Raw genomic sequence first — 57671 nt, forward strand, 5'->3', positions numbered from 1 at the left:
AAACGCCCGGTTACATTCCGAACCCGGAAGCTAAGCCTTACAGCGCCGATGGTACTGCAGGGGGGACCCTGTGGGAGAGTAGGACGCCGCCGAACAATCATTGAAAGGGTTGGACCCGGAACTTCGGTTTCGGGTCCAACCCTTTTTTGTTGCACGTCACTTGAAGTTCACGTTGTGCGAGCAGCATCCACAGCATGGGTACTGCTGCAATGCTCAGGGCCGCCGGTGTCGGACTCGGTGACGAGGTCGTGGTGCCGGCCTTCGGTAACGTCGAGGTCGCCGAGGCCGTGGCCAAGGCCGGGGCTCTTCCGGTGTTCGCCGACATAGACCCCGCCACCTACTGCCTCGATGTCGCCGCTGTGGAAGCGGCGGTGACTCCGCGGACCGCGGCCGTGGTCGCCGTACACCGCTTCGGGCGACTCGCCGACATCCCGCGGCTGCATGCGCTCGGACAGCGGCACGGACTGCTCGTACTGGAGCAGGGGGAGTCCGAGGCGCCGTATGACGAGATAGCCCAGAGGAGGGAGCGCGCGGCCTATCTGCACGCCAAGTTGAGGGGTGTCCGGGCGCCCGAGGACGGTGACGGGCACACCTATCAGCAGTACGTCGTGCGGGTTCCCGGCAATGGGCGACCCGATAGGGATGCCTTCGCGCGGGCCGTGCGGGCCAAGGGAGTTGAGTGCCGCGTGCCGGTGAAGACGCCCGTGCACCGGCTGCCCGAATTCCGGCGGTGTGTTTCGCTGCCGGAGACCGAACGAGCCTCCGACGAGACGCTGGCGCTACCGGTGGACGCGTCGCTGACCAAGCGCGACATGCAGCGCATCGTGTCCGCCTGCAATGCCCTCGGAGGACTCCTGCAGCCCGCCTTCTGACATGGTTGGGAGCACGGCTCCGTTCGGGGTATGATCTATTCCGTTGCCGCGGGGGAAACCTCGCAAGCAACAGGCCCCTATAGCTCAGTCGGTAGAGCGTCTCCATGGTAAGGAGAAGGTCAGCGGTTCGATTCCGCTTGGGGGCTCGAGCAAAAAGGCCCCACCCTCACGGGTGGGGCCTTTCGCGTTCTCCTAGTCCTTCTGAAGGCCCGGGACGCGCATGGCCAGGATCGCCATGTCGTCCGACGGGGCGTCCGACGCGAAGCGTTCCACCGCGCGCATGATGCGCGCCGCGACCGCGCCCGCCGTCAGGCCCGTGCAGGTCGTGAGGACGTCGGCGAGGCCGTCGTCGCCCAGCATGCGGGGGCCCTCCCGGCGTTCCGTGACGCCGTCCGTGACGCACAGGAGGACATCGCCCGGGTCGAGGGTGACGGTCTGCTCGTAGAGCTCCAGGTCCTCGATGACGCCGAGGAGCGGCTGGGGTTCCGCGGCCGGCTCGACCGAGCCGTCCTGGCGCAGACGCAGCGGCAGCGGGTGTCCGGCGCAGACCACCTTCAGTTCCGCGCTGCCGTCCTCCTGGGGGCGCATCTCGCCGTAGAGGAGGGTGAGGAAGCGGCTGCGGGCGCCTTCGTCGAGGATCGCGGAGTTGAGGCGCTCCAGGACCGTCGGGCCGCTGAGGCCCTCGCGGGCCAGCAGGCGCAGGGCGTGGCGGGCCAGGCCCGTGACCGCTGCGGCGTTCGGGCCCGTGCCGCAGACGTCGCCGATGGCGAAGCCGTAGGCGCCGTCGCGGATGGGGAAGACGTCGTAGAAGTCACCGCCGACCTCGTTGCCCTCGCCGGCGGCGCGGTAGATGACCTCCACCTCGACGCCGTCGATCAGCGGCAGCTCCGGGGGCAGGAGGCTGCGCTGGAGGGACTGGCTGATCGCCGTGCGCTCCGAGTAGAGGCGGGCGTTGTCCAGGGCCAGGGCGGCTCGCCGCGAGAGGTCCTCGGCGAGTTCCAGGATCTCCTGGCGGAAGTGTTCGTCGGTCGGCTTGCCGAGGGTCAGCATGCCGATGACGCGGTTGCGGGCGACCAGCGGAAGGACGACGGTCTCGCCGCCGACTGCGGAGGCGGTGGCGAGGGTGGGGCCGATGCCGGGTGTGACCTGGCGAGTGGTGCTGCCGCTGAGGCCGAGGCTGCGCATGGAGGTGCGCAGGGCCGCCTGGTGGGCCACCTCGCCGGGGGCCGTCCACACGCGGGCGCCGGGGGTGGGGACCGGGTCGGGCGGCGGGACCTTCGACAGCAGGGACTTGATGCCGTCGATGAGCTCCTCGTCCTCGTGCAGGACGTAGGAGAGATAGGGCTCGGAGGCCTGGTCGGCGATCGTGTAGACGGCGCACCAAGTGGCGAGGGTCGGCACCGTCATCTGGGCCATCAGGGCGAGGGTCTGGTCGCGGTCCAGGGTGCCGGCCAGCAGGTCGGACGCCTCGACGAGGAAACTGAGGGAGCCGCGGCGCAGGCGTTCCAGTTCGCCCAGGCGGGCCGATTCGACGGCGAGGGCGATGCGGTCGGCGGCGAACTGGAGGCGCAGCGCCTCCTCGTTGGAGTATCTGGCGGGGGCTTCGGCGGCGACGCCGAGGGAGCCGGTGAGGCGGCCCTCGACCTTCAGCGGGACCGTGACGACCGAGCGCATGCCCGTGCCGTTCAGCAGCGGTACCGCGCCGGGGACGGCGGTCAGGTCGTCGTGGACGGCGGGCATGCGGGCCGAGCCGTAGCGGCCGGGGCCGGCTTCGACGGGGACGCGGGCGAAGCGCTGGCGGGCGGAGGGCAGGCCGGTGGAGGCGCGGACCTCCAGTTCCGTCTCGTCGTCGGTGGCCAGCAGGAGGAACGCCGAGTCGCCGTCGAGCATGTCGCGGGCGCGTTCGACCGTGCGCTGGAGGAGCCCGTCGAGGTCGTCCGGGGCGGGGGAGCCGATGAAGACCTCGAAGGGGTCGGTGCTCTGGCCCTCGGCGCCGGTGGCGGAGTCGGAGGCGGGGACGCGCAGGGGCGTCTGCAGAACTGCCCGTTCGTGGTCCCGTACCAGGAGGCACACGGTTGACGGCTCGCCGCCGGTGTCGCGGACGCGCAGGTGGGAGGCGTAGACGGGGGTGACGCGGCCGGTGGCTGCGCGGATGCCGTAGCTGCCTTCCCAGCGGGAGAGGCGGAGGGCTTCCGCGATGCCGGTGCTGGTGCCGGGGGTGTGGGGCCAGGCGGCGAGGTCGGTCAGGGGCTTGCCGGTGACCTGCTCGGCCGGGTAGCCGAAGAGTTCCTCGGCGTCCTCGTTCCAGGCGGTGATGTGGCCGGTGCGGTCGATCTGGATGACGGCGACGCGGACCCGGCCGTCGGCGAGGGGGAGGAGCTCGGAAGGGAGGGCGGGGCCGGCCGCGCGGGTGCCCACCGCGCGTGCGGGCAGATCCAGTTGGAACCAGACGGTCTTGTGGGTGGGGATGTACTCGACGCCCCAGCGGCCGGCGAGGGCCGCGCACAGCTGGAGGCCGCGGCCGCCTTCGCGGTCGGGGCTGCCCATGTTGATGGCCGCGGCCTGGAGGGGGATCTCGCGTTCGGGGTACCGGTCGGCCACCTCGATGCGGACGCCGTCGTCGCTGCGCAGGCAGAGCACGTCGGCGGAGGTGCCGGCGTGGACCACGGCGTTGGTCACCAGTTCGCTGGTGAGAACGACGGCGTCGTCCACGATGTCGGCGAAGCCCCAGCCCTGGAGGGTGTCGCGGACGAAGGAGCGGGCGCTCGCGACCGATCGCCCGACGGGCTCGAAACTGGCGGCCGCGCGCGCGGTGATCACAGAACTCCTCGACCGGTTCTCGACGTGCTGGGCTGCGGGTCCGACCGGCTCGCGCCGCTGCTGCGGCAGGCTGCCCGTCGGACGGGGGTCCGGGGGCTGTCCCCCGGGGATCAGTCCGGTGGTCATGTTGTGTGCGGCCGCCCCTCCGATGCCCGCTCGTCTTCGTGCCACCGCCCAGGCCGGACGGACCGGCGCGGCTGGACAGCCGGATGCAAGGTTACTTACCTTCGCGGTCCCTGCGGATGCCGGTCTGCAGTGTTTCCGTCCGGAGGGTGTGCGGACGATGTGCGAAGCTGCCGAACTGTTATGGCCTGGTTCGGCCAGGGTGAAACACTGGGCAAGCTTCCTGTGAAGGTCCGGGCAGGCTGTGTGCCCGATGGTGACCGTGGGCAGCAGCCCCCGTGGAAACGGCCTGGTATGCAGGGCAGAGAATACGCAGTAGTAACTGGTACGGCGAGCGTGGTACCCGAGCACAGCAGTGACGGTCGACCCCTGCGGGAGGGACACAGTGGAGTCTGGCGCAGCGACGCGTGGCAAGAAGACGCGCGCGAAAGGCGGACAGTCCCCGATCAACCAGGGCAAGGCGCGTAGCGGCACGACCGAGGTGGACACGGCGGCCCTGAACCGGCTGATGGCCGCCCTGGTGTCGATGCGGGACGGGAACTTCCGCAAGCGGCTCACGGTGTCGGGTGACGGCGTGATGGCCGAGATCGCGGCGGTCTTCAACGAAGTGGCCGACCGCAATCTGCACCTGACGGGTGAGCTGTCGCGGGTGCGGCGGATGGTGGGCCGCGAGGGCAAGCTCACCGAGCGGCTGGAGACGGGTGCCTGTGAGGGCTCCTGGGCGACGGCGATCGACAACTCGAATGCCCTGGTGGACGACCTGGTGCGGCCGGTCTCCGAGGTCGGCCGGGTGCTGTCGGCGGTGGCGGAGGGTGATCTGTCGCCGCGGATGGAGCTGCGGACGCAGGTGCCGGACGGCAACAGTCAGCCCCTGCGGGGCGAGTTCCTGAAGGTCGGACGGACCGTCAACAATCTGGTCGACCAGCTGTCGACGTTCACCGACGAGGTCACGCGTGTGGCCAGTGAGGTGGGTACCGAGGGCAAGCTGGGCGGACAGGCCCGTGTGCGGGGCATGTCGGGTTCGTGGCGGGATCTGACGGACTCCGTCAACACGATGGCGTACCGGCTGACGGCCCAGGTGAGGGACATCGCGCTGGTGACGACGGCGGTCGCCAAGGGTGATCTGTCCCGGAAGGTCACGGTCCAGGTCGCCGGCGAGATGCTGGAGCTGAAGAACACCGTCAACACGATGGTGGACCAGCTGTCGGCGTTCTCCTCCGAGGTGACCCGGGTGGCCCGTGAGGTGGGCACCGACGGCGCGCTGGGCGGTCAGGCCCAGGTGCCCGGGGTCGCGGGAGTGTGGAAGGAACTCACGGATTCCGTGAACACCATGGCCGGGAACCTCACGGCTCAGGTGCGCGGAATCGCCGAGGTGACGACGGCGGTCGCCAATGGTGACCTGTCGCGCAAGGTGACGGTGCAGGCGCGTGGTGAGGTCGCGCAGCTCGCCGACACGATCAACCAGATGACCGAGACGCTGCGGATCTTCGCCGACGAGGTCACGCGCGTGGCCAACGAGGTCGGGGCCGAGGGGCAGCTCGGCGGACAGGCGAACGTGCCGGGTGCCGCGGGGACCTGGAAGGACCTGACGGACTCCGTCAACACCGTCTTCCGGAACCTGACCACCCAGGTGCGGGACATCGCCGCCGTGACGACGGCGGTGGCCAACGGTGATCTGTCGCAGAAGGTCACCGTCGATGTGGCCGGCGAGATGCTGGAGCTGAAGAACACCGTCAACGGGATGGTGGACCAGCTGTCCGCGTTCGGTGCCGAGGTCACGCGCGTGGCCCGGGAGGTCGGTGTCGAGGGTGAGCTGGGCGGTCAGGCGCAGGTGCCGGGCGCGGCCGGCACGTGGAAGGACCTGACGGACTCCGTCAACACGGCGTTCCGGAACCTCACCGGACAGGTGCGGAACATCGCGCAGGTGACGACGGCGGTCGCCAACGGTGACCTGTCGCAGAAGGTCACGGTCGACGTCTCCGGCGAGATGCTCAAGCTGAAGAACACCGTGAACACGATGGTGGACCAGCTGTCGTCGTTCGCCGACCAGGTGACCCGGATGGCCCGGGACGTGGGTACGGAGGGCCGTCTGGGTGGTCAGGCCCAGGTGGACGGCGTGTCGGGCACGTGGAAGGAGCTCACCGACTCCGTCAACTCCATGGCCGGCAACCTCACCTCCCAGGTGCGCAACATCGCGCAGGTGACCACGGCCGTCGCCCGCGGTGACCTGTCGCAGAAGATCGACGTCGACGCGCGCGGGGAGATCCTCGAACTGAAGAACACCATCAACACGATGGTGGACCAGCTCTCCGCCTTCGCCGACCAGGTGACCCGGGTGGCGCGCGAGGTGGGCACGGCCGGGCAGCTGGGCGGTCAGGCGCAGGTACCCGGCGTCGCCGGTGTGTGGCGGGACCTGACGGATTCCGTGAACGGCATGGCCGGGAACCTCACCGCGCAGGTGCGGAACATCGCCCAGGTGGCGACCGCGGTGGCCCGGGGTGACCTGTCCCAGAAGATCACCGTGGATGCGCGCGGCGAGATCCTGGAGCTCAAGAACACCCTGAACACGATGGTGGATCAGCTGTCGTCGTTCGCCCAGGAGGTCACGCGAGTGGCCCGTGAGGTGGGTACGGAGGGCATCCTGGGCGGCCAGGCGGAGGTGCAGGGTGTCTCCGGCACCTGGAAGGACCTCACCCAGTCCGTGAACGGCATGGCGAACAACCTGACCATCCAGGTGCGCAACATCGCCGAGGTCACGACGGCGGTGGCCCGGGGCGATCTGTCGAAGAAGATCACCGTCGACGCCAAGGGCGAGATCCTCGAGCTGGTCACGACCGTCAACACGATGGTGGACCAGCTGTCGTCCTTCGCCGAGCAGGTGACCCGGGTGGCCCGTGAGGTGGGCACCGAGGGCATCCTGGGCGGCCAGGCGCACGTGCCGGGCGTCACGGGCATCTGGAAGGACCTGAGCGACAACGTCAACCTGATGGCGAAGAACCTCACCACTCAGGTGCGGAACATCTCCCAGGTCTCGGCGGCGGTCGCCAACGGTGACCTGACGCGGCAGGTGACCATCGAGGCGCGCGGTGAGGTGGCGCAGCTCGCCGACACCATCAACACGATGGTGAAGACGCTGAGTTCGTTCGCCGAGCAGGTCACCAAGGTGGCCCGTGAGGTGGGCACGGACGGCATCCTCGGTGGTCAGGCGCACGTGCCGGGTGTGGCCGGTACGTGGAAGGACCTCACCGAGTCCGTGAACCAGATGGCGTCCAACCTGACCGGTCAGGTGCGCAACATCGCCATGGTGACCACGGCCATCGCCAAGGGTGACCTGACGAAGAAGATCGACATCGACGCGCGCGGCGAGATCCTGGAGCTGAAGACGACCATCAACACGATGGTCGACCAGCTGTCGTCCTTCGCGGAGGAGGTCACGCGTGTGGCCCGCGAGGTGGGCACGGAAGGGCAGCTGGGCGGCCAGGCGCGCGTGCGGGACGTGGACGGCACGTGGCGGGACCTGACCGAGTCGGTGAACGAGATGGCCGGGAACCTGACCCGGCAGGTGCGTGCCATCGCGCGCGTGGCGACCGCGGTGACCCGCGGTGATCTGAACCTGAAGATCGACGTGGACGCGTCCGGGGAGATCCAGGAGCTCCAGGACTACATCAACAAGATGATCGCCAACCTGCGCGACACCACGATCGCCAACAAGGAGCAGGACTGGCTGAAGGGCAACCTGGCCCGGATCTCCGCGCTGATGCAGGGCCGCCGTGACCTGGAGGACGTGGCATCGCTGATCATGAGCGAGCTGACGCCGGTCGTCTCCGCGCAGCACGGGGCGTTCTTCGTGGCGATGCCGCTCGTGGACGGTGAGGACATGAGCGCCACGGACGAGGACCAGTACGAGCTGCGCATGCTCGGCAGTTACGGCTACTCGATGGGCTCGATGCCGACGTCGTTCCAGCCCGGTGAGGCGCTGGTCGGGACGGCTGCCGAGGAGAAGCGCACGATCCTGGTGGAGAACGCGCCGAGCGGCTATCTGAAGATCTCCTCGGGGCTCGGCGAGGCGCCGCCCGCGCAGGTGATCGTGCTGCCGGTGCTGTTCGAGGGCAGCGTGCTCGGGGTCATCGAGCTGGCGTCCTTCACGCCGTTCACGCAGATCCAGAAGGATTTCCTGAACCAGATCGCCGAGATGATCGCGACCAGCGTCAACACCATCTCCGTCAACACCAAGACCGAGCTGCTGCTGGCGCAGTCGCAGGAGCTGACCGAGCAACTGCGGGAGCGGTCCGCGGAGTTGGAGCAGCGGCAGAAGGCCCTCCAGGCGTCCAACGCCGAACTGGAGGAGAAGGCCGAGCTGCTGGCCCAGCAGAACCGCGACATCGAGGTGAAGAACACCGAGATCGAGGAGGCGCGGCAGGTCCTGGAGGAGCGCGCCGAGCAGCTCGCGGTGTCGATGCGCTACAAGAGCGAGTTCCTGGCGAACATGTCGCACGAGCTGCGTACGCCGCTCAACTCGCTGCTGATCCTGGCCAAGCTGCTCGCGGACAACGCCGAGGGGAACCTCTCCCCGAAGCAGGTCGAGTTCGCCGAGACGATCCACGGGGCCGGCTCCGACCTGCTCCAGCTCATCAACGACATCCTGGACCTGTCGAAGGTCGAGGCGGGCAAGATGGACGTCTCCCCGACGCGGATCGCGCTCGTCCAGCTCGTGGACTACGTGGAGGCCACCTTCCGGCCGCTGACCGCGGAGAAGGGCCTGGACCTGTCGGTGCGGGTCTCGCCGGAGCTGCCCGCGACGCTGCACACCGACGAGCAGCGGTTGCTGCAGGTGCTGCGCAACCTGCTGTCGAACGCGGTGAAGTTCACCGACTCCGGGTCGGTGGAGCTGGTCATCAGGCCGGCGCGGGACGACGTGCCGCAGCGGATCCGGGAGCAGCTGCTGGAGACCGGGTCGCTGACCGATCCGGAGGCCGAGCTGATCGCGTTCTCCGTGACCGACACGGGGATCGGCATCGCCTCCAGCAAGATGCGGGTGATCTTCGAGGCGTTCAAGCAGGCCGATGGCACGACCAGCCGGAAGTACGGCGGTACGGGCCTCGGACTGTCCATCTCGCGGGAGATCGCGCAGTTGCTCGGCGGTGAGATTTACGCGCAGAGCGAGACGGGCCGTGGCTCGACGTTCACGTTGTATCTGCCGCTGCACCCCAGTGAACTGCCGCCCCAGGGCTACCAGCAGCAGCTGCCCGCCCTGGAGGCAGGCGACCTGGTGGCGTCGACGACCGACCTGACGGAGCTGTCGGACGTCGAGGTCGAGACGCCGGCCGAGGTGAAGTCGTACCGCGAGACGCAGAACGGGCCGGCCGCCCTGTTCCGGCGCCGTCGCAGGATGCCCGAGCTGCCGCCGCGCCCCGCGCAGCTGGAGCAGTGGGCCCCCGCCGAGCAGGAGCCGGCGCCGAAGCCGAACCGCGGCATCCGCTTCGGCGGTCAGAAGGTCCTGATCGTCGACGACGACATCCGCAACGTCTTCGCCCTGACCAGCGTCCTGGAGCAGCACGGCCTGTCGGTGCTCTACGCCGAGAACGGCCGGGAGGGGATCGAGGTCCTGGAGCAGCACGACGACGTCGCGGTCGTGCTGATGGACATCATGATGCCCGAGATGGACGGGTACGCCACGACCAGTGCGATCCGCAGGATGCCGCAGTTCGCCGGTCTGCCGATCATCGCGCTGACCGCCAAGGCGATGAAGGGCGACCGGGAGAAGGCGATCGAGTCGGGCGCCTCCGACTACGTGACGAAGCCGGTCGACCCCGATCACCTGCTGGCGGTGATGGATCAGTGGATGCGAGGGGAATGAGGGGAACGTTGGGCAGTTGCGCGACCATCGCGGGAAGGTTCGGTGTTCACGCGGAGTTGCCGACTCGGTGTGCGCATAGTCGTGTAGAAGTACAAGATCTGGGGAACCTTCTGGTCTCCTGCTGCGTTTCTGCTACGAGCACAGTGACATCACGGTGACAGGGTGTGGCGACGGGTGGGGTGCGGCTACGATGACCGGCACAAGGACGGGCGGCGCAAGGGAGTCGTCCCCTGGGGCGGCACCCACCGGTGCTGCCGCAGGTCCTGCGGACAGGGGAGGCCCCACGCCGGGGCGAGGAGGGCGGGCCATGGTGCAGAAGGCCAAGATCCTCCTGGTCGATGACCGGCCGGAGAATCTGCTGGCGCTGGAGGCGATCCTCTCTGCGCTCGATCAGACGCTGGTGCGGGCATCGTCCGGGGAGGAAGCGCTCAAAGCGCTGCTCACGGACGACTTCGCGGTCATCCTGCTGGATGTCCAGATGCCGGGTATGGACGGCTTCGAGACGGCCGCGCACATCAAGCGCCGTGAGCGGACCAGGGACATCCCGATCATCTTCCTCACGGCGATCAACCACGGCCCGCACCACACCTTCCGGGGCTACGCGGCGGGCGCGGTGGACTACATCTCCAAGCCGTTCGACCCGTGGGTGCTGCGCGCGAAGGTCTCCGTCTTCGTCGAGCTGTACATGAAGAACTGCCAGCTGCGGGAGCAGGCGTCGCTGCTGCGGCTCCAGTTGGAGGGCAACGGCAAGGACGCGGGCGGCGAGGCCAAGGAGTCGGCCGGGCTGCTCGCGGAGCTCTCCGCGCGGCTCGCGGCCGTCGAGGAGCAGGCCGAAGCGCTGACCAAGCAGCTCAACGACGAGTCGACGGACGCCGCCGCGGTGGCCACGGCGGCTCATCTGGAGCGCAAGCTCACGGGGTTGCGGCGGGCGCTGGACGCGCTCGAGCCGGGCACCGGGAGCACCTCCTCGGTGTCCTCCCAGAACTGACGCGTGCGCAGGCGGGATTGCCCGCCCGTGACCGCGCGTCAGTTTCGCGCCTCTCCCGAAGCGACACGAACGGGTGAAGCCGTGGACACGCGTGTCCCCTGGCGTCTCCCCCGGTAACCTCACACCCATGGCCTCACGTCCCTCCGCAGCCAAGAAGCCGCCGCCCGCGAAGAAGGCGGCCGCGAAGGCTCCGGCGAAGAAGGCCGCCGCCAAGAAGGCTCCCGCGAAGAAGGCGCCCGCCCGGAAGGCCGCGGCCAAGAAGGTCGCGCCCAGACCGGCCCCCAGTCCCACCGGTGGCATCTACCGGCTCGTGCGCGCCGTCTGGCTCGGCGTGGCGCACGCCGTCGGCGCGGTGTTCCGGGGCATAGGGCAGGGCGCCAAGAACCTCGATCCGGCTCACCGCAAGGACGGTGTCGCCCTGCTGCTGCTCGGCATCGCGCTGATCGTCGCCGCGGGCACCTGGGCCGATCTCAAGGGCCCCGTGGGCGACCTCGTCGAGATCTTGGTGACCGGCGCCTTCGGCCGCCTCGACCTGCTCGTGCCGATACTGCTCGCCGTCATCGCCGTGCGGTTCATCCGTCACCCGGAGAAGCCCGAGGCGAACGGACGCATCGTCATCGGCCTGTCCGCGCTCGTCATCGGCGTGCTCGGCCAGGTCCACGTCGCGTGCGGCTCACCCGCGCGCGGGGACGGCATGCAGGCCATAAGGGATGCCGGCGGCCTCATCGGCTGGGCCGTCGCGACCCCGCTGTCGTACGCCATGGGTGACGTGCTCGCCGTACCGCTGCTGGTGCTGCTGACGGTCTTCGGGCTGCTGGTCGTCACGGCCACCCCGGTCAACGCCATCCCGCAGCGGCTGCGGCTGCTCGGGGTGCGTCTCGGGATCGTCCGCGACCCGGCCGAGGACGAGTTTGCCTTCGCCGACGACGACGAGCGCTACGAGGAGCAGTGGCGCGAGGCGCTGCCCGCGCGCCCGCGCGGCAGGCGCGCGCCGGCGCCCGAGGCGTACGACCCCGGCAGTGCCGAGCAGGAGGCGCTCACGCGGCGCCGAGGCCGTCCACGCCGCTCGGCGGTACCGCAGCCCGACATGGACCGGTCCAGGGACGCCGTGGACGTCGCCGCGGCGGCCGCGGCCGCCCTCGACGGAGCCGTGCTGCACGGCATGCCGCCCTCGCCGGTCGTCGCCGACCTCACCCAGGGCGTACGGGTGGGGGACCAGGAGGCGACCACACCGACGCCCGTCCCGGCCGCCCGGCCGCAGCAGGACAAGCTCAAGAAGGCCGGCACGCCCGAGCAGGACGATCCCGGCCCGCAGAAGCCCAGGGCGGGCGTCCGCGACCTCACCAAGGCCCCGCCCTCCGAACCCCGCGACCTGCCCCCGCGCGCGGAGCAGCTCCAGCTCTCCGGCGACATCACATACTCCCTGCCGGCGCTGGACCTGCTGGAGCGCGGCGGCCCGGGCAAGGCGCGCAGCGCCGCCAACGACCTCATCGTCGAGTCCCTGACGACGGTCTTCACCGAGTTCAAGGTGGACGCGAGCGTCACCGGCTTCACCCGCGGCCCGACGGTCACGCGCTACGAGGTCGAGCTCGGCCCCGCCGTGAAGGTCGAGCGGATCACCGCGCTGACGAAGAACATCGCCTACGCCGTCGCCAGCCCGGACGTGCGGATCATCAGCCCGATCCCCGGCAAGTCCGCGGTCGGCATCGAGATCCCCAACACCGACCGCGAGATGGTCAACCTCGGGGACGTCCTCCGTCTGGCGGAGTCCGCCGAGGACGACGACCCGATGCTGGTCGCCTTCGGCAAGGACGTCGAGGGCGGCTACGTCATGCACTCGCTGGCGAAGATGCCGCACATGCTGGTCGCCGGCGCCACCGGCTCCGGCAAGTCGTCCTGCATCAACTGCCTGATCACCTCGATCATGATGCGGGCGACCCCCGAGGACGTCCGGATGATCCTGGTCGACCCCAAGCGGGTCGAGCTGACCGCGTACGAGGGCATCCCGCACCTGATCACGCCGATCATCACCAACCCCAAGCGGGCCGCCGAGGCGCTGCAGTGGGTCGTACGCGAGATGGACCTGCGCTACGACGACCTGGCCGCCTATGGCTACCGGCACATCGACGACTTCAACAAGGCCGTGCGCGAGGGCAAGGTCAAGCCGCCCGAGGGCAGCGAGCGCGAGCTCCAGCCGTACCCGTACCTGCTGGTCATCGTCGACGAGCTCGCCGACCTGATGATGGTCGCGCCGCGCGACGTCGAGGACGCGATCGTGCGCATCACGCAGCTCGCGCGCGCGGCCGGCATCCACCTGGTGCTCGCCACGCAGCGGCCGTCGGTGGACGTCGTCACCGGCCTGATCAAGGCGAACGTGCCGTCGCGGCTGGCGTTCGCCACCTCCTCGCTGGCCGACTCGCGGGTCATCCTCGACCAGCCGGGCGCCGAGAAGCTCATCGGCAAGGGCGACGGGCTGTTCCTGCCCATGGGGGCCAACAAGCCCACCCGTATGCAGGGCGCGTTCGTCACCGAGGAGGAGATCGCGGGCGTTGTCCGGCACTGCAAGGACCAGATGACGCCCGTCTTCCGGGACGACGTCGTCGTGGGCACCAAGCAGAAGAAGGAGATCGACGAGGACATCGGCGACGACCTCGACCTGCTGTGCCAGGCGGCCGAACTGGTCGTCTCCACGCAGTTCGGGTCGACGTCCATGCTCCAGCGCAAGCTGCGCGTCGGCTTCGCCAAGGCCGGACGGCTGATGGACCTGATGGAGTCCCGGAACATCGTCGGACCGAGCGAGGGTTCGAAGGCTCGTGACGTTCTTGTGAAGCCTGACGAGCTGGATGGCGTGCTCGCCCTGATCCGGGGGGAGTCTGAAGGGTAGGGAGACGGGACACGGTGATCGCCGCACGGGGCGTTACGGCAATCGGGTCCGGATCGTGACTCATCCGTAAGGGATCATCGAGCAACCGTTTCCCTTCGGCGTACGTCAAGTTGAGCGAAGCGACAAGCAGTGACCCCACCATCGGAATGTCGGGCCATTCCGATGGCGTACAAAGTGACACCGCCCGGTTGCCCCACCCTTTTGGTACCCCCCTAGACTGAACTTCCAGCACAGGCGGCTACACGCTCGAAAGGCGCCCCCGTGTCCATCGGCAACTCCCCTGAAGACGAGCGTCCGTTCGAAAACGAGCACGTCGAAGCAGACCGCGAGGAAGCCCGCCCCTCCATCGGCCATGTCCTGCAGCAGGCTCGTATCGCTGCCGGGCTGACCGTCGACGACGTCAGTAGCGCCACCCGGGTCCGCATGAACATCGTGCACGCGATCGAAGCGGACGACTTCGCCCCCTGTGGTGGGGACGTCTACGCCCGTGGGCACATCAGGACCCTGGCCAAAGCCGTCCACCTCGACCCCGAACCGCTGCTCGCCCAGTACGGTGACGAGCACGGCGGCCGGCCGGCGCCGACCCCGGCGGCTCCCCTCTTCGAGGCGGAACGCATCCGTCCGGAGCGGCGGGGCCCCAACTGGACCGCCGCCATGGTCGCCGCGATCGTCGCCGTGATCGGTTTCGTCGGCTTCACGATGTTCCAGGGCGGCGACGACAGCGCCAACGAGGCGAACGTGGCCGAGGGCTCCACGCCCAGCGACTCCGCCTCCCCGACCACCAAGACCAAGAAGCCCGCCGACCCCGAACCCGAGCCGTCGGACAGTGCCATCGCCGCCGCGCCGCAGGACAAGGTGACCGTCCGCGTGGCCGCCGCCGACGGCCGCAGCTGGATCGCCGCCAAGGACCACAACGGCCGGATGATCTTCGACGGCGTCCTCAAGCAGGGCGACACCAAGACCTTCCAGGACAGCTCCAAGGTCCACCTCGTCCTCGGGGACGCCGGCGCGATCGACCTCTTCGTCAACGGCAAGAAGATCGAGGAGGACTTCCAGCCGGGGTCCGTCGAACGCCTGACGTACACGAAGGGCGACCCCGAAGCCGGGTGATCAGACCGAAAGGTCCGGTTGTTACGGGGTTGGCCGGGAAACGGCCAACCCCGTCGACGTGGGGTGTCAGCGGGACGAAGTAGTCTTGAGCCCATGCCTGAACGCCGTACCGTCGCACTCGTCACCCTTGGCTGCGCCCGTAACGAGGTGGACTCGGAGGAGCTCGCAGGCCGTTTGGAGGCGGACGGCTGGCAGCTCGTGGAGGACGCCGAACACGCGGACGTCGCCGTCGTGAACACCTGCGGCTTCGTCGAAGCCGCCAAGAAGGACTCCGTCGACGCCCTCCTCGAAGCCAACGACCTCAAGGGGCACGGCAGAACCCAGGCCGTCGTGGCGGTGGGCTGCATGGCCGAGCGGTACGGCAAGGAGCTCGCCGAGGCCCTCCCCGAGGCCGACGGTGTGCTCGGCTTCGACGACTACTCGGACATCTCGGACCGCCTGCAGACCATCCTCAACGGCGGCATCCACGCCTCCCACACCCCGCGCGACCGGCGCAAGCTGCTGCCGATCAGCCCGGCGGAGCGCCAGGAGTCGGCCACCGCGGTCGCCCTGCCCGGGCACGGTCCGGCCGAGCCCGCCGTGGCGCCGGCCGATCTTCCGGAGGGCCTCGCTCCCGCCTCGGGCCCGCGTGCGCCCCTGCGCCGCCGCCTGGACGGCTCCCCGGTCGCCTCCGTCAAGCTCGCCTCCGGCTGCGACCGGCGCTGCTCCTTCTGCGCCATCCCGTCCTTCCGCGGCTCCTTCATCTCCCGCCGCCCGAGCGATGTGCTCAACGAGACGCGCTGGCTGGCCGAGCAGGGCGTGAAGGAGATCATGCTGGTCTCCGAGAACAACACCTCCTACGGCAAGGACCTCGGCGACATCCGCCTGCTGGAGTCGCTGCTGCCCGAGCTCGCCGAGGTCGACGGCATCGAGCGGGTCCGCGTCAGCTACCTCCAGCCGGCCGAGATGCGGCCCGGCCTCATCGACGTGCTGACCTCCACCCCTAAGATCGCGCCCTACTTCGACCTGTCCTTCCAGCACTCCGCGCCCGGCGTGCTGCGCGCGATGCGCCGCTTCGGCGACACCGACCGTTTCCTGGAGCTCCTCGACACCATCCGGAGCAAGGCGCCGGAGGCCGGTGTCCGCTCGAACTTCATCGTCGGCTTCCCCGGCGAGAGCGAGGCCGACCTCGCCGAGCTGGAGCGGTTCCTGAACGGCGCGCGACTGGACGCCATCGGCGTCTTCGGCTACTCCGACGAGGAGGGCACCGAGGCCGCGACCTACGACGACAAGCTCGACGAGGACGTCGTCGCCGAGCGCCTGGCCCACATCTCCCGCCTGGCGGAGGAGCTCGTCTCGCAGCGGGCCGAGGACCGGGTCGGCCAGACCGTGCGGGTCCTCGTGGAGTCCGTCGACGAGGACGGCGTGTACGGCCGTGCCGAGCACCAGGCACCCGAGACGGACGGCCAGGTGCTGCTCACGAGCGGCGCGGGTCTGCGTATCGGCCGTATGGTCGAGGCGAAGGTGGTCGGTACGGAGGGTGTCGACCTGGTGGCCGAGCCGCTGCAGGGCTCGCTCACGTCGCCTGCGTGGAGTGAGGAGGCGGGCAGATGACCGGTGTACCGGCATCCGCGGCGGGAGGCGCCTCCGGCGCGAGGAGGGCCGCGGCCGGTGCGGCCGCTACGACTTCGCCTGCCTCGGAGAAGGCTCCCGGGGCCGGGACCGCGCGGTCGGCCGAGGGTCCCGCCTCCGGTGCGGGTCATGCTGCGGCGCCCGACGCGCGGCACGGTGGGGCTGCCGGTCCAGGGCCCGGCGGGGCTCCGGGGCACGGTGGGCCCGCCGACGCGGTGCCCCGTGTCGGTGAGGCCGTCCTGGGGGAGGACGCCGACGTCGACGCCCAGGGTGAGGAGAAGACGCCGCGGGGCAAGAAGATCGCTGCCGCGGCCGTCAACGAGGCGAGCGTCTGGAACATCGCCAACCTCCTGACCATGCTCCGGCTGGTCCTCGTACCGGCCTTCGTCGCGCTGATGCTCGCCGACGGCGGCTACGACCCGGCGTGGCGGGCCTTCGCCTGGGCCGCCTTCGCCATCGCCATGATCACCGACCTGTTCGACGGTCATCTGGCGCGCACGTACAACCTGGTCACGGACTTCGGGAAGATCGCCGACCCCATCGCCGACAAGGCGATCATGGGTGCGGCGCTGATCTGTCTCTCCGCGCTCGGTGACCTGCCGTGGTGGGTGACCGGCGTCATCCTCGGCAGGGAACTCGGGATCACCCTGCTTCGTTTTCTGGTCATCCGGTACGGCGTCATTCCCGCCAGCCGCGGAGGCAAGCTGAAGACCCTCACCCAAGGCGTGGCCGTGGGCATGTACGTCCTGGCGCTGACGGGTTGGCTGGCGACCCTGAGGTGGTGGGTGATGGCCGCGGCGGTCGTGCTGACCGTGGTGACCGGACTCGACTATGTGAAACAGGCCATTGTCTTGCGCAGGCAGGGAATCGCCGAGCGCAAGGCCGCGTTGGAGGAGAAGGAAGCGTGAGTTCCACGGCCACCGACGTGGTGCGACTACTCACGGTGAAGGGCCAGACGCTGGCCGTCGCGGAGTCGCTGACCGGTGGCCTCGTTGCGGCGGAGATCACGTCGGTCCCCGGAGCGTCCAAGGTCTTCCGGGGCTCCGTGACCGCTTACGCCACCGAGCTGAAGCACGACCTGCTCGATGTCGACGCCGCCCTGCTGGCGACCCACGGAGCGGTGGATCCGCAGGTCGCAGCGCAGATGGCGGCCGGCGTGCGCAAGGCGCTCGGTACCGACTGGGGCATCGCGACCACCGGCGTCGCGGGCCCCGAGCCACAGGACGGACAGCCCGTCGGCACGGTGTTCGTCGCCGTGGACGGACCCGTCGCGGCGGATCCGGGTTCTGCCGGCGGCGGAAAAGTGGAGGGTCTGCGGTTGAACGGCGGCCGCGCGGAAATTCGTAAAGAGAGTGTACGGAGCGTACTCGCACTGCTCCTGGAGGGGCTTGCGGGCGAACAGACTGGGAATGAGCGGGCACAGGATACGGAACGGAACGGGGGGTTTTGATGTTTGCAGCCCTGAGTGAACACGACATCGCTCCCCGCACGGCCGCGGCGCAAGGCGGTACGGTGGGGCGTAATGGATGCGGCTACGCGGTCCGAGGAGGGAGCCACCGATGATTCTGCTCCGTCGCCTGCTGGGTGACGTGCTGCGTCGGCAGCGCCAGCGCCAGGGCCGTACTCTGCGCGAAGTCTCCTCGTCCGCCCGAGTCTCACTCGGCTATCTCTCCGAGGTGGAGCGGGGGCAGAAGGAGGCTTCCTCCGAGCTGCTCTCCGCGATCTGCGACGCGCTGGACGTACGGATGTCCGAGCTCATGCGGGAAGTGAGCGACGAGCTCGCCCTCGCCGAGCTGGCCCAGTCTGCTGCGGCCACCCCCAGCGAGCCTGTACCCACGCCGGTTCGCTCGATGCTGGGTTCCGTCTCGGTGACCGGTGTGCCACCGGAACGGGTGACCATCAAGGCGCCCGCCGAAGCGGTGGACGTCGTCGCCGCGTGAGGGTTCGCGCCTGCGCGGCATGAGGCGAACGGCGCCGACCAGGCGCTGAGAAGTGGTGAGGCCCCGGCCGGGCCTTTCCGGGAGATCCGGAGAGGTGTCGCCCGGGGTTTTCGCTTGTGCGGGCCAGGCTGAGCCGTCACGCAGGTGATCTGTCTGATTTACGTGCGTTTGCCGGTGCGGCGTGCGGCGGTCATCGTTGAGGGGATGGCGGGGGCAGTCCTCGGAGGTGCGGATGTACGTCGTGAAGAGTCCGTTGACGGACGCGAATCTGAAGACCGTGTCCGAGGCGCTGCAAGGTGCCCTCGTCGATCTGGTGGATCTCGCCCTCGTGGCGAAGCAGATCCACTGGAACGTGGTGGGGCCGCGCTTCCGTTCCGTGCACCTCCAGCTCGACGAGGTCGTCGACACCGCGCGGAAGTACTCCGACACCGTGGCCGAACGGGCCGCGGCCCTCGGCATCTCTCCCGACGGGCGTGCCGCGACGGTGGCCGTCGGCAGCGGAATCGGGGTGACACCCGAGGGTTGGGTCGATGACACGACCGCCGTGGGAACGCTGGTCGAGGCGCTCGGAGCGGTGATCGCGCGGATGCGGGAGCGGGTCGAGACGACCGGCGAGCCGGATCCGGTGAGCCAGGACATCTTCATCGGGATCACGGCGGACCTGGAGAAGCATCACTGGATGTTCCAGGCCGAGAACGGGTGACGGAAGCGGGCGCGGGCGACAGGCCGGACGGGCCCGGTGAACCCGGTGGGCACAGTGAACCCTGTGGGCCGGGTGCGCCCGGTGGGTCAGGTGCAACCGGTGGGTCAGGTATGCCCAGTGGGTCAGGTGTGCCCAGTGGGCCTCCTGGGGCCGCTGGGAGTTGGGTCGGTGCTCGGTTCGAAGGGCTGTGCGGGGTGAGTGGTCTTCGCGTGCGCGGCCTGAGTGGGGTGTGCTGCCCCAGTGGGGTGAGCGGTGCGCCCGTGTGCCTCTGGTGCGCCCTGCCGTCGGGTCCGGGCCGCGGCATAGCGTCGGGCCGGAGGTGGCGGCCGTGGCGGGGATAGCAGGCTGGGGGAGCCGGTGCTGGGGGGCTCGTGGGGCCGCGCTGGGGCTGGGGGTGCTGTGGTGGTGGGCCGTGCTCCGGCTGGTGGCCGTGCCCGAGGCGGGGGTGCTGGAGGCGGCGGTCGCGGCCGGGGGGTGGGGGCTGAGCGTGCTGCCCGTGCACTGCGTGCCCAAGCGGCAGGCGCGGGGGGTTGTGGGTGCGGGGCGGTGGCGGGGGATCTGGAGGGCCGGGGGTGAGGGGGCGACGGGGGTGAAGTCGGGGGAGGTGTAGGGCGGGTTGATCGTCGGGTGCGTGTCACCACGGCATGGTCACGCCGCCGTTCGGGCGGAGGATCTGGCCCGTGGTGAAGGCCGAGGCGTCGGAGGCCAGGTGGAGGATCGCGTGGGCGATGTCCTCGGGCCGGCCCACACGGCCCAGGGGTGACATGCGGGCCATGACGGCCTCGGTCTGCGCCTGGGCCGCGCTGTCGTGGCGGTCGGTCATCGGCGTACGGATCCAGCCCGGGGCGACCGCGTTCACACGGATGCCGTGCCGGCCCAGCTCCGTCGCGAGGGTCTTCGTGAGCTGGACCACCGCCGCCTTGGCCGCGCCGTAGCAGAGCAGCCCGGGGCCGCCGGTGTCGACGGCGCCGGAGGCCATGGTGACGATGCTGCCCCGGGTGCCGTGGGCGATCATCAGGCGGGCCGCCTCCTGGCAGGCGTACAGGACTCCTTTGAAGTTCACGTCGAGCACGCGGTCGAGGTCCTCGTCCCGGGTCTCCAGCACCGGGCTGCTGTGCATGATCCCGGCGACCGCGGCCAGGGCGTCCAGGCGCTCGCAGGAGGTGAGGGCCTGCTTCAGCCCGGGCCGGTCGGTGACGTCGAGGATGTGGGTGCGGGCGGTTCCGCCGCTGTCCTCGATCAGGGCCGCCGTCTCGTGCAGGCCCTCGGCGTCACGGTCGGCGCAGTGCACCGTCGCCCCCGCCTCGGCGAGCAGGAGGGCCGAGGCGCGGCCGATGCCGCTCGCGGCGCCGGTGATGAAGACGGTGCGGCCGGTGAGGTCGTACGCCGTGACGGGCATACAGGGACCGTACGAGCGTTTCTGACGGGTCGTCAATCAGTGTGGCGGCGCCGGGTGATGGCCGGGGCGGGCCCCGGCTGGCAGGTGGGACACCAGTAGGTGGGGCGTTCGCGGGAGCCGTCGCCCTGGTCCGCGACGCGTATCGAGGTGCGGCACCGCAGGCAGGGGCGGGGGGCCCGGCCGTAGACGAAGAGGTCCTGGCCGCGGCGGCCCGTCGTGCTGCGGATCGGGCGGTCGCGGTTGGCCTCCAGCAGCTTCTTCGCGAGCGCGGGGAGCTTCTCGGCGCGGTAGGCGGGCAGGGCACCGGCCGGGAGCCAGGGGGTGACGCCGAGGAGGAAGCAGAGCTCGCTCTTGTAGACATTGCCGATGCCCGCGAGGTTGCGCTGGTCGAGCAGGGCCTCGCCCAGTTCGCGGGCGGGGTCCTGGAGGATGTTGGCGAGGGCTTGGTCGGGGTCCCAGTCCGGGCCGAGGAGGTCGGGGCCGAGATGGCCGACCGCGCGATGCTCGTCGGCCGTGCGCAGGAGTTCCAGGACGGGCAGGCGGTAGCCGACGGCGGTGCGGTCGGAGTTGCCGAGGATCGCGCGGATCTGATGGCCCGGACCGCCGCTCCAGCGCTGGCCGTTCCCGTAGACCTTCCAGGAGCCGTCCATCCGCAGGTGCGAGTGGAGGGTGAGGCCGCCCTCGACCCGGGTGAGGAGGTGTTTGCCGCGCGCGGTGACGTCCAGGACGACGCGGCCCGTGAGATCGGCCGTGGCGAAGCGGGGCACCCTGAGGTCGCTGCGGGTCAGTACCTTGCCCGCGAGGGCGGTGTCCAACCGCCTCGCGGCCTGCCAGACCGTGTCACCTTCGGGCATGGGTCAAGGGTGACACGAACGCCGCACGCTCGGCCGGAGCGGCTGTGGTGGCCGGCCGTCATGCACGCAGGCGCAGTCCTCGGGGGGTCGCGATGAAACCTGCTCCTTCGAGGAGGGTGCCGATGGGTGAGGTGAGGGCCTGGGCGCCGTTGACGCGCTCCACCGTGACCGTGCCGAGGGAACCCGCGCGGGCTGCAGCGGCGAGGGCCTCCGCGGCGCTGTGCAGCCGGGGGTCGTCGGCGGGATCGCCGTCCGGGTGGGCGGACCAGGCCAGCAGGGTCTTGCCGCCGCGTTCCATGTAGAGCGTCAGCTCACCGTCGACCAGGACCACCAGGGAGCCCGCTTTACGGCCCGGCTTGTGCCCGGCGCCGCTCGGCGGTTCGGGCCAGGGCAGGGCGGCGCCGTACGCGTTCGCCGGGTCGGCGGCGGCGAGAACGACGGCCCGGGAAGCGCCGTCGGGGCGGGTACGGCGACCCGGGAACCCCTGGTCGTACCCGGCGCGACCGCCGTTCTGCCAGGGCGGGGCGGTCTGCGGGGCGTAGTCCCGTGGCGAGACCCACTCGCCCGGGGAGGACTTCGGGGTGTCGTACGCGGGGGCTAGGTCGGGGAAGCCGTCGGGGCCGGGGTCGTCGGTGTGGCCGTGGGACGGGGCCGAGTCGTCCGGGGCGGCGAAGTCATGGGCGGAGAACGGGTCGGGTTCAAAGCCGGGGGGCGGGCCGGGCAGGTCCGCGCCGCGATCGCGGGCGTTCGACACCGCGCGCAGGCGGTCCACCGCGCCGTCCATCGCGAATTGTGCGGCGCCGAGGCCCTCCACCACATAGCCGCGGCGGGCCTGGCCGCTCTCCTCGAAGACGGAGAGGACGCGGTACGTCGCCGAGAAGCCGCCCTCGACGCCCTCCGCCGACACCGCGCCCCTGGTGACCACACCGTGCCGGTCGAGGAGGGTGCGGGCGAGCGCGTGGGCCCGCACGGTGGGGTCCGGTTCGTGGGCCGGGAGCAGTGACCAACGGCCGGCCACCGTCGGCGGGCCGGAGCGGGACGAGGCCCGGGCCGCGGCCGTCAGGGAGCCGTAGCGGCCGCGCGGGACGGAGCGCTTGGCGCGGTGGGCCGTGGAGCCGGCGGTGCGGCCCGAGCCGAGCAGGGAACGCATCGGGGTGAGTGTGTCGTTCGTCAGGCGGCCGGACCAGGCGAGGTCCCAGAGGGCGTCGGCCAGCTGGGGATCGCCGGCCTCGGGATGGGTGGTGGCGCGGACCTGGTCGGCGATCTGGCGGAAGAACAGGCCGTAGCCGCCGGAGAGGGTGTCCAGGACGGACTGGTGCAGGGCGGTCAGCTCCAGGGGGTGCGGGGGCGGCAGGAGCAGGGGGGCGGCGTCCGCCAGATAGAGGGAGACCCAGCCGTCCTTGCCGGGGAGGGAGCCCGCCCCGGCCCAGACCACCTCTCCGGCCGCGGTCAGCTCGTCCAGCATCGCCGGGGTGTAGTTGACGACCCGGGAGGGCAGCACCAGCTTCTCCAGGGCGGAGGCCGGCACGGACGCGCCCTGGACCTGCTCGATGGCCCGGACGAGCCCGTCGATGCCGCGCAGGGAGTGCCCCTTGCCGATGTGCTGCCACTGGGGCAGGAACTGGGCCAGCGCGGCCGGTGGCACCGGCTCGAGCTCGTGCCGCAGGGCCGCCAGGGAGCGGCGGCGCAGCCGGCGCAGCACGGCCGCGTCGCACCACTCCTGGCCGATCCCGGCCGGGTGGAACTCGCCCTGGACGACCCGGCCCGCCGCGGCTAGCCGCTGGAGGGCGCCCTCGGTGACGGCGACGCCCAGTCCGAAGCGCGCGGCGGCCGTGGTCGAGGTGAACGGGCCGTGGGTGCGGGCGTAGCGCGCGAGGAGGTCGCCGAGCGGATCCTTGACGGGCTCCGTGAAGGCTTCCGGGACGCCGACCGGCAGGGCTGTGCCCAACGCGTCGCGCAGGCGGCCCGCGTCCTCGATCGCCGCCCAGTGGCCCGCGCCCGCGACACGGACCCGGATGGCGCGGCGGGCACCGGCGAGTTCCTGCGCCCACTGCGGCTCGGCTCCCCGCTCGGCGAGCTCCGCGTCGGTCAGGGGGCCGAGGAGACGCAGGAGGTCCGCGACGCCCTCGGCGTCCTTGACGCGGCGGTCCTCGGTGCGCCACTGCAGCTCCCGCTCCAGCTCGGTCAGCACCTCCGCGTCGAGCAGCTCGCGCAGCTCCGCCTGGCCCAGCAGCTCGGCCAGCAGCCGCGAGTCCAGCGACAGGGCGGCGGCGCGCCGCTCGGCCAGCGGGGAGTCACCCTCGTACAGGAACTGGGCGACGTAGCCGAAGAGGAGCGAGCGCGCGAAAGGGGACGGTTCGGCGGTGGTGACCTCGACCAGGCGCACCTTGCGGGACTCCAGGTCGCCCATCAGCTCGACGAGACCGGGCACGTCGAAGACGTCCTGGAGGCACTCGCGGACCGCCTCCAGGACGATCGGGAACGAACCGAACTCGCTCGCCACCTGCAGCAGCTGCGAGGCGCGCTGCCGCTGCTGCCACAGCGGGGTGCGCCTGCCCGGGTTGCGGCGCGGCAGCAGCAGCGCACGGGCGGCGCACTCGCGGAACCGGGAGGCGAACAGGGCCGAGCTGCCCACCTGGTCGGTGACGACCTGGTCGACCTCGCCCTTGTCGAAGACGACGTCCGCGGCGCCCACGGGGGCCTGCTCGGCGTCGTACTCCCGGCCCATCCTGACCGGCTCCTGGTCCAGCAGGTCCAGGCCCATCAGGTCGGCGTCCGGCAGGCGCAGCACGATGCCGTCGTCGGCGTGCATGACCTGCGCGTCCATGCCGTACCGCTCGGAGAGCTTGGCGCCGAGCGCGAGCGCCCAGGGGGCGTGCACCTGGGCGCCGAAGGGGGAGTGCACGACCACGCGCCAGTCGCCGAGCTCGTCGCGGAAGCGCTCCACGACGATCGTCCGGTCGTCCGGGATGTGACCGCAGGCCTCACGCTGCTCGTCCAGGTACGACAGCACGTTGTCCGCCGCCCACGCGTCCAGCCCGGCGGCGAGGAGGCGCAGGCGGGCGTCGTCCTCGGGCAGTGACCCGACCTCGCGCAGGAACGCGCCCACCGCCCGGCCCAACTCCAGCGGGCGGCCCAGCTGGTCTCCCTTCCAGAAGGGCAGCCTGCCCGGCACGCCCGGGGCGGGGGAGACCAGGACCCGGTCGCGGGTGATGTCCTCGATGCGCCAGGAGCTGGTGCCCAGCGTGAAGACGTCCCCGACGCGGGACTCGTAGACCATCTCCTCGTCGAGCTCGCCGACCCGGCCGCCGCCCTTCTTGGGATCGGCGCCCGCGAGGAAGACGCCGAAGAGACCGCGGTCGGGGATCGTCCCGCCGGAGGTGACGGCGAGGCGCTGTGCGCCGGGGCGGCCGGTGATCTCGCCGGTGACCCGGTCCCACACCACGCGCGGGCGCAGCTCCGCGAACGCGTCGGACGGGTAGCGGCCCGCCAGCATGTCGAGGACCGCCGTGAAGGCAGACTCGGGAAGCGAGGCGAAGGGGGCGGCCCGGCGGACGGCGGCGAGGAGGTCGTCGAACTGCCAGGTGTCCAGAGCCGTCATGGCGACCACCTGCTGGGCCAGGACGTCCAGGGGATTGGCCGGGACCTTGAGGGACTCGATGGAGCCGGTGCGCATGCGCTCGGTGACCACCGCCGCCTGTACGAGATCGCCCCGGTACTTCGGGAAGACCACACCGGTGGAGACCGCGCCCACCTGGTGCCCCGCCCGGCCGACGCGCTGCAGCCCGGAGGCGACGGAGGGCGGCGACTCCACCTGCACGACCAGGTCGACCGCACCCATGTCGATGCCCAGCTCGAGACTGGACGTGGCCACGACCGCGGGCAGGCGGCCCGCCTTGAGGTCCTCCTCGACCAGGGCGCGCTGCTCCTTGGACACCGAGCCGTGGTGGGCGCGGGCGATGATCTGGGGGGCGCCCTGGGCTGCTCCCGAGCCGCCCATGAGCTCGGCGGGGGAGTGGTGCTCGTCGAGGGGCTCGCCCGTGGCCCGCTCGTACGCGATCTCGTTCAGCCGGTTGCAGAGGCGCTCCGCGAGGCGGCGGGAGTTGGCGAAGACGATCGTGGAGCGGTGGGCCTGCACGAGGTCCGCGATCCGCTCCTCCACATGCGGCCAGATGGACGGGCGCTCGGCGCCTTCCTGGCCGTCCGCGACCGGGGAACCGCCCAGCTCGCCCAGATCCTCGACCGGGACGACCACGGACAGGTCGAACTCCTTGCCGGACGCCGGCTGGACGATCTCCACCTTGCGGCGGGGCGAGAGGAAACGGGCCACCTCGTCCACCGGGCGGACCGTCGCGGAGAGGCCGATGCGGCGGGCGGGCTTCGGGAGGAGGTCGTCCAGCCGCTCCAGGGAGAGCGCGAGGTGGGCGCCGCGCTTGGTCCCGGCGACCGCGTGCACCTCGTCGAGGATCACCGTCTCCACACCCGCCAGTGCGTCGCGCGTGGCGGACGTCAGCATCAGGAACAGCGATTCCGGGGTCGTGATCAGGATGTCCGGCGGGCGGGTGGACAGGGCGCGGCGCTCGGCGGCGGGGGTGTCGCCCGAGCGGATGCCCACCTTGACCTCGGGTTCGGGCAGGCCGAGGCGTACCGACTCCTGCCGGATGCCCGTCAGCGGGCTGCGCAGGTTGCGCTCGACGTCCACCGCCAGTGCCTTCAGCGGGGAGACGTACAGGACACGGCAGCGCTTCTTGGGGTCGGCGGGGGGAGGCGCCGAGGCCAGCTGGTCCAGAGCCGCCAGGAAGGCCGCCAGGGTCTTGCCGGAGCCCGTGGGGGCGACGACCAGCACGTCCGAGCCCTCGTGGATGGCCTGCCACGCACCGGCCTGGGCCGAGGTGGGCGCGGAGAAGGCACCCGTGAACCAGGCTCGGGTCGCGGGGGAGAAGCCGTCCAGGGCTCGGTGCGCATTGCTGGGCATGCGTCCATCGTGCACCTCGGCACTGACAACGGGACCTCGACGCCTCCTGGCCTGCCGTTTCCCCGTCGGCGCGGCCGCCGCCGGGCCGACGGGGGCGCGCCGGGATCGTCCACGGCCGCGGACAATGGGCTCATGGACGAGCGCGCACGGCACTGGCGGTACGACGAGCTGCCCGGAGTCGATCTGCTGCGGGCCCGGTACGTGCACAAGACGTTCGTGCGGCACACGCACGAGAACTTCGTGATCGCCGCCATCGCCGACGGCGTGGAGGTGTTCCACCACGGCGGGGGCGACCAGTACGCCGGGGCCGGGGCTCTCGCACTGGTGAATCCCGACACGCCGCACACCGGACGGGCCGGGGTGCCCGAAGGATGGCGGTACGGGGCCGTGTACCCACCGGCCGACGTGGTCGCCGAGATCGCGGCCGAGACGACGGGGCTGCGCGGGACACCGGGGTTCGTCAGCCCGGTGGTGGACGATCCCTACGCCGGGAAACTGGTGCACCAGGTGCTGCGGGCCGCCGACGAGGGCAACGCGCTGGCCGCGGACACCCTGCTGCGGGTCGCCGTGACCAGGTTGCTGCGCATGAACGGCGGGCCCATGCCACGGCAGGAGGTGCGGACGGCGGGAGCCCGGATCGCGGCACGCGCACGTGATGTGCTGGAGGAGCGGATCGCATGTCCGCCGACCCTCGAGCGGCTGGCGGCCGACCTCGGGACCAGTCCCTTCGCCCTCCTGCGAGCCTTCCGGAACGCCTACGGGATGCCGCCCCACGCGTGGCTCACGGACGCGCGGGTACGGCGGGCGCGGCGGCTGCTGGACACCGGGACGGCTCCCTCCGAGGCGGCCGTGGCCGTCGGGTTCACCGACCAGCCGCATCTCAACCGGCACTTCAGCCGCATGGTCGGCGTGCCTCCCGGGGCCTACCAGCGGGAGCGCAAGAACGTACAAGACCTCGGGTAGCCGCTGCCCGTAACGTGCGGGGCGTGGCAGATCGGACAGCTCTCGAAGACGCGGACACCGGTGGGAAGACGGACCGGGCCGTCGTACGCGACGCCCTGGGGGTCGGGGTGGCCGTCGGGCTGTCCGGCTTCGCCTTCGGCGTGACATCGGCGGGCAGCGGACTCACGCTGCTGCAGACGTGCGCGCTCAGTCTCCTGGTGTTCACCGGGGCCTCCCAGTTCGCCCTCGTGGGGGCCCTCGCGGCCGGGGGCAGCCCGTTCACGGCGGCCGCCGGCGCCTTCTTCCTGGGCGTGCGGAACGCCTTCTACGGCCTGCGTCTGTCGCAGTTGCTGGCCCTCCCGCGCGTGGTGCGGCCGTTCGCCGCCCAGTGGGTGATCGACGAGACGGCCGCCGTCACGCTCGCCCAGCCCACCCGGCGTGCCGCGCGGCTCGGGTTCGTCGTGACCGGGCTGAGCCTCTACATCCTGTGGAACCTCACCACGCTGCTCGGTGCCCTGGGCGCCGAGGCGATCGGCGACACCGACGCGTGGGGCCTGGACGCCGCCGGGCCCGCGGTGTTCCTGGCGCTGCTCGCGCCGATGCTGAAGACCGGCACCGAGCGGGCCGTCGCCGGGCTCGCCGTGCTGCTGGGGCTCGGACTGCTGCCGGTGCTGCCCGCCGGAGTGCCGGTGCTGCTGGCAGCGCTGGCGGCCCCGGTGGTGCTGTGGGCGGACGGCCGGCGCAAGGGGCAGGGGGAAGCGCGGTGAACGTCTGGATCGCGATCGGAGCGACCGCCCTCGGGTGCTACGCCGTCAAGCTGGCGGGCCTCCTCGTGCCCGCAGGGGCCCTGGAGCGGCCCCTCGTGAAGCGTCTCGCCGCCCTGCTGCCCGTCGCGTTGCTGGCGGCCCTCACCGCCCAGCAGACCTTCGCCGACGGGCAGACGCCGGTGCTGGACGCGAGGGCCGCCGGACTCGCCGCCGCCGCGGTGGCGCTGGTGCTGCGCGCCCCGTTCCTCCTCGTCGTCGCCGCGGCCGTGCTGGTGACCGCGGGGGTGCGGGCCGTGGGAGCGGGATGATCAGTCGATGACGCGGCCGTACGCGCTGAGCACGCGCAGGGCCTCGATCGTCACGAGCGGGCGTGCCTCCAGGGCGGGGGCCGGGGCCCAGTGGCGCCACCGGACGGGCCAGCCGCCGTCCTCCTGCTGCTGCGCCGCGAGGTGGTCGAGGGACCGGGCCATCTCGTCGTCCGTGAACCACGCGCGCGCGAGCGAGCGCGGTGTCCGCGCGTAGTCGTGGGGGAAGTGGTGCTCCCCCGGGGCGTAGCCGGGAGAGACCGGGTAGGCGTCCAGGTCGTCGGGGTCCAGGGCCGCGAGGCGGTGCTTGCGGACCAGGCGTCCGAGACGGTCGGCGGCAGCCCGCGCGCGCGGACGGTCGGGGGCGGAGTCCAGGAAGACCACGGCGGCCTCGATCTCGTACGGGTGCGACGTCTCCAGGGACTCGACCGCCCGCCAGCAGAAGTCCGTGGCCCGGAAGAGCCAGGCGTGCCACACCTCGTTGCGGTGCAGCAGGCCCACCACCGGCCCGGTGGCCAGCAGATCGCTGGGCGGGTCGTCCACCACCGGCACGAAGGGGGCCGTGGGGTAGCCGCGCTGGCTGGGGTGGATCGCCGGGAGGGCGCCGTCCGAGGTCGAGACGGACGTCAGGTAGCGGCACATGCGTTCCACCCGCTGACCGGCGCAACGCCCCACCGCGTCCAGTACACGCAGCGCGTGCGCGGTGTGCAGCGGCTGGCTGACCGGGCCGCGCAGATCGGGCTCCAGCGCGTGGCCGTACCCGCCGTCCTCGTTGCGGTAGGCGTCCAGGGCGGTCTCCACCGGATCTGCGGCGGCGCCCCGGAAGTGGTGGGCGAAGCGGCGCTGCTCGAGCACGCGCGCGGTGAGCCAGACGAAACGCTCCGCGCGCGTGACGGGGCTGTGCGGCGGGGGCGTCGGGGGGAGTTCGGTAGCTCCTGTTTCGGCCATGGGTCAGACCGTAGGGCGCGAAGCGGCGCCGGCAGGCGGTCCCGGCTCAGGCCCACCCCCAGGGGCGGGATACTGGAGTCATGCGGTTGACGGTCTTCTGGCAGCGAATGGCGGAGCACTTCGGTCCTGGTTACGCGGAAACCTTCGCGCGCGACCACGTGATGTCCGAACTCGGCGGGCGCACGGTGGATGAGGCGCTGGAGGCCGGCTGGGACGCCAAGGAGGTCTGGCAGGTGGTCTGCTCGGTGATGGACGTGCCCCGGGAGAGGCGCTGACCGTTGCCGGTGAACCCCGGAGACCCTCGCCCGACGAGATCGGTCGGCCTCACAGGCCACCTGCCGGGCCGGTCGGCCGGTCCAGGGGAGCACGCGCCGACCCGGCCGGCCCGTCCCGGGCGACGCTGACCGGTGACGAAGATCGCAGCCGGGCGGACGGTTGTCGGTGGCGTGGGCGAGACTTGGACCGTGGCACCCACTGACGAGACCGGGCAGGCAGCCCAGCAGTCCTCAGCTTCCGGTACGACTCCGCCTGTCCGGCCCCCGGCCGGCGGGGCCGGGGCGAACGGCCGTATGCCGCGCTGGCTGCCCCGCGCCATGGTGCTGGCGCTCGCCCTCGTCGCGGTGTTCCAGTTGGGCAGCTGGGCCTTCCACCAGCTCACCGGTCTGCTGGTCAACATCCTCATCGCGTTCTTCCTGGCGCTCGCCATCGAGCCCGCGGTGAGCTGGATGGCCTCGCGCGGCTTGCGCAGAGGGCTCGCCGCGTTCATCGTCTTCATCGGCGTGATGATCGTGTCGGCAGGGTTCGTCACCCTGCTCGGGTCCGTCCTCGCGGACCAGATCATCAAGCTGATCGAGGGCTTCCCCGAGTACCTCGACTCCGTCATCCACTGGATCAACACGCACTTCAAGACCGACCTGAGGCGCGTCGACATCCAGGAGGGCCTGCTCCGCTCCGACTGGCTGCGCAACTACGTCCAGAACAGCGCCACCGGCGTCCTGGACGTGTCGGCCCAGGTCATCGGCGGCCTCTTCCAGCTGCTCACGATCGCCCTGTTCTCGTTCTACTTCGCCGCGGACGGCCCGCGACTGCGCCGCGCGATCTGCTCGGTCCTGCCGCCCGCCCGCCAGGCGGAGGTGCTGCGCGCGTGGGAGATCGCCGTGAACAAGACCGGGGGCTACATCTACTCCCGCGGCCTGATGGCGCTGATCTCCGGCGTGGCGCACTTCGTCCTGCTCCAAGCCCTGGACGTGCCCTACGCACCCGTACTCGCCGTGTGGGTGGGGCTGGTGTCGCAGTTCATCCCCACCATCGGCACCTACCTGGCGGGCGCCCTGCCCATGCTGATCGCGTTCACCGTGGACCCCTGGTACGCGCTGTGGGTGCTGGTCTTCGTCGTGATCTACCAGCAGTTCGAGAACTACGTGCTGCAGCCCAAGCTGACCTCCAAGACCGTCGACATCCACCCCGCCGTCGCCTTCGGTTCGGTCATCGCCGGCACCGCCCTCCTCGGCGCGGTCGGCGCGCTGATCGCCATCCCCGCCATCGCCACGCTCCAGGCCTTCCTCGGGGCGTACGTGAAGCGCTACGACGTCACGGACGACCCCCGGGTGCACGGTCACCGGCGACGGGGCGAGGGACCGGGCCTGCTCGCGCGGGCGAAGGGCCTGTGGGAACGGCGCCGCGAGGCGGAGCGGCCGGAGGGCCGGGGGCCCGGACAGAGCTCCTCCTGACCCGGCCGCCGACGATCTGACCTCGCCGCCGACGGTCTGACCAGGTCGCCGGCGATCGGGCGGCAGCCTGCCCAGAGGCATGGGGGCGGCCCTTGGGGGAAGGCCGAGAGCACGTGCCGGGACATGGAACGGACGGCGCCGGCTCGGTTCCGGATGTGCCGCGTGGTGCGCTTGACACCAAAATCGAACATCCGTTCTTATGGAGGCACCGGCGAGGCTCAACGAAGGGCATTTCGACGTACTTTGGGTAGAGAAATGCCCGAGTTATCCACAGGCCGGACGTGCGTCGGGGCGCGTTGTCAGTGGCAGGCGTTAGCGTCTTTGACGTGAAGCGATCGACTCAAGCAAATCGGGTGGAACCCATGGCAGGAACCGACCGCGAGAAGGCCCTGGATGCCGCGCTCGCACAGATTGAACGGCAGTTCGGCAAGGGCGCGGTCATGCGCATGGGTGACCGGGTGAACGAGCCCATCGAGGTCATCCCGACCGGGTCCACCGCCCTCGACGTGGCCCTCGGCGTGGGCGGCCTGCCGCGCGGCCGCGTCGTCGAGGTCTACGGACCGGAGTCCTCCGGTAAGACCACCCTGACCCTGCACGCGGTGGCGAACGCACAGAAGGCCGGAGGCCAGGTCGCCTTCGTCGACGCGGAGCACGCACTCGACCCCGAGTACGCGAAGAAGCTCGGCGTCGACATCGACAACCTCATCCTCTCCCAGCCGGACAACGGCGAGCAGGCCCTGGAGATCGTGGACATGCTGGTCCGCTCCGGTGCCCTCGACCTCATCGTCATCGACTCCGTCGCCGCGCTCGTCCCGCGCGCGGAGATCGAGGGCGAGATGGGCGACAGTCACGTCGGTCTGCAGGCCCGCCTGATGAGCCAGGCCCTGCGAAAGATCACCAGCGCGCTCAACCAGTCCAAGACCACCGCCATCTTCATCAACCAGCTCCGCGAGAAGATCGGCGTGATGTTCGGCTCCCCCGAGACCACGACCGGTGGCCGGGCGCTGAAGTTCTACGCTTCGGTGCGCATCGACATCCGCCGCATCGAGACCCTGAAGGACGGCACGGAGGCGGTCGGCAACCGCACCCGCTGCAAGGTCGTCAAGAACAAGGTCGCGCCGCCCTTCAAGCAGGCCGAGTTCGACATCCTCTACGGCCAGGGCATCAGCCGTGAGGGCGGTCTGATCGACATGGGCGTGGAGCACGGCTTCGTCCGCAAGGCCGGCGCCTGGTACACGTACGAGGGCGACCAGCTCGGCCAGGGCAAGGAGAACGCGCGCAACTTCCTCAAGGACAACCCCGATCTGGCCAACGAGATCGAGAAGAAGATCAAGGAGAAGCTGGGCGTGGGCGTGCGCCCCGAGGAGCCGGCCGCCGAGCCGGGTACGGACGCCGCGGCCTCCGCACCGGCCGACGCGGCGCCCGCTGTCCCGGCCCCGGCACCGGCCAAGACCGCCAAGTCCAAGGCCGCCGCAGCCAAGAGCTGACCTGTGACACGGCGAACCGACTGGGCGGAGTACGAGTACGCCTCCTCCGGTGCCTCACGGGGGAGGGGCACCGGAGGCGACACGGGCTCGGCCGTGGAGGAGGTGGACGGCTTCGGGGACACCCCACTCGAGGGTGACCGGCTGTACGGAGACGGGGACGACACCGGGCCGCACGGGGGCGGCTCACCCAGAGGCGGCTCGCGTGACGGCGGGCCGCGCGGCAGGCGTGGTCGTCGTCGGCGTGGCTTCGGTGAGGCGGCGGCCGAAACCGAGGACGGAGGTGCCCTCTCCTCGTCGAGGGCCGAGCAGGAGGCACCTCCGGGGGACCCGGTCGAGCGGGCTCGGGCGATCTGCCTGCGCCTGCTCACCGGGACCCCACGGACCCGCAAGCAACTCGCCGACGCCCTGCGCAAGCGGCAGATCCCGGACGACGCCGCCGAAGAGGTGCTCTCACGGTTCGAAGAGGTCGGCCTCATCAACGACAGTGCCTTCGCGGACGCCTGGGTGGAGTCCCGCCACCACGGCAGAGGGCTCGCCCGGCGTGCGCTCGCCCGGGAGCTGCGAACCAAGGGCGTCGACTCCACCCTGATCGACGAGGCGGTCTCCCAGCTCGACTCCGAGCAGGAGGAGGAGACCGCACGCGAGCTCGTCGCACGCAAGCTCCGCTCCACCCGAGGACTCGACCGGGACAAACGCCTCCGCCGCCTGGCGGGGATGCTCGCCCGCAAGGGCTACCCCGAGGGCATGGCCCTGCGGGTGGTCCGGCAGGCGCTGGAGGAAGAGGGGGAGGACACGGAGTTCCTCGGGGACGAGGAGTTCTGAGGGGGGTAACGCCGACGGGATGAGCTCTGGGACCCGGAGCAGTTGCATGGTCCCGGCGAGCAACTGCCGCCGCTCAACGCCTGTGTGCGTCCTAGGCTCAGCGCATGAAGATCGATGTGCGCTCAGCAGCCGAGAGGGACGTGTCTGCGTTGCTTGCTCTGTACAGCGAGTTGAACCCGGACGATGCGCCGTTGCCTCAGGAGTCCGCAGACGCCATCTGGGCGGCCATATCAAGTCAGCAGGGCCGTACGATCCTGGTGGCTGATGCCGATGGCACTGTGGTCGGGACGGCGGATTGCATCGTCTTGCCGAACTTCACGCGCGGCGGCCGGGCCATCCTGTTCGTGGAGAACGTCGTGGTGGCCGGCTTCTTCCAGCGGAGCGGTGTCGGCCGTCAGCTGATGGAGGCTGCTGTTCGGCTGGGTGAGGCTGCGGGCTGCTACAAGGTTCAGCTCCTGGCCGCGGACGACGAGTACGTCCACACCTTTTACAAGGCGTGCGGTTTTGAAGCTCTGGCAGAGGGTTTCCGCCGCTACATTCCCTAGCAACCCTCGCTCTCACTCCACCGGCAACCCCGCCCCTCGCCATGCCTGGAAGCCCCCGACCAGGTCCGTTGCCCGGTGCAGGCCCAGCTGGTGCAAGGACTGGGCCGCCAGGCTGGACGCGTAGCCCTCGTTGCAGATCACGACGATGCGCAGGGCGTGGCTCGTGGCCTCGGGGAGGCGGTGGCTGCCCTGGGGGTCGAGGCGCCATTCCAGTTCGTTGCGCTCGACGACCAGGGCGCCGGGGATGAGGCCGTCCCGATCGCGCAGGGCGGCGTAGCGGATGTCGACCAGGAGCGCGTCACCGGCCTGGGCAGCCTCGTACGCGGCTCGCGGTTCGATCCGTTCGTAACCCGCCCGGACCCGCTCCAGCAACTCGTCGATGCCGACCGGCGGTTGGGTGTCGCGGCTCGTCGGCCCGGGTGCGGCGCTCACTGCCAGTCCTCCGGTCGCTCGACCTGCTCGAGCCGCAGGATGGAGCCACTGCGGCTGTAGCGGCGGATCTGCGGCAGAGGCGGGTAGTAGGCGTGGACGGAGATCGCGTGCCGGTCGGGGGACTCGTTGAGCACCTCGTGCACGTGGTGCCGGCCGAAGGCGCGGCCCTGGCCGGCCCGCAGCCGGCGTTCCCGGTCCACGTCGTCGGTGAGTTCCAGGGTCTTCCAGCCGTCGGTGGGCAGCCGAGCGGCGAGCGAGTTCTCCTTGAGTTCGCCCGAGGCGGTCAGAAAGGCGCCGACCGAGTCGGCGTGGTCGTGCCAGCCGGTGCCCGTGCCGGGGGGCCAGCCGATCAGCCATGCTTCGCTGCCGCCGGGCCCGTCCAGCCGCACCCACGTGCGGCCCTCCGGGTCGAGCGGCAGGGAGTCGATCAGCTCGGTGTCGTCGGCCGTGCGCCGGACGAAGTCGTAGAGGTCGGCCTGGGTGGGAGCCGGACCGGTGGAGACAGAGGGGGTTGCAGAAGGGGGTACAGACACGGGTGCCGTCCTGAAGGTCCTGATGAGGGTTCGCGGGCGAGGCGCGGCAGCCGGACAGAGCGCGGCGCGCGCACAGAAGAAGAGGAATGCGAAATCAGCAGGACGGGCGACACACGCAGCCCGCATAGCGGAGGAGGTCCATATGGACCCTCCGCCACAGGCGCACACAGGTGTCGGTCACGCACCGGAGTACACCACGGCCGCCCGGGCGGGTCAACTCACTGTCACCATGCGGACGCTCTGTGACAGTGAGCACATCACATCGGGACCGATCCCCGGGACCGAACCCTGGACCGATCCCTGGACCGAACCCTGGACCGAACCCGGGGGATCGAACCCCCGGACCGATCCCCTGGACCGAACCCGGGGGATCGAACCCCCGGACCGATCCCCTGGACCGATCCCCCGGGACCGAACCCGGGGGATCGAACCCCCGGACCGATCCCCCGGACCGATCCCCTGGACCGATCCCCTGGACCGATCCCCTGGACCGATCCCCTGGACCGATCCCCTGGACCGATCCCCTGGACCGGCCCTCGGGGGCGCGGGCCCCTCAGGGCCGACCTCAGCGTGAACCGGCCGAAGCACCGGCCTCTGCCTCCGCCTTCACCGGTCCGCCCACCGTGGCCTCCGCCGCGGCGTACAGATCGGCCGGGCGCACTCCGCCCAGCGCGGTGACGAGGTGCCCGTCGGGACGTACCAGCAGCACGGTGTGCGCGGCCGCACCGGGATAGCTCTCGGCGACGAGCAGCTCGGCGGGGTGCGGCAGTGCCGTGACCGCCGCCGCGAGCTGCGGCATGATGCCCGCGCTGACCCAGTGCTTGCGCTCCCAGACACCTGTGCCCGGCGCGATCAGCACCACGAGCAGCGCACCGCGGCCGAGCCGGTCCCGCAGCCGTACGAAGGTGCCGTCCTCCGCTGTGACCCGTACGTCGGTGACCGGTGCTCCGGGCGGTGTGTCGACGGGGACCTCCCCTTCGAGGTGCCGGGGGGCGAGCGGCGAGTCGGCGTACGACCCCGGCGCGCCGAGCTGGCCGTGCCCCAAGTGCCCCTCGGTCAGCAGGGCGTCGTGGCCCCGGGACGCTCCCGGGACGACGGCCCGCAACCCGCCACCGCCGCGCAGCAACGGCAGTGCCTGGTCGGCGGCGCGGAGCCGGGCGGCGACGACCGCCCGGCGTTCCGTCTGGTAGCTGTCGAGGAGCGACTCGTGCGGCCCGTGGTGCCAGGCCAGGGCAAGCTTCCAGGCGAGGTTGTCGGCGTCCCGCAGTCCCTCGTCCAGCCCGTGCGTGCCCAGCGCGCCGAGCAGGTGGGCCGCGTCACCGGCGAGGAACACGCGGTCGGCGCGCCAGCGGCGGGCCAGCCGGTGGTGGACGGTGTGGACTCCGGTGTCCAGCAGCTCGTACGGCGGGGTCGTGCCGCCCGCCCAGCCGGCCAGGGTCTCCCGGATCCGGGTGAGCAGCAGTTCGGGGGTGACCAGGTCCTTGCCGGGCGGCAGGAGCCAGTCCAGGCGCCAGACGCCGTCCGGCAGCGGACGCGCCGTGACCTCGCCGGCCGAGGGCCCGGACATGCGCCACGGCGGCAGGCGGTGCAGCAACGCCTCGTCGTACCAGGGCAGTTCCGTACGGAGCGCGGCGACGGCGTGACGTTCCACCGCCGTACGGCCGGGGAAGCGGATGTCCTGGATCTTGCGCACGGTCGAGCGGGGACCGTCGCAACCGACCAGGTAACTGCCGCGCCACCAAGTGCCCTTGGGGCCGCGGGTGTGGGCTGTGACGCCCGAGGGCTCCTGTTCGAGGCCGTCGAGACGGCTCTCCACCGCGATCTTGACGAGCCGTTCGCCCGCGAGGGCGGCGCGCAGGGCGCCGGTCAGCACGTGCTGGGCGATGTGCAGGGGGGCGGGCTCGGTGTCGTCGAAAACCACCTCGCGCATCACCTGCTTGCGCCGCATCGACCGCCATCCGGCCCAGTGCGCACCGGCCCGTGCGAGGGGCATGCCGGTCAGCCGTTCCATCAGAGCGGCGGTGTCCTCGCGCAGGACGACGGTGCGCGCCGCGCGGGGTTCGTCCTTGCCCGGGCCCTCGTCGAGGACGACGCAGGGCACCTCCTGACGTGCCAGCGCCAGGGCGAGCGTGAGCCCGACGGGCCCCGCTCCGACGATGATCACCGGGTCCACGGCGTGGCGCCCCCTGCCCGCGGTGGTGTCCTGAGAGACGTAGGTGAACAGGAAGTTGGAGCAGGGTGCACGATCACAGAACGTATGCAACCCATTGCCGGTGCTTGCGTCAAGTGACCAGGGGCAGTGGCGATCATGCCACTGCCCCTAGTGTGTCACGCGAGGTGACCGGGTGTCAGACGGTGCCTCCGGCACCGGTCCCCGCCGTGCCGGCGATCTCCGCGTCGTGCGGGCCCACGACCGCGCCCGTCGACTTCTTGGCCCGCCGCAGTCGGCGCTCCAGCCAGCTGGCGAACGAGGTGAGGGCGAAGTTGAGCGCGATGAAGATGACAGCCACGACCGTGAAGCTGGCGATGATGTTCGCGCCGTAGTAGCCGCTCATCGTGTTCGCCGAGGAGAGCAGCTCGGAGTAGGTGAGGACGGCGCCGCCGAGCGCGGTGTCCTTCACGATGACGACGAGCTGGCTGACGATGGCCGGGAGCATCGCCGTGACAGCCTGCGGCAGCAGGACCAGGCGCATCAGCTGGCCCTTGCGCAGGCCGATCGCCATCGCCGCTTCGGACTGCCCCTTGGGCAGGGACAGGATGCCCGCCCGGACGATCTCCGCCAGGACGGAGGCGTTGTACAGCACCAGGCCGGTGACGACCGCGTAGAGCGGACGGTCGTCGGAGGTGACGTTGGTGTATTCGGCGAAGAGGGCGAGGCCGAAGATCATCAGGACCAGCACGGGGATGGACCGGAAGAACTCGACCACGACCGCGGCCGGCACCCTGACCCACACGTGGTCCGACAGGCGGGCGATGCCGAGGACCGCGCCCAGCGGCATCGCGATGATCACCGCCAGGGCGGCGGCCTTCAGGGTGTTCTGCAGACCCGGCCAGATGTACGTGGACCAGGCCTCAGTGTGGACGAACGGCTCCCACAGGGCCCACTCCAGCTGGCCCTTGTCCTTGAGGGTCCCGAACACCCACCACAGCAGGGCGGCGACGGCGACCAGGAAGACCACCGTGAGGACCACGTTGCGACGCTTGGCGCGAGGCCCCTGCGCGTCGTACAGAACGGAGCTCATCGCTTCACCGCCACCTTCTTGCCCACCCAGCCGAGGAACAGGCCGGTCGGCAGCGTCAGGATCACGAAACCGAACGCGATGATCGCCGAGATCAGCAGCAGCTGTGCCTCGTTCTCGATCATCTCCTTCATCAGTACCGCCGCTTCGGCGACACCGATGGCGGCGGCCACCGTGGTGTTCTTGATGAGGGCGATCAGCACGTTCGCGAGCGGGACGACGGACGAACGGAACGCCTGCGGCAGCACGACCAGACCGAGCACCTGGTTGAAGTTCAGGCCGATCGCGCGGGCCGCCTCCGCCTGCCCGACCGGCACCGTGTTGATGCCGGAGCGCAGCGCCTCGCACACGAAGGACGAGGTGTAGAGAATCAGGCCCAGTACGGCGAGCCGGAAGTTGATCGTCTCGACATCGTTCGCGCCGAGGGAGACCCCCAACGTCTGGTTCAGGCCCAGCGACGTGAACAGGATGATGACGGTCAACGGGATGTTCCGCACGATGTTCACGTACGCGGTCCCGAAGCCGCGCATCAGCGGCACCGGCCCGACGCGCATGGCGGCCAGCAGAGTGCCCCAGATCAGGGAGCCGACGGCGGAGAGCACAGCGAGCTGCACTGTCGTCCAGAAGGCTCCCAGCAGGTCGTAATCCTCAAGAAAGTCGAACACGATCTCCCGTGCTTCCGCGTGTAGGGATGTCCACGCCGGTGCGCCGCCCCCTCCGGTGGGCGGCGCACCCTGTCAGGCGCTGCCTCAGCTCTTGATTTCGCCGATCTTCGGCGCCGGCTCGTTCTTGTAGTTGGCCGGGCCGAGGTTCTTGTCCACGGCCTCCTGCCAGGCCTTGTCGGCGACCATGTCCTCAAGGGCCTTGTTGATCTTGTCCTTGAGGTCGCTGCCCTTCTTGACGCCGATGCCGTAGTTCTCGTTCGTCAGCTTGAAGCCGCCGAGCTTGAACTTGCCCTTGAACTGCGACTGGGCGGCGTAACCGGCGAGGATCGAGTCGTCGGTGGTCAGCGCGTCGACGGCACCGTTCTGCAGGCCGGGAAGGCATGCGGAGTACGTCGGGTACGGCTGCAGCTGCGCCTTGGGAGCCAGCTTGTCCTTGACGTTCTGCGCCGAGGTGGAGCCGGTGACCGAGCACAGCTTGGCGTTGTTCAGGTCCTTCGGCGACTTGATCTTGTTGTCGTCCGCACGAACCAGAACATCCTGGTGCGCCAGCAGGTAAGGCCCGGCGAAGTCGACCTTCTCCTGGCGCTCGGGGGTGATCGAGTAGGTCGCGGCGATGAAGTCGACGTCACCACGCTGGAGCATGGTCTCGCGGTCGGCGCTCTTCGCTTCCTTCCACTCGATCTGGTCCGCGTCGTAGCCGAGCTTCTTCGCGACGTACGTGGCGACGTCGACGTCGAAGCCGGCGTAACCCTGCGGCGTCTTCTGGCCGAGGCCGGGCTGGTCGAACTTGATGCCGACCGTGATCGTCTTGCCGCCGCCGTCGGAGCCGGAGTCGCCGCCCGTGCTGTTGTCGCCGCCACACGCGGTGGCGGTGAGGGCGAGGGCGAAGACGGTGGCCGAGGCGGCGGTGACCTTGCGGAGCTTCATGATGAACATCCTTTGGCTGGTGAAGAGATGCGGGCCCTCAAGGGGCGGGCGGCGCGGGGTGCGCGTCGGACGCGACCCGCGCCGTCAGTGGTGCAGGATCTTGGAAAGGAAGTCCTTGGCACGGTCGCTGCGCGGGTTGCTGAAGAACTGGTCGGGCGCAGCCTCCTCGACGATCCGGCCGTCCGCCATGAACACCACGCGGTTTGCGGCCGATCGTGCGAAACCCATCTCATGGGTGACGACGATCATGGTCATGCCGTCGCGGGCGAGCTGCTGCATGACCTCCAGCACCTCGTTGATCATCTCGGGGTCGAGCGCGGAGGTCGGCTCGTCGAAGAGCATCACCTTCGGCTCCATGGCCAGGGCCCGCGCGATGGCGACGCGCTGCTGCTGACCGCCGGAGAGCTGAGCCGGGTACTTCTCGGCCTGCGCGCCCACGCCGACCCGGTCGAGCAGGGCCCGGGCCCGCTCCTCGGCCGCCTTCTTGTCCTTCTTGCGGACCTTGATCTGGCCGAGCATCACGTTCTCGAGCACGGTCTTGTGCGCGAAGAGATTGAAGGACTGGAAGACCATCCCGACGTCGGCCCGCAGCCGGGCCAGCTCCCTGCCCTCGGCGGGCAGCGGCTTGCCGTCGATCGCGATCGAGCCGGAGTCGATCGTCTCCAGGCGGTTGATGGTGCGGCACAGGGTGGACTTGCCGGACCCGGAGGGTCCGATGACCACGACGACTTCACCGCGGGCGATCGTCAGGTCGATGTCCTGGAGTACGTGCAACGCGCCGAAGTGCTTGTTGACGCTCTTCAGGACGACCAGATCGCCGGTCGCGGCCACATCTTCCTTGGCCACCGATACTTCGGTCATCGCTCTCAGGCTCCGTCCTCCTCGGTTTCGGAGGACAGTAGTAACCCTCTACGACCTGCGTCATTACATCTGAGGGGAATCTGAGCATCACGATCCGATAGCAATCGGACACGTGTCGTAGCACTTGTGAGCAGCGCTGATATCGGCCGGGTAACGGAAGGGCTCCGCAACCGGAACTCTCTTGACGCCGTCCTCATCCATCAGCGTGACTGCACAAGATGCACGCGGGCGTGTGCACGCGTTGTGTACACATACAGATCGTACGGCCAGTGAACTGAAGGGGGACCGGATGAGACTGCTGCTCGTCGAGGACGACAACCACGTCGCCGCCGCCCTGTCGGCTGTTCTGGCGCGGCACGGGTTCGACGTCACGCACGCGCGCAGCGGTGAGGAGGCCCTTCAGGCACTCGTCCCCGAGGGCGACTGCTTCGGCGTCGTCCTCCTCGACCTCGGCCTGCCCGACCAGGACGGATACGAGGTCTGCGGCAAGATCCGCAAGCGCACCAGCACCCCGGTGATCATGGTCACCGCGCGCTCCGACGTGCGCTCCCGCATCCACGGCCTCAACCTCGGCGCCGACGACTACGTGGTGAAGCCCTACGACACAGGGGAGCTGCTCGCCCGCATCCACGCGGTCAGCCGGCGCACCTCCCACGAGGACACCTCCAGCGGCATCGAGACCGAGCTGCGCCTCGGCCCGGTACACATCGAGCTGCCCACCCGCCGGGTCAGTGTGGACGGGTCGGTGATCAGCCTGACCCGCAAGGAGTTCGACCTGCTGGCCCTGCTCGCGCAGCGGCCCGGAGTGGTCTTCCGCCGGGAGCAGATCATCAGCGAGGTGTGGCAGACCAGTTGGGAGGGCACCGGGCGCACCTTGGAGGTGCACGTCGCGTCCCTGCGCGCCAAGCTCCGGATGCCGGCCCTCATCGAGACCGTCCGCGGAGTCGGTTACCGGCTCGTCGCGCCTGCCGGGTAGCGGGGCCGGGTGCGCACTCGTCTGCTCCCGCTGCTCATCGTCCTGATGGCGGCCGTTCTGCTCGCGCTCGGTATCCCGCTCGCCGTCAGTCTCGCCGGCGCCCAGCAGCAGAAGGTCGTCGTCGACCGGATCGACGACACGGCGCGCTTCGCCGCCCTCGCCCAGTTCGTCACCGACTCGCCCGACGGCACCACCGGCGCCTTCGAGAACGAGCGCCTGGCCACCCTCAGCAGCGAGCTGCGCAGCTACTACGAGGTGTACGGCATCCGGTCCGGTGTCTTCTACCGCACCGGCCGGGCCATGGCCCACGCCCCCGCCGAGTGGTCGCTGCCTCAGGAGGGCGAGGTGCGGGACGCCTTCGCCGAGGCGAAGCTCAGCCGCCGCAGCCACGACCCGAAGCAGGTGTGGCCCTGGCAGCGCCGCAACCTCGTGGTCGCCTCTCCGGTCATCCGGGACGGCGACGTCGTCGCGGTCGTCGTCACCGACTCGCCCACCGGGCAGCTGCGCTCACGCACCCTGCACGGCTGGCTGGTCATCGGCGCGGGCGAGTTCGCCGCGATGCTGCTGGCCGTCGGTGCCGCCCTGCGGCTGACCGGCTGGGTGCTCAAGCCCGTGCGCGTCCTGGACGCCACCACCCACGACATCGCCACCGGCCGGCTCAAGTCCCGGGTCGCCGCCGCCGGCGGGCCGCCGGAACTCCAGCGGCTGGCCCGGTCGTTCAACGAGATGGCGGACAACGTCGAGGACGTGCTGGAGCAGCAGCGCGCCTTCGTCGCCGACGCCTCCCACCAGCTGCGCAACCCCCTCGCCGCGCTGCTGCTGCGCATCGAGCTGCTCTCGTTCGAACTGCCCGAGGGCAATCAGGAGATCGCCTCGGTCCAGGCCGAGGGCAAGCGTCTCGCACAGGTCCTGGACGACCTGCTCGACCTGGCGCTGGCCGAGCACACCGAGGCGGATCTCAGGATCACCGACATCGGCGAGCTCGCCGCCGAACGCCTCGCGGCCTGGGCTCCGACCGCCGAGGCCAAGGGCGTGCGTCTGGTGGGGGACTGCCCGCCGACGACCGCGTGGGCCGACCCGGTCGCGCTGTCCAGCGCGCTGGACGCGGTCATCGACAACGCCGTGAAGTTCACGCCCGAGGAGCGGACCGTCGAGGTCACCGTCGCCTCCAACGGCGACACCTCCACCGTCGTCGTGACCGACCAGGGCCCGGGCCTGACCGAGGAGGAGCTGGCCCGCGTCGGTGACCGCTTCTGGCGCAGCGGCCGCCACCAGAACATCAAGGGCTCGGGCCTCGGGCTGTCCATCTCGCGGGCGCTGCTCGCGGCGGGCGGCGGTTCCATCACGTACGACCGTCATGAGCCGCACGGACTGAAGGTGACGGTGGCGGTACCGAGGTCGGCGCCCACGGCCTGACGGGACGGCGCCTGCGGCGCCGCCGCGGTCTGCCGGGGCGCTACGGCTTGACCGACTGGTAGTAGCGCTGGGCGCCGGCGTGCAGTTGCAGCGGGTCGGTGTAGATCGCCGTGCGCACGTCGACCAGCTGGGCGGAGTGGACTTTCTCCCCGATGAGGTCCCGGCTGTCGAGCACCGTACGGGTCAGCCACTCGGTGAGCCGCGGATCCATGTCGCTGCGCGTGATCAGCAGGTTGGACACCGCGAGCGTCGGTATCGCCTTGCCGCGCTGGATGGTGGGGTAGGCCGATTCCGGCATCTTCGTGGCCCGGTAGTAGCGCGTGGCGCCGCCCTGGTCGTGCAGTCTGGCCACGAGCGTGGCGTCGATCGGCACGAACCGGAAGGCCGACGCCGACTTCTTGGCCGGGCGGCTGAGCCCGTCGGTGGGCAGGCCGCCCGACCAGAAGAACGCGTCCAGGCCGTGGCCCAGCCGCTTGGGTCCGGTGTCGATGCCGTCCGACGACGGCTTGATGTCCTTCTCCGGGTCGATGCCGGCCGCCTTGAGCACGCCGTTCGCTATCAGCCGCACACCGGAGTCGGGCAGCCCTATGGCCACGCGCTTGCCCCGCAGGTCCGCGACGGAGCGGATGTCCGAGTCCGGCGGCACGACGAGCTGGACGTAGTCGTCGTACAGGCGGGCGACGCCGCGCAGCCGGTCGGCGCCCGGGCCCTTGCCCAGCTTGTATGTGGCGACCGCGTCGGCCGCGGCGATCGCGAAGTCCGCGTCGCCCCTCGCCACGTCCGCGACGTTCTCCTGCGAACCGGCACTGGGCTGCAGCCGCACCTTCAGGTCGGGCATGTCCTTGTCGATCTCGTCGCTCAGGAGCTTGCCGTACTCGTGGTAGACGCCCGCGCGCGTGCCCGTGCTGAACGTGATGGTCCCGCTCGGCGGCTCCTCGGCCCAGGGGCGGAGCCACCACATCAGCAGGCCGAGGACCACGAGGGAGGCGGCGCCGCCCTGCAGGGCCCGACGCCTGCCGATACGGGGGAGCGTTCTGGACATGCGGGCGATCCTGCCAGCCGGGTGGCCCCCTGACCAGGGCAGGGGTCACAAGCCGGGGACGGGGGAGTGCCGGTGGCCGCCACTACAGTCGTTCCCCATGAGCTCTTCGCCCGCTGACCTGGTCCGTGAATTCCACCGCGCCTTCGGCCTGGACGCCCGCAGTACGCCGACGGAGGTCTCCCCGGAACTGGCGGCCCACCGGGGCGAACTCCTCGCGGAGGAGGCGGCGGAGGTCGCCGAGGTGTCGGTGCGGGGGCCGCTCGACCGGCTCGCCCACGAGCTGGCGGACGTCGTCTACGTCGCGTACGGCACCGCCCTCGTGCACGGCATCGACCTCGACGCGGTGCTCGCCGAGATCCACCGCTCCAACATGACGAAGATCGGCCCCGACGGCTCGGTGTCCCGCCGCGAGGACGGCAAGGTCCTCAAGGGCGAGCACTACGAGGCGCCGGACGTGCCGGGGGTACTGCGCAGGCAGGGGTGGGTGCCGGGCGGGGGCGCCTGACCTGGGGCATGCCCCGGAGGTCACGCCCCGGCGCCTCGGCCCGCCCTCCTCAGTCGGCGACCGGTGCCTCCGCCTCGGCCGCCCGGGGCGCGGGCTCCGGGCGGTGGGGCTCGCGGCGTCGGGACCACCACGTCGCCACCGGCTCGGTGTAGCGCGCGGTGAGCGGGCCGAGGACGACCAGGATCAGCACATAGGCCGTGGCCAGGGGGCCGAGGGACGGTTCGATACCGGCCGCGACCGCGAGCCCCGCGATGACGATCGAGAACTCTCCGCGCGCCACCAGTGCGCCACCCGCCCGCCAGCGGCCCTTGACGGAGATCCCGGCCCGCCGGGCAGCCCAGTACCCGGTGGCGATCTTCGTCAGCGCGGTGACGACGGCCAGCCCGAGCGCGGGCAGCAGGACGGGCGGGATGCTCGACGGGTCGGTGTGCAGCCCGAAGAAGACGAAGAAGACCGCGGCGAACAGGTCACGCAGCGGGCTCAGCAGGGTGTGGGCGCCCTCCGCGACCTCCCCCGACAGCGCGATGCCCACCAGGAAGGCCCCGACCGCCGCCGACACCTGCAGCTGCTGCGCGACACCCGCGACCAGGATCGTCAGGCCCAGCACGACCAGCAGCAGCTTCTCCGGGTCGTCGCTGGAGACGAACCGTGAGATGAGCCTGCCGTAGCGCACGGCCAGGAACAGCACGAGTCCGGCCGCGCCCAACGCGATCGCCAGGGTCACGCTGCCGGCCATCAGGCCGACGCCCGCCACCAACGCCGTGACGATGGGCAGGTACACCGCCATCGCCAGATCCTCCAGCACCAGCACGCTGAGGATCACCGGCGTCTCGCGGTTGCCGACCCGGCCCAGATCGCCCAGCACCTTCGCGATCACGCCGGACGACGAGATCCAGGTGACACCGGCCAGCACGACCGCGGCCACCGGGCCCCAGCCGAGCAGCAGCGCCACGGCCGCCCCGGGCAGCGCGTTGAGGGCGCAGTCGACCAGACCGGACGGGTAGTGGGTCTTGAGGTTGGAGACCAGATCGCTCGCCGTGTACTCCAGGCCCAGCATCAGCAGCAGCAGGATGACGCCGATCTCCGCGCCCGTGGCGATGAACTCCTCGCTCGCGCCGAGCGGCAGCAGACCGCCCTCACCGAAGGCCAGACCGGCCAGGAGATACAGGGGGATCGGCGAGAGCTGGAACCGGGCGGCGAACCGGCCGAGCAGGCCGAGGCCGAGAATGATGGAACCGAACTCGATGAGCAGAACAGCGGAGTGCAAGAGTTCACTCCCGCCCGAGTATGGTCGCGGCCGCGTCGACGCCCTCGCGGGTCCCGACGACGATCAGCGTGTCACCGCCCGACAGCCGGAAGTCCGGCGCGGGCGACGGGATGGCCTCGGCCCGGCGCAGCACGGCCACCACCGACGCGCCCGTCTCCGTCCGCATCCGCATGTCGCCCAGCACCCGCCCGTTCCAGCGCGAGGTCGCGGACACCTCGATCCGCTCGGCCACCAGTCCGAGGTCCGTGGTGTACAGCAGGCTCGGGCTGTGGTGGGACGGCTTCAGCGCGTCGATCAGCGAGCCCGCCTCCGAGCTGGTCAGCTTCAGCGACTGCGCGCACGAGTCGGGATCGTCGGACCGGTACACGTTCACCGTGCGCGTGCCGTCGCGGTGCGCCACCACCGACAGATGGCGGTGTTCCCGGGTCTCCAGGTCGTACTGGACCCCGATGCCCGGCAGCGGCGTCGCCTTCAGGCGCGGAGCTGACACGTTGCTTCCCCTTGTTCGTCTTGTTCGTCGTCTGTTCGTCTTGGTTGTCGCACTTCGTCGGCCTGATGAACGGAGCCGATCATCGGACGAGTCAACTCCGCATGCTCCCATCCGGCCGTACGGTGACGACATGGGTGTCGTGACGGATATACGCAGCGGCCGGTCGCCGGAGAGGGTGGAGGGGGTGGTGCACTGCGCGGCGTCGGGAAGGAGCGGATCCAGAGGCGTGTCGTTGTTCTGGCGGATCTTCTCGCTCAACGCCGTCGGCCTGGTCGTGGCCACGGCGCTGCTGCTCGGTCCGGTCACCGTCTCCACCCCCGTCCTCGCCGGCGAGGCCCTCGTCCTGCTCGGCGGCCTGGCGGTGCTGCTCGCCGGCAACGCGCTCGTGCTCCGGTACGGCCTGGTGCCCCTGCAGCGTCTCGACCGGGCCATGGCCACCGCGGACCTGCTGCGTCCGGGCTCCCGGCCCGTGGTCGCGGGGCCGGCGGAGACGGCCGGGCTGATCACGACGTACAACACGATGCTCGACCGGCTGGAGGCCGAGCGGGCCGCGGGCGCCGCCCGGGCCCTGTCCGCACAGGAGAGCGAACGGCACCGGATCGCCCGGGAGCTCCACGACGAGGTCGGGCAGACCCTCACCGCCGTCCTCCTCCAGCTCAAACGCGTCGCCGACCGGGCACCCGAGGACCTGCGCGAGGAGGTGGGCCAGGCACAGGAGGCGACCCGGGCCGGCCTGGACGAGATCCGCCGGATCGCCCGCCGCCTGCGCCCAGGCGTACTGGAGGAACTCGGGCTGGCCAGCGCCCTGCGTTCGCTGGCCGGCGAGTTCACGACCCGCGGACTGACCGTGCGCCACCACATCACCGGTGAGCTCCCCGCCCTGACACCGGAGGCGGAACTCGTCGTCTACCGCGTCGCCCAGGAGGGCCTGACCAACACCGCCCGGCACGCCGCCGCCGACCGTGCCGAACTCCGCCTCCAGCCGGTCCCCGACGGCGTCGAACTCCTCGTACGCGACAACGGGACAGGCGTCGGTGACGCCCCCGAGGGCGCCGGCCTCACGGGCATGCGCGAGCGCGCCCTGCTGATCGGTGCCGCCCTGACCCTGCAGCCGGCGCCGGGCGGGGGCACCGAGGTACGGCTGCGCGTACCGGTGACACGGCACGCACCCGTGACCGAAGGACCCCGCTGATGACCACACCGATCCGTGTCCTGCTCGCCGACGACCACACCCTCGTACGCCGGGGTGTGCGCCTCATCCTGGACGGCGAGCCCGACCTCACGGTCGTGGCCGAGGCCGCGGACGGCGCCGAGGCCGTCGCCAAGGCCCGGGAGACCCCGGTGGACCTCGCCGTCCTGGACATCGCCATGCCCCGCACGACCGGCCTCCAGGCCGCCCGGGAACTCTCCCGCCGGATGCCCGGCCTGCACATCCTGATCCTGACGATGTACGACAACGAGGAGTACTTCTTCGAGGCGCTCAGGGCCGGAGCCAGCGGCTATGTGCTCAAGTCCGTCGCCGACCGTGACCTGGTCGAGGCCTGCCGGGCCGCCGTGCGCGACGAGCCGTTCATCTACCCGGGTGCCGAACGCGCCCTTGTCCGCTCCTACCTGGAGCGGCTGCACCGCGGTGACGGCCTGCCTGAGCGGGCCATCACCGAACGCGAGGAGGAGATCCTCAAGCTGGTCGCCGAGGGTCACACCTCGAAGGAGATCGGGGAACTCCTCTTCATCAGCGCCAAGACGGTGGAACGCCACCGCGCCAACCTCCTGCAGAAGCTCGGCATGCGCGACCGCCTGGAGCTGACCCGGTACGCGATCAGGGCCGGGCTCATCGAGCCCTGAGCCCGGTGCGGGGGCCCTGCCGGGCCGCAGAGCCCCACCCGGCGACCGCCTGCCCCTGTGGTTCCCACGGCGGCCGACAGGCCAGCGGCTTGGGGCCGAGCGGGTCGCTGAAGCCCTGGCGGCCCCGACGAGTTCAGCGGCTTTGGCTGAGCGGGTGGCTGAATCCCTGGGCCGAGATGAGCGCGGCCGACTCCGCGAGGTCGCTGGCGAACCGCTCCACGGCCTCGTAGGGGAAGCGGTGGCTGGGACCGCTGAGGGAGAGCGAGGCGACGACCGAACCCGAACGGCCGGCGACCGGCACGGCGACGGCGGTCAGCCCCTCGTCCCACTCGCTGCTGCTGACCGCGTAGCCGCGCTGCGCGGCCTCCTGCACCCAGGCGCGCAGCCGGTCGACGTGCGCCTCGCCGTGGGGGGAGGCGGCGGCGACCCGGCGCAGCAGGGTCTCCGAGACGTCGCGCAGCAGGATCTTGGAGGAGGCGCCGGCCCACAGGGGCTGTTCGTCGCCGACGTCGACGACGTGACGCAGGGGGTGCGGGCTCTCCTCGTGCGCGACACAGACGCGGCTCACATCGCGGGCGACGAAGATGTTGACCGTCTCGCCCAGCCGGTCGGCGAGGTCGCGCATTACCTTGCGGGTCTCCTGCGGCACCTCCCACTGGCTGCGGGCCAGGTAGGCCCAGCGCCACAGGCCGGGCCCGGCGGTGTAGCCGGCCGGGTGCGACCACAGCAGGCCGCTCTCCTCCAGGGTCTGGACCAAGCGCAGGACGGTGGTCTTGGCCAGCCCGGTGGCGTCGATGATCTCGCGCAGTGAGATGACCGGGCGGTCCTCGCTCAGCAGGCCGAGGATGTCCAGGGCGCGCCGCACGCTGCGGACGCCCGTCGTCCCGTTGTGCTCCCGGGCCGCCTCGGCCTCTGCCTGCATGTCGTCCACGAATCCGCTCCCCATGGTGGTCGGCTCCGCGCGGCATCTCCCGTGACCGTCACCGCGCTCACTACGCGACGGTAGTCCATCAGGCGGACCAGGGGAGCCATGAAGCCGAAGAAATCTTGCTGCAACCCTTGATGACGGAAATTCCGCCCCGTATGTTTCCGCTACTTGGTTTGATCGGTCCGCTCAATGGACCTTGTTCTGAGGGCCGCCGCCCGCACGCTGTGGCGATGGCCCGGTCTGCCGGTGACGGCCGCTCCCCACCCGCCGAGCGCCGCCGTCGCCCTGGCATCTGTCCTCGCCATAGCCATCCGTGCCCTGCCCCGATGTGCCCTGCGCCGCGCGCACGGCACGGCCGGGTCGGGGAGTCGCAGCATCCAAGGGAGTATGTGAGATGAGCAGTGCGCAGCAGCCGGCAACGGCCGGCGGCGCCGGGGCCCCCGGCGTCGCGAGGAGGGCGGCGATCGCCGGCTTCATGGGAGCGGTCGTCGACTGGTACGACTTCTTCCTCTACGGCATCGTCGCCGGACTCCTCTTCGGTGATCTGTTCTTCCCGGACGCCTCCCCGGCCGTGGGCACCCTGGCGGCCTGGGCCACCTTCGGCGTCGGCTTCCTCTTCCGCCCGCTCGGCGGCATCGTCTTCGGCCACTTCGGCGACCGGCTCGGCCGCAAGCGGATGCTCGTCCTCACCATGCTGATCATGGGTGTGGCCAGCACGCTGATCGGTATCCTGCCGACCTACGCCCAGGCCGGGATCTGGGCCCCCGTGCTGCTGGTGGTGCTGCGCGCGGCGCAGGGCTTCGCGGTGGGCGGTGAGTGGGGCGGCGCCGCGCTGATGGCGGTGGAGAACGCCCCTGCCAAGTGGCGCTCCCTCTACAGCAGCGGCGTGCAGGTCGGTGCCTCGGTCGGTCTGCTGCTCGCCACTCTCATCACCAAGATCATGTCGGGGGCCACTTCGGACGCGGCCTTCCGGTCCTGGGGTTGGCGCATCCCGTTCCTGATCAGCGCCGCCCTCGTGATCGTCGGCCTGATCGTGCGGGCCAAGGTCGAGGAGTCCGAGGTCTTCACCGAGAAGGTCGCCGCGATGAGCGAGGGTGCCCGGCCGAAGGTGCCGCTGATCGCCGCCGTGAAGTCCAATCCCAAGGGCTTCTTCGCCATCATCGGCCTGCGTTTCGTGGAGCTGTTCACCTTCTACGGCGTGACCACCTTCGGCCTCGCCTACGGCGCCGGCGAACTCGGCCTGAACCGCGACAGCCTGCTCGACGTCAACCTGGCCGTCGGTGGCCTCGCCGTCCTGACCATCCCCGGGTTCGCCTACCTGGCCGACCGCTTCGGGCGTCGCAGGCTGTACTGCTGGGGCGCGCTGGTGGGCCTCGTGAGCGCGGTGCCGTACTTCTGGGCGATGGAGTCCGGCTCCATGGTGCTGATCGTCGCCTGCGCGGTGCTGCTGGTGAACGTCGCACACGACATGGCGGTCTCCGTCCAGCAGTCCCTGTTCACCGACATGTTCGGACCCGAGTACCGCTACAGCGGCGCCGGTGTCGGCTACCAGCTCGCCAGCGCCATCGGCGGCGGCTTCACCCCGCTCATCGCAAGCTCCCTGGTGATCTGGGCGGGCGGCTCCTGGACGCTGGTGGCGTCCTACATCGCCCTCGGGTGCGCCATCTCCTTCCTCGTCGCGCTGCGCATCAAGGGTGACGACGCGGCGGCCGGGGCCCCCGACGAGGTACGGAAGAGGACTGCGGCGGCGGACGCGACCGCCTGACGGATCGTCCTGGACCGAAATCAGGGTCTGCTGGGGCCCCGGCCTTGCCGTCGGGGCCCTTACTCATGTCAAGTCTCGGTATTCACTGCGCACTCAGTCTTGTTGGGGGCCTGCCCGCCCCCTACTCTGACCGCAGAGTGGATTTAGTGATCCGTCTAGTGGACTGCTAGGAGTTCTGGTGAAAGCAGCTGTCCTCATAGGGCCGAGCAGGATCGAGACCGTCGACGGCTGGCCGGAACCCGCCTGCGGCCCGCACGACGTCGTCGTTCAGATGGATGGTGTGGGGTTGTGCGGTACCGACCTCGCCGTCTTTCACGGCAAACGCCAGCCGCCCACGACCCCGTGGGTCATGGGCCACGAGGGCTTCGGCCGGATCGCCGCCGTCGGCAGCGACGTACACGACCGCCAGGTGGGACAGAGGGTCGTCATCGAACCCAACTACGCCTGCCTCACCTGCGCGGACTGCCTCAGCGGCCTGACCTCGGCCTGCCCGCACCGTGCCATCGTCGGGCTGAACGCCCCCGGCGTCCTCGCCGAACGCGCCGCCCTGCCCGCGCGTTTCGCCCATCCGGTCCCGGACGGCCCGACCGGCGCCGACCTCGCGGCCACCGAACCGTACGCCGTGGCCCGGGCCGCCGTCCGGCGCAGCGGAGTGACACCCGCCGACCGCTGTCTGGTCGTGGGAGCCGGAGCCCAGGGACTGCTCGTCTGCTTGATCCTGGCCCGCCTCGGCATCCGGCCGGTGGTCACCGAACCGCACCCCCAGCGGCTCGCCCGCGCCGAACGGCTGGGCGCGATCCCCGACGACGGCGGCATCGGATACACGTACGTCTTCGAGACCTCGGGCCACGCACCCGCCCTGCGCCCGGCCGTGGACCGCGCCGCCCCCGGCGCCACCGTCGTCCTGATCGGCCTCAATCCCCACTCACTGCCGCTGACCACCGACGATGTGGTCCGCCGTCAACTGGTGCTCCGCGGGTCGATGATCTACGACCACCCGGGCGATTTCGCCACCGCGATCGCCGAGCTGCCCGGCGCCCGGCCCTCGGCCGTCATCGAGGCCCGCTTCCCGCTCGAGGAGGCCCAGCAGGCGTTCACCGGCGCCGCCGACCGTGCGGGAAAGACCTGGATCGGCATCGGGGACCGGGATGCGTAAGTCCATCGCCACGGTGAGTCTCAGCGGCTCCCTCACCGAGAAGCTGACCGCCGCCGCCCGCGCGGGCTTCGACGGCGTGGAGATCTTCGAGAACGACCTCCTCGCCAGTCCCCTGTCCCCGGAGGAGATCCGCGCCCGCTGCGCCGACCTCGGGCTGACCATCGACCTCTACCAGCCGCTGCGCGACGTCGAGGCCATGCCGGAGGAGGAGTTCGTACGCGGTCTGCGCCGGGCGGAGCGCAAGTTCGACGTCATGCGCAGGCTCGGCACCCACACGCTCCTGGTGTGCTCCAACGTCTCCCCGCACGCCGTCGACGACGACGCCCTCGCCGCCGAGCAGCTGAGCCGGCTGGCCGGCCTGGCCCAGGAATCCGGCATGCGGATCGCCTACGAGGCGCTCGCCTGGGGTCGGCACGTCAGCACCTACGACCACGCCTGGCGCATCGTCGAACGCGCCGCCCACCCCGCGCTCGGAGTCTGCCTGGACAGCTTCCACATCCTCTCCCGCGGCTCGGACCCCAAGGGCACAGCGGACATCCCCGGCGAGAAGATCTTCTTCCTGCAGCTCGCCGACGCCCCGTTGATGGCCATGGACGTCCTGCAGTGGAGCCGCCACTACCGTTGCTTCCCCGGCCAGGGCGGTCTCGACGTGCCCTCTCTCGTCCGTCACGCCGTCAACGCCGGCTACCGGGGCCCGCTCTCCCTGGAGGTCTTCAACGACGTGTTCCGCCAGGCGGACGCGGGCAGCACCGCGGTCGACGCGCTGCGCTCGCTGATCGCCCTGGAGGAGAGCGCGGACATCTCACCGCTCCCGGCCCCGGCCGCCCCGACCGGTGTCGCCTTCGCCGAGATCGCCGCCGTCGATCCGCTCCCCGTCACCACCCTGCTGGCCGCACTCGGCTTCCGGCGCACCGGGCGGCACACCGGCGAGCCGGTGGACCTCTGGGCACAGGGCGACGCCCGCATCCTGGTGAATCACGGCACCGGCACCCGCGGCGACGGCCCGTCCCTCACCGCCATCGGCCTGGAGACCCCCGACCCCCACTCCGCCGCCCGGCGTGCCGAGTCCCTGCTCGCCCCCGTCCTGCCCCGACGCCGCGGCGGCGACGACGTCCCGCTGGACGCGGTCGCCGCCCCCGACGGCACCGAACTGTTCTTCTGCGCCACCCGGCGCCCCGGACACCCCGACTGGACCGCCGATTTCATGGCTGCCGCCGATCTCACGGCTGCCTCGGACGAGCGGCGGGACCCCTCACCGGCCGGGTCCCTCACCGGCGTCGACCACCTGGCCCTGACCCAGCCCTGGCACCACTTCGACGAAGCCGTCCTCTTCCACCGCGCGGTGCTGGGTCTGCGCCCGCACGAGAGCGTCGACCTGGCCGACCCCTACGGCCTCTTCCGCAGCAGGGCCATGACCGGCGCCCGCGGCACCCCGCGCCTGGTCCTCAACCTGGCTCCCGGCCCGGCCCCGGGGACCCGCACCCGTGCCCAGCACATCGCCCTCACCACCGACGACATCACCGCAGCAGCCCGCCGCGTCCGAGCCGCCGGCGCGGAACTGCTGAAGATCCCCGCCAACTACTACGACGACCTCGACGCCCGCTACGAGTTCGCTCCCGGCACCCTGGACGCGTACCGGGAACTCGGCATCCTGTACGACCGCGACGAACACGGGGGCGAGTTCCACCACTGCTACACGGCCACCGTGGGCCGGGTCTTCTTCGAGATCGTCCAGCGCACCGGCGGCTACCGGGGCTACGGCGCCGCCAACGCCCCCGTCCGGCTGGCCGCACAGCGACGCTGAGGGCATCCGCGCGCTCCGGCTGCCGTCGTGCGGCTCGGGAGCCCGTACGGCCACAGCACCTCGTGGGCGCCGACGTCCGGGAAGCGCCTACCCTTGAGCCATGACCAGCAGCAGCGACCGGAGCCCGGCAGTGGACGTTCGATCATCTAAGACCTATGAAATCCGAACCTACGGATGCCAGATGAACGTCCACGACTCCGAGCGATTGTCCGGACTGCTGGAGGACGCGGGCTACGTCCGCGCGCCCCAGGGCGCCGACGAGGCGGACGTCGTCGTCTTCAACACCTGTGCCGTGCGGGAGAACGCCGACAACAAGCTGTACGGCAACCTCGGCCACCTCGCCCCGAAGAAGGCGGCCCGGCCCGGTATGCAGATCGCGGTCGGCGGCTGCCTGGCGCAGAAGGACCGCGACACCATCGTGAAGCGGGCGCCCTGGGTGGACGTCGTCTTCGGTACGCACAACATCGGCAAGCTGCCCGTCCTGCTGGAACGCGCGCGCGTGCAGGACGAGGCGCAGGTCGAGATCGCCGAGTCGCTGGAGGCGTTCCCCTCGACGCTGCCCACCCGCCGCGAGAGCGCCTACGCGGCCTGGGTCTCCATCTCCGTCGGCTGCAACAACACCTGCACCTTCTGCATCGTCCCGGCCCTGCGCGGCAAGGAGAAGGACCGCCGCCCCGGAGACATCCTCGCCGAGATCGAGGCCCTGGTCGCCGAGGGCGTCTCCGAGATCACGCTGCTCGGGCAGAACGTCAACGCCTACGGCTCGGACATCGGCGACCGCGAGGCCTTCAGCAAGCTGCTGCGCGCATGCGGGAAGATCGACGGCCTGGAGCGCGTCCGCTTCACCTCCCCGCACCCGCGGGACTTCACCGACGACGTCATCGCCGCCATGGCCGAGACGCCGAACGTGATGCCGCAGCTGCACATGCCGCTCCAGTCCGGCTCCGACCCGGTCCTGAAGGCGATGCGCCGCTCCTACCGCCAGGAGCGCTTCCTCGGCATCATCGAGAAGGTCCGCGCCGCCATCCCGCACGCCGCGATCAGCACGGACATCATCGTGGGCTTCCCCGGCGAGACCGAGGAGGACTTCGAACAGACGCTGCACGTGGTCCGCGAGGCGCGCTTCGCACAGGCCTTCACGTTCCAGTACTCCAAGCGTCCCGGCACCCCGGCCGCCGAGATGGACGGCCAGGTCCCCAAGAAGGTCGTCCAGGAGCGCTACGAGCGGCTCGTCGCCCTCCAGGAGGAGATCTCCTGGGAGGAGAACAAGAAGCAGGTCGGCCGCACGCTGGAGCTGATGGTCGCCGAGGGCGAGGGCCGCAAGGACGACACCACCCACCGGTTGTCCGGCCGCGCCCCCGACAACCGCCTCGTCCACTTCACCAAGCCGGACCAGGAGGTCCGCCCCGGCGACGTCGTCACGGTCGAGATCACCTACGCCGCCCCGCACCACCTCCTCGCCGAGGGCACCGTGCTGGACGTGCGCCGCACGCGCGCGGGCGACGCCTGGGAGAAGCGGAACGCGGCCGAGAAGGCCAAGCCCGTCGGCGTGATGCTGGGCCTGCCGAAGATCGGCGCCCCCGAGCCCCTGCCGGCCGTGGCGAGCGGGTGCGGCTGCGATTGAGCCGGATCGCCGGCATCCCGGTCTTGCCGGCTGTTGCGGGTGGGTGCGGCTGCGATTGAGCCGGATCGCCGGCATCCCGGTCTTGCCGGCTGTTGCGGGTGGGTGCGGCTGCGACTGAGCCGGATCGCCGGCATCCCCGTCTTGCCGGCCGTGGCGGGTGGGTGTGCTGCGACTGAGCCGGACCGTTGCCGCCCTGTGCGGTGACGGCGGCTCCTGAGAGTTACCCTGCCGATCATGCTTGTCGCCGCCGCTGTCTGCCCCTGCCCGCCCCTCCTGGTTCCCGAGGTCGCCGCGGGCGCCGCCCCGGAACTGGATGCCGCGCGGGCCGCCTGCACGGACGCGCTGGGCGTGCTCGCCGCCGCCCGGCCGGGACGGCTCGTGGTCGTCGGACCGGTCGGCGGTGCCGGGCCCGAGACCTACCCGGCGGGCGCGGCGGGGTCCTTCCGGGGCTTCGGCGTCGACCTGGACGTGCGGCTGGGAGCGGCCGAGGGCGCGGACACGGAAGCGCGGCTGCCGTACTCGCTGGGCGTGGCCGCCTGGCTGCTGGAGCGGACCGGGTGGTCCGACGCCCCGGTCGAGGGATGCGGGGTGGGGGAGTCCTGTCCGACCGAGCGGTGCGTGCGGTTCGGGAGGGAGCTCGCCGCCCGGGACGAGCGGGTGGCCCTGCTGGTGATGGGGGACGCCAGCGCGTGCCGGACGCTCAAGGCTCCGGGCTACCTGGACGAACGGGCGGCGCCCTTCGACGCGCAGGTCGCACGGGCCCTCGGCGCGGCGGACCTGGCCGCACTCACCGCGCTGGACAGCGGACCGGCCCACGAGCTGAAGGTCTCCGGCCGGGCTCCCTGGCAGGTCCTGGCGGGCGCGGCCGAGGGCGCGGACCTCGGCGGCTCACTGCTGTACGAGGACGCGCCGTACGGCGTGGGGTACGTCGTCGCCGCCTGGTCGTAGCGCGGGCCGCGGAACGGTCGTAGCCCGGGCCACAGGGCGCGGGAACGGCCCTTAGCCCGGGCCACAGGTGCGGGAACGATCCCCAGCCCGGGCGCAGGGGCGGGAACGGTTGGGAGTCCGCAGGGCGCGGGAACGGTCCTGGAGTCCGCAGGGCGCGGGAACGGTCCTGGAGTCCGCAGGGCGCGGGAACGGTCCTGGAGGCCGCGGGGTGTGGGAACGGGGTGTGGGAACGGCCGACGGCCGGGAGCCCTCGTGCTCCGCGGCCGTCCGCCGATGTGTCCTGCAGTGTGCCGATGCGCGCTCGGGCCCTGGGCGTCGAAGCGAGCTCAGGACGTGGGCGGTGGCGCCTCCGGAGGCGGAGTGCCACCCGCGCCCGCGGGGGGAGCCGCGCCCGTCGGGGGAGCCGCGTCCGTCGGGGGAGCCGCGTCCCGTGGTGGTGACGTCCGTCCTGTGCCGGGCGGCGTCGTCGTGCCGGCCGCGCCGGACGTCGTCGTTCCGCCCGTCTCCGGTGCGCCGTCGCCATGGTGCGTGAGTCGGCCCATGGCGCCCTTGGCCCGGCCCGTGCCCGACTGGATCCTGTCGCTGTACTTGCCCTTGGTCCTCTTGTCGACGGCCTGCGCGGCCCTGTCAAGACCATGATGGATCTTGCCCTCATGCCGCTGTGCGAGGTCGGAGACCTTGCCTGCGGCCGGGCCCAGCTTGGCTTTCACGTTGTCCATGAGACCCATGGCTCACCTTCCCTCGAGAGGGGCGGTCACTTGCGGGCGCCCTCGCCGGCCTCGTTGTCGGCCGCCTTCTCGGTGGACTGCTGCTTGGGGATGTCGACGCCCTCGGCCTCGGTGACCTCGGGGGTGGCCTCGGCCGCCGGCTCCGCCGCTTCGGGGGCCTCGTCGTCGCCCTTCGTCCCGGCGGTCTGGGCGGCCTCGGCCGTCTGCGCCCCGGCCGTCTCCGCCTCGGCCCCGGCCGTCTCCGCCTCGGCCCCGGCCTTCACCGTCTCGTTCTGAGCCTCGGCTGCAGGCGTCTCCGCCGTGGCCTTCGACCGCCGGAGAAGTCGTGCAAAAACGCCCATATCCACTCCATACGTTACTCGTGCGGGCGAAATCCCGCGTTGCCCGGTGCGTCAGTTTGCGCGGCCCGGGCCACCGCCTCTGCGATCCGGCGGCAGGAACCTCGCAACGGGCAACGACCCCGCGTCCGCCGCGTCACGTAACTCGTTCGAGACCAGGGCTGGAGGTTTGCGAGACTGGGGCGGTGAGCAGTGCACCCCCCGCCCCCCGCGTCATCGCCGTCGTCGGACCGACTGCGGCCGGAAAGTCCGATCTGGGCGTCTTCCTGGCCCAGCGCCTCGGCGGCGAGGTCGTCAACGCCGACTCCATGCAGCTCTACCGAGGGATGGACATCGGTACCGCCAAGCTGACGCCCGAGGAGCGCGACGGCGTCCCCCACCACCTGCTGGACATCTGGGACGTGACCGTCACGGCGTCCGTCGCCGAGTACCAGCGCCTGGCCCGCGAGCGGATCGAGGCGCTGCTCGCCGAGGGGCGCTGGCCGATCCTGGTCGGCGGT

Annotated in this window: 49 protein-coding genes, 1 tRNA gene and 1 rRNA gene (1 of these 51 running past the window's edge); 32 read left to right on the plus strand and 19 right to left on the minus strand. The window is 71.0% G+C overall.

Features of this window, described 5'->3' with window-relative positions; all coding sequences use genetic code 11:
* From rrf to ACFY5B_RS06090, 3 genes are all read left to right on the plus strand, one after another.
* A 5S ribosomal RNA gene (gene rrf / locus ACFY5B_RS06080) occupies positions 1-95 on the plus strand; the annotation flags it as partial.
* Positions 96-209: 114 nt separating this feature from the next.
* Complete coding sequence (locus ACFY5B_RS06085; protein WP_389966426.1) at positions 210-872, plus strand: DegT/DnrJ/EryC1/StrS family aminotransferase; 663 nt, start codon at positions 210-212, stop codon at positions 870-872.
* A 73-nt stretch (positions 873-945) separates the two neighbouring features.
* Positions 946-1018, plus strand: a tRNA-Thr gene (locus ACFY5B_RS06090).
* A gap of 46 nt (positions 1019-1064) precedes the next feature.
* On the opposite strand, the gene ACFY5B_RS06095 is transcribed toward ACFY5B_RS06090, so the two are convergent.
* A complete protein-coding gene (locus ACFY5B_RS06095; protein WP_389965184.1) occupies positions 1065-3818 on the minus strand; it encodes a SpoIIE family protein phosphatase in 2754 nt (917 codons plus the stop codon).
* A 382-nt stretch (positions 3819-4200) separates the two neighbouring features.
* Between ACFY5B_RS06095 and ACFY5B_RS06100 the strand changes: the two genes are divergently transcribed.
* From ACFY5B_RS06100 to ACFY5B_RS06145, 10 genes are all read left to right on the plus strand, one after another.
* On the plus strand, positions 4201-9672 hold the full coding sequence (locus ACFY5B_RS06100) for a HAMP domain-containing protein (protein WP_389965187.1): 5472 nt from the start codon (positions 4201-4203) through the stop codon (positions 9670-9672).
* A 307-nt stretch (positions 9673-9979) separates the two neighbouring features.
* Entirely contained in the window at positions 9980-10660 is a 681-nt protein-coding gene (locus ACFY5B_RS06105; protein ID WP_030853408.1) for a two-component system response regulator, read from the plus strand.
* Between the two features lie 127 nt (positions 10661-10787).
* Complete coding sequence (locus ACFY5B_RS06110; protein WP_389965191.1) at positions 10788-13544, plus strand: DNA translocase FtsK; 2757 nt, start codon at positions 10788-10790, stop codon at positions 13542-13544.
* Between the two features lie 261 nt (positions 13545-13805).
* Positions 13806-14654 (plus strand): helix-turn-helix domain-containing protein, encoded by an 849-nt coding sequence (locus ACFY5B_RS06115; RefSeq protein WP_389965194.1) that lies wholly within the window; start codon positions 13806-13808, stop codon positions 14652-14654.
* A 93-nt stretch (positions 14655-14747) separates the two neighbouring features.
* On the plus strand, positions 14748-16247 hold the full coding sequence (gene rimO / locus ACFY5B_RS06120) for a 30S ribosomal protein S12 methylthiotransferase RimO (protein WP_389965197.1): 1500 nt from the start codon (positions 14748-14750) through the stop codon (positions 16245-16247).
* Positions 16244-17173, plus strand: coding sequence for a CDP-diacylglycerol--glycerol-3-phosphate 3-phosphatidyltransferase (gene pgsA / locus ACFY5B_RS06125; protein WP_389965200.1), 930 nt, complete (start codon positions 16244-16246; stop codon positions 17171-17173). The genes rimO and pgsA overlap by 4 nt, the downstream gene beginning before the upstream one ends.
* The gene (locus tag ACFY5B_RS06130; protein WP_389965203.1) at positions 17170-17715 is read left to right on the plus strand and encodes a CinA family protein; all 546 of its coding nucleotides are present in this window, start codon (positions 17170-17172) and stop codon (positions 17713-17715) included. The genes pgsA and ACFY5B_RS06130 overlap by 4 nt, the downstream gene beginning before the upstream one ends.
* A gap of 109 nt (positions 17716-17824) precedes the next feature.
* The gene (locus ACFY5B_RS06135) at positions 17825-18205 is read left to right on the plus strand and encodes a helix-turn-helix domain-containing protein (protein WP_033314530.1); all 381 of its coding nucleotides are present in this window, start codon (positions 17825-17827) and stop codon (positions 18203-18205) included.
* A gap of 232 nt (positions 18206-18437) precedes the next feature.
* The gene (locus ACFY5B_RS06140) at positions 18438-18908 is read left to right on the plus strand and encodes a Dps family protein (RefSeq protein ID WP_389965207.1); all 471 of its coding nucleotides are present in this window, start codon (positions 18438-18440) and stop codon (positions 18906-18908) included.
* Between the two features lie 328 nt (positions 18909-19236).
* Entirely contained in the window at positions 19237-19518 is a 282-nt protein-coding gene (locus tag ACFY5B_RS06145; RefSeq protein ID WP_389965210.1) for a hypothetical protein, read from the plus strand.
* Positions 19519-19542: 24 nt separating this feature from the next.
* Here ACFY5B_RS06145 and ACFY5B_RS06150 read toward each other — a convergent pair whose 3' ends face one another.
* Genes ACFY5B_RS06150 through ACFY5B_RS06160 form a run of 3 tightly spaced genes read right to left on the minus strand, consistent with a single transcriptional unit; the run spans position 19543 to position 26136 of the window.
* Entirely contained in the window at positions 19543-20307 is a 765-nt protein-coding gene (locus tag ACFY5B_RS06150) for an SDR family NAD(P)-dependent oxidoreductase (protein ID WP_389965211.1), read from the minus strand.
* Positions 20308-20339: 32 nt separating this feature from the next.
* Entirely contained in the window at positions 20340-21161 is an 822-nt protein-coding gene (locus ACFY5B_RS06155) for an Fpg/Nei family DNA glycosylase (RefSeq protein WP_389965214.1), read from the minus strand.
* Between the two features lie 58 nt (positions 21162-21219).
* Entirely contained in the window at positions 21220-26136 is a 4917-nt protein-coding gene (locus tag ACFY5B_RS06160; protein ID WP_389965217.1) for an ATP-dependent helicase, read from the minus strand.
* A gap of 132 nt (positions 26137-26268) precedes the next feature.
* Between ACFY5B_RS06160 and ACFY5B_RS06165 the strand changes: the two genes are divergently transcribed.
* The 3 genes from ACFY5B_RS06165 to ACFY5B_RS06175 are packed head-to-tail and all read left to right on the plus strand — an operon-like array spanning position 26269 to position 28153.
* Entirely contained in the window at positions 26269-27099 is an 831-nt protein-coding gene (locus ACFY5B_RS06165) for an AraC family transcriptional regulator (protein WP_389965220.1), read from the plus strand.
* 23 nt (positions 27100-27122) lie between these two features.
* The gene (locus ACFY5B_RS06170; protein WP_389965222.1) at positions 27123-27845 is read left to right on the plus strand and encodes an AzlC family ABC transporter permease; all 723 of its coding nucleotides are present in this window, start codon (positions 27123-27125) and stop codon (positions 27843-27845) included.
* Positions 27842-28153 carry an AzlD domain-containing protein gene (locus ACFY5B_RS06175; protein ID WP_389965224.1) on the plus strand — a complete coding sequence of 104 codons (312 nt, stop codon included), beginning with the start codon at positions 27842-27844 and terminating at the stop codon, positions 28151-28153. Before ACFY5B_RS06170 ends, ACFY5B_RS06175 begins: the two co-directional genes overlap by 4 nt.
* On the opposite strand, the gene ACFY5B_RS06180 is transcribed toward ACFY5B_RS06175, so the two are convergent.
* Positions 28154-29098, minus strand: coding sequence for a hypothetical protein (locus tag ACFY5B_RS06180; protein ID WP_389965226.1), 945 nt, complete (start codon positions 29096-29098; stop codon positions 28154-28156). It abuts the gene before it with no gap.
* 80 nt (positions 29099-29178) lie between these two features.
* On the opposite strand from ACFY5B_RS06180, the gene ACFY5B_RS06185 reads away from it, so the two are divergent.
* The 5 genes from ACFY5B_RS06185 (at position 29179) to ACFY5B_RS06205 (ending at position 33682) form a co-directional block, all read left to right on the plus strand.
* On the plus strand, positions 29179-29373 hold the full coding sequence (locus tag ACFY5B_RS06185) for a DUF3046 domain-containing protein (RefSeq protein ID WP_389965227.1): 195 nt from the start codon (positions 29179-29181) through the stop codon (positions 29371-29373).
* A 189-nt stretch (positions 29374-29562) separates the two neighbouring features.
* A complete protein-coding gene (locus tag ACFY5B_RS06190; protein ID WP_389965229.1) occupies positions 29563-30828 on the plus strand; it encodes an AI-2E family transporter in 1266 nt (421 codons plus the stop codon).
* A gap of 362 nt (positions 30829-31190) precedes the next feature.
* The gene (recA, locus tag ACFY5B_RS06195; protein ID WP_104781311.1) at positions 31191-32315 is read left to right on the plus strand and encodes a recombinase RecA; all 1125 of its coding nucleotides are present in this window, start codon (positions 31191-31193) and stop codon (positions 32313-32315) included.
* Between the two features lie 3 nt (positions 32316-32318).
* Positions 32319-33137 (plus strand): recombination regulator RecX, encoded by an 819-nt coding sequence (gene recX / locus ACFY5B_RS06200; RefSeq protein WP_389965232.1) that lies wholly within the window; start codon positions 32319-32321, stop codon positions 33135-33137.
* A gap of 104 nt (positions 33138-33241) precedes the next feature.
* Positions 33242-33682, plus strand: a complete 441-nt coding sequence (locus tag ACFY5B_RS06205; RefSeq protein ID WP_389965235.1) for a GNAT family N-acetyltransferase — start codon at positions 33242-33244, stop codon at positions 33680-33682.
* Positions 33683-33694: 12 nt separating this feature from the next.
* On the opposite strand, the gene ACFY5B_RS06210 is transcribed toward ACFY5B_RS06205, so the two are convergent.
* From ACFY5B_RS06210 to ACFY5B_RS06245, 8 genes are all read right to left on the minus strand, one after another.
* Positions 33695-34114 (minus strand): rhodanese-like domain-containing protein, encoded by a 420-nt coding sequence (locus ACFY5B_RS06210; RefSeq protein ID WP_389965238.1) that lies wholly within the window; start codon positions 34112-34114, stop codon positions 33695-33697.
* Entirely contained in the window at positions 34111-34647 is a 537-nt protein-coding gene (locus ACFY5B_RS06215; RefSeq protein ID WP_389965240.1) for a cysteine dioxygenase, read from the minus strand. The genes ACFY5B_RS06210 and ACFY5B_RS06215 overlap by 4 nt, the downstream gene beginning before the upstream one ends.
* Before the next feature lie 94 nt (positions 34648-34741).
* Positions 34742-34903 (minus strand): putative leader peptide, encoded by a 162-nt coding sequence (locus ACFY5B_RS06220; RefSeq protein ID WP_389965242.1) that lies wholly within the window; start codon positions 34901-34903, stop codon positions 34742-34744.
* A 309-nt stretch (positions 34904-35212) separates the two neighbouring features.
* On the minus strand, positions 35213-36820 hold the full coding sequence (locus ACFY5B_RS06225; RefSeq protein ID WP_389965244.1) for an FAD-dependent monooxygenase: 1608 nt from the start codon (positions 36818-36820) through the stop codon (positions 35213-35215).
* A gap of 175 nt (positions 36821-36995) precedes the next feature.
* Complete coding sequence (locus tag ACFY5B_RS06230; RefSeq protein ID WP_389965247.1) at positions 36996-37889, minus strand: amino acid ABC transporter permease; 894 nt, start codon at positions 37887-37889, stop codon at positions 36996-36998.
* Complete coding sequence (locus ACFY5B_RS06235) at positions 37886-38551, minus strand: amino acid ABC transporter permease (RefSeq protein ID WP_189592801.1); 666 nt, start codon at positions 38549-38551, stop codon at positions 37886-37888. The genes ACFY5B_RS06230 and ACFY5B_RS06235 overlap by 4 nt, the downstream gene beginning before the upstream one ends.
* An 84-nt stretch (positions 38552-38635) precedes the next feature.
* Entirely contained in the window at positions 38636-39478 is an 843-nt protein-coding gene (locus ACFY5B_RS06240) for a transporter substrate-binding domain-containing protein (RefSeq protein WP_389965250.1), read from the minus strand.
* Positions 39479-39562: 84 nt separating this feature from the next.
* Positions 39563-40339 (minus strand): amino acid ABC transporter ATP-binding protein, encoded by a 777-nt coding sequence (locus ACFY5B_RS06245; protein WP_389965253.1) that lies wholly within the window; start codon positions 40337-40339, stop codon positions 39563-39565.
* Positions 40340-40628: 289 nt separating this feature from the next.
* Between ACFY5B_RS06245 and ACFY5B_RS06250 the strand changes: the two genes are divergently transcribed.
* The gene (locus tag ACFY5B_RS06250; RefSeq protein WP_053671050.1) at positions 40629-41315 is read left to right on the plus strand and encodes a response regulator transcription factor; all 687 of its coding nucleotides are present in this window, start codon (positions 40629-40631) and stop codon (positions 41313-41315) included.
* Positions 41316-41324: 9 nt separating this feature from the next.
* Positions 41325-42731, plus strand: coding sequence for an ATP-binding protein (locus ACFY5B_RS06255; RefSeq protein ID WP_389965257.1), 1407 nt, complete (start codon positions 41325-41327; stop codon positions 42729-42731).
* A 40-nt stretch (positions 42732-42771) separates the two neighbouring features.
* Here the strand turns inward: ACFY5B_RS06255 and ACFY5B_RS06260 are convergent, their stop codons facing one another.
* Positions 42772-43773, minus strand: a complete 1002-nt coding sequence (locus tag ACFY5B_RS06260; protein ID WP_389965260.1) for a TAXI family TRAP transporter solute-binding subunit — start codon at positions 43771-43773, stop codon at positions 42772-42774.
* Positions 43774-43870: 97 nt separating this feature from the next.
* Between ACFY5B_RS06260 and ACFY5B_RS06265 the strand changes: the two genes are divergently transcribed.
* Positions 43871-44278: a MazG nucleotide pyrophosphohydrolase domain-containing protein gene (locus tag ACFY5B_RS06265; protein WP_104781302.1), complete on the plus strand. Its 408-nt coding sequence runs from the start codon at positions 43871-43873 to the stop codon at positions 44276-44278.
* Positions 44279-44327: 49 nt separating this feature from the next.
* On the opposite strand, the gene ACFY5B_RS06270 is transcribed toward ACFY5B_RS06265, so the two are convergent.
* Both ACFY5B_RS06270 and ACFY5B_RS06275 read right to left on the minus strand, forming a co-directional pair.
* Positions 44328-45545 (minus strand): cation:proton antiporter, encoded by a 1218-nt coding sequence (locus ACFY5B_RS06270; protein WP_389965263.1) that lies wholly within the window; start codon positions 45543-45545, stop codon positions 44328-44330.
* 4 nt (positions 45546-45549) lie between these two features.
* Entirely contained in the window at positions 45550-46035 is a 486-nt protein-coding gene (locus ACFY5B_RS06275; protein ID WP_389965266.1) for a cation:proton antiporter regulatory subunit, read from the minus strand.
* 226 nt (positions 46036-46261) lie between these two features.
* On the opposite strand from ACFY5B_RS06275, the gene ACFY5B_RS06280 reads away from it, so the two are divergent.
* Both ACFY5B_RS06280 and ACFY5B_RS06285 read left to right on the plus strand, forming a co-directional pair.
* The gene (locus ACFY5B_RS06280) at positions 46262-47227 is read left to right on the plus strand and encodes a sensor histidine kinase (RefSeq protein ID WP_389965269.1); all 966 of its coding nucleotides are present in this window, start codon (positions 46262-46264) and stop codon (positions 47225-47227) included.
* The gene (locus tag ACFY5B_RS06285; protein WP_389965271.1) at positions 47227-47880 is read left to right on the plus strand and encodes a response regulator; all 654 of its coding nucleotides are present in this window, start codon (positions 47227-47229) and stop codon (positions 47878-47880) included. Before ACFY5B_RS06280 ends, ACFY5B_RS06285 begins: the two co-directional genes overlap by 1 nt.
* 133 nt (positions 47881-48013) lie before the next feature.
* Here ACFY5B_RS06285 and ACFY5B_RS06290 read toward each other — a convergent pair whose 3' ends face one another.
* A complete protein-coding gene (locus ACFY5B_RS06290; RefSeq protein WP_389966429.1) occupies positions 48014-48802 on the minus strand; it encodes an IclR family transcriptional regulator in 789 nt (262 codons plus the stop codon).
* Between the two features lie 400 nt (positions 48803-49202).
* On the opposite strand from ACFY5B_RS06290, the gene shiA reads away from it, so the two are divergent.
* From shiA to ACFY5B_RS06315, 5 genes are all read left to right on the plus strand, one after another.
* Positions 49203-50573 carry a shikimate transporter gene (shiA, locus tag ACFY5B_RS06295; protein WP_389965274.1) on the plus strand — a complete coding sequence of 457 codons (1371 nt, stop codon included), beginning with the start codon at positions 49203-49205 and terminating at the stop codon, positions 50571-50573.
* Between the two features lie 178 nt (positions 50574-50751).
* The gene (locus ACFY5B_RS06300) at positions 50752-51729 is read left to right on the plus strand and encodes a zinc-binding dehydrogenase (RefSeq protein WP_389965277.1); all 978 of its coding nucleotides are present in this window, start codon (positions 50752-50754) and stop codon (positions 51727-51729) included.
* The gene (locus tag ACFY5B_RS06305) at positions 51722-53533 is read left to right on the plus strand and encodes a bifunctional sugar phosphate isomerase/epimerase/4-hydroxyphenylpyruvate dioxygenase family protein (protein ID WP_389965280.1); all 1812 of its coding nucleotides are present in this window, start codon (positions 51722-51724) and stop codon (positions 53531-53533) included. The genes ACFY5B_RS06300 and ACFY5B_RS06305 overlap by 8 nt, the downstream gene beginning before the upstream one ends.
* Before the next feature lie 100 nt (positions 53534-53633).
* Entirely contained in the window at positions 53634-55157 is a 1524-nt protein-coding gene (miaB, locus tag ACFY5B_RS06310; RefSeq protein ID WP_389965283.1) for a tRNA (N6-isopentenyl adenosine(37)-C2)-methylthiotransferase MiaB, read from the plus strand.
* A gap of 234 nt (positions 55158-55391) precedes the next feature.
* On the plus strand, positions 55392-56105 hold the full coding sequence (locus ACFY5B_RS06315) for a class III extradiol dioxygenase subunit B-like domain-containing protein (RefSeq protein WP_389965286.1): 714 nt from the start codon (positions 55392-55394) through the stop codon (positions 56103-56105).
* A 326-nt stretch (positions 56106-56431) separates the two neighbouring features.
* Here ACFY5B_RS06315 and ACFY5B_RS06320 read toward each other — a convergent pair whose 3' ends face one another.
* Both ACFY5B_RS06320 and ACFY5B_RS06325 read right to left on the minus strand, forming a co-directional pair.
* Complete coding sequence (locus ACFY5B_RS06320; protein WP_389965289.1) at positions 56432-56824, minus strand: antitoxin; 393 nt, start codon at positions 56822-56824, stop codon at positions 56432-56434.
* A 35-nt stretch (positions 56825-56859) separates the two neighbouring features.
* Positions 56860-57174: a hypothetical protein gene (locus ACFY5B_RS06325; protein WP_389965292.1), complete on the minus strand. Its 315-nt coding sequence runs from the start codon at positions 57172-57174 to the stop codon at positions 56860-56862.
* A 182-nt stretch (positions 57175-57356) separates the two neighbouring features.
* Between ACFY5B_RS06325 and miaA the strand changes: the two genes are divergently transcribed.
* Positions 57357-57671 carry the 5' portion of a tRNA (adenosine(37)-N6)-dimethylallyltransferase MiaA gene (miaA, locus tag ACFY5B_RS06330; RefSeq protein WP_053671034.1) on the plus strand. The gene runs 624 nt beyond the window's last position, so 315 of the gene's 939 nt are visible here — the first part of the coding sequence; it begins with the start codon at positions 57357-57359; its stop codon lies beyond the right edge, outside the window.

The sequence above is a fragment of the Streptomyces sp. NPDC013187 genome, assembly GCF_042899705.1.
Taxonomy (GTDB): domain Bacteria; phylum Actinomycetota; class Actinomycetes; order Streptomycetales; family Streptomycetaceae; genus Streptomyces; species Streptomyces hawaiiensis_A.

Coding starts and splice junctions, on each gene's coding strand:
- ACFY5B_RS06085 (WP_389966426.1), top strand. CDS start 210: ATGCTCAGGGCCGCCGGTGTCGGACTCGGTGACGAGGTCGTGGTGCCG.
- ACFY5B_RS06095 (WP_389965184.1), bottom strand. CDS start 3,818: ATGACCACCGGACTGATCCCCGGGGGACAGCCCCCGGACCCCCGTCCG.
- ACFY5B_RS06105 (WP_030853408.1), top strand. CDS start 9,980: ATGGTGCAGAAGGCCAAGATCCTCCTGGTCGATGACCGGCCGGAGAAT.
- ACFY5B_RS06110 (WP_389965191.1), top strand. CDS start 10,788: ATGGCCTCACGTCCCTCCGCAGCCAAGAAGCCGCCGCCCGCGAAGAAG.
- rimO (WP_389965197.1), top strand. CDS start 14,748: ATGCCTGAACGCCGTACCGTCGCACTCGTCACCCTTGGCTGCGCCCGT.
- pgsA (WP_389965200.1), top strand. CDS start 16,244: ATGACCGGTGTACCGGCATCCGCGGCGGGAGGCGCCTCCGGCGCGAGG.
- ACFY5B_RS06135 (WP_033314530.1), top strand. CDS start 17,825: ATGATTCTGCTCCGTCGCCTGCTGGGTGACGTGCTGCGTCGGCAGCGC.
- ACFY5B_RS06140 (WP_389965207.1), top strand. CDS start 18,438: ATGTACGTCGTGAAGAGTCCGTTGACGGACGCGAATCTGAAGACCGTG.
- ACFY5B_RS06150 (WP_389965211.1), bottom strand. CDS start 20,307: ATGCCCGTCACGGCGTACGACCTCACCGGCCGCACCGTCTTCATCACC.
- ACFY5B_RS06155 (WP_389965214.1), bottom strand. CDS start 21,161: ATGCCCGAAGGTGACACGGTCTGGCAGGCCGCGAGGCGGTTGGACACC.
- ACFY5B_RS06160 (WP_389965217.1), bottom strand. CDS start 26,136: ATGCCCAGCAATGCGCACCGAGCCCTGGACGGCTTCTCCCCCGCGACC.
- ACFY5B_RS06165 (WP_389965220.1), top strand. CDS start 26,269: ATGGACGAGCGCGCACGGCACTGGCGGTACGACGAGCTGCCCGGAGTC.
- ACFY5B_RS06180 (WP_389965226.1), bottom strand. CDS start 29,098: ATGGCCGAAACAGGAGCTACCGAACTCCCCCCGACGCCCCCGCCGCAC.
- ACFY5B_RS06185 (WP_389965227.1), top strand. CDS start 29,179: ATGCGGTTGACGGTCTTCTGGCAGCGAATGGCGGAGCACTTCGGTCCT.
- recA (WP_104781311.1), top strand. CDS start 31,191: ATGGCAGGAACCGACCGCGAGAAGGCCCTGGATGCCGCGCTCGCACAG.
- ACFY5B_RS06205 (WP_389965235.1), top strand. CDS start 33,242: ATGAAGATCGATGTGCGCTCAGCAGCCGAGAGGGACGTGTCTGCGTTG.
- ACFY5B_RS06230 (WP_389965247.1), bottom strand. CDS start 37,889: ATGAGCTCCGTTCTGTACGACGCGCAGGGGCCTCGCGCCAAGCGTCGC.
- ACFY5B_RS06240 (WP_389965250.1), bottom strand. CDS start 39,478: ATGAAGCTCCGCAAGGTCACCGCCGCCTCGGCCACCGTCTTCGCCCTC.
- ACFY5B_RS06245 (WP_389965253.1), bottom strand. CDS start 40,339: ATGACCGAAGTATCGGTGGCCAAGGAAGATGTGGCCGCGACCGGCGAT.
- ACFY5B_RS06250 (WP_053671050.1), top strand. CDS start 40,629: ATGAGACTGCTGCTCGTCGAGGACGACAACCACGTCGCCGCCGCCCTG.
- ACFY5B_RS06260 (WP_389965260.1), bottom strand. CDS start 43,773: ATGTCCAGAACGCTCCCCCGTATCGGCAGGCGTCGGGCCCTGCAGGGC.
- ACFY5B_RS06265 (WP_104781302.1), top strand. CDS start 43,871: ATGAGCTCTTCGCCCGCTGACCTGGTCCGTGAATTCCACCGCGCCTTC.
- ACFY5B_RS06285 (WP_389965271.1), top strand. CDS start 47,227: ATGACCACACCGATCCGTGTCCTGCTCGCCGACGACCACACCCTCGTA.
- ACFY5B_RS06290 (WP_389966429.1), bottom strand. CDS start 48,802: ATGCAGGCAGAGGCCGAGGCGGCCCGGGAGCACAACGGGACGACGGGC.
- shiA (WP_389965274.1), top strand. CDS start 49,203: ATGAGCAGTGCGCAGCAGCCGGCAACGGCCGGCGGCGCCGGGGCCCCC.
- ACFY5B_RS06305 (WP_389965280.1), top strand. CDS start 51,722: ATGCGTAAGTCCATCGCCACGGTGAGTCTCAGCGGCTCCCTCACCGAG.
- miaB (WP_389965283.1), top strand. CDS start 53,634: ATGACCAGCAGCAGCGACCGGAGCCCGGCAGTGGACGTTCGATCATCT.
- ACFY5B_RS06315 (WP_389965286.1), top strand. CDS start 55,392: ATGCTTGTCGCCGCCGCTGTCTGCCCCTGCCCGCCCCTCCTGGTTCCC.
- ACFY5B_RS06320 (WP_389965289.1), bottom strand. CDS start 56,824: ATGGACAACGTGAAAGCCAAGCTGGGCCCGGCCGCAGGCAAGGTCTCC.
- ACFY5B_RS06325 (WP_389965292.1), bottom strand. CDS start 57,174: ATGGGCGTTTTTGCACGACTTCTCCGGCGGTCGAAGGCCACGGCGGAG.